Below are 56,033 nucleotides of genomic sequence, written 5' to 3'. Positions count from 1 at the left end.
TCACATTGAACATTAATGGTAAATAAAATGAAACCATGGATTGGCGCACAAATTGTTCTATTATTGATGTGGAGTCAACATGCCGCTGCAGACGATGCATGCCCTAAAACTGCTTATTCCAGCAACTATCAAAAAAACCTACCAATTGTTGACGCTGACGGACTTATAAAAAGCATCACCCCTCTATTAGCCGGGGGACAAATTAGCTGTCAGGTAGGGATAAACCACAAAAACCCAAGTACCAACGAACGACTTCGCATAGAGACTGGTTCATACGAAGGAATAAAGTATAGTTTCTATCATAGTGACGGCAGCGGAACGATCCAAGGTGACAAAAATAGTACTTTAGACACCATTAAAGACCTGCACTTAACGAATTGGAGTATCAAATGCGTGAAAGATGGCATGGACGATACGCACTGGTGCTCACTTAGAAAACATAATATCTCCATAGGTATCTGGAAAAACGGGTCGCACTTTATCAGCGTAGGCAACGATCATTTCCCTTCATCTGACATCACCCTTCGAATAGACAAAAATCAGCCAGTAACGGCTGTTGCCGAAAGTGGCTTTACTGAAAAGCAAGCAGACCTACTGATTTCACAAATGAAAGTCGGCGAAAGTGCTCTCTCCCGGTATCAGGAATGGCCTTATCGGGCAAATAAAGATAAGAAAGTGGAACTTTATGGCTTTTCAGAAGCATGGAAAATCCTTAACGTAATTTACAGTACCGCTCAGCAATAACTTAGGCACAGCTCAATATCCTGCACCCCATTTAGAAATAGATAAAAATATCTGTCTGAATGGGGTGTCAGAGCCGCCTTAAATCAGACCTGATCCTTCCTGAACCGTGATGCTGTACGGCTTAAACCGCACCACCTCCTCTCCCGCCCATTCATTCAACTCGAGGAACCGCGCCTGCAGCGGCTCGAGTTCGTTGCGGGCGAACACCTCGGCCACCGGGCCCGGTGGCGCGGCGGTACCGGAATTGCCCGGTGGCGGCATGCCCATGAGCTGCCACGGCACCCGATGGGCCGCCATCTGGTCGTCACGGGTCACGTTCTTGATGTTCATGAACTCGTCCTTCGCCGCCACCTCGCTGACCGGTATCAGTTGCATACCGTCCTTTTTGCCGTTGGGCGCATAGACGAACAGGTTGCGGAAGTTGCCCGGGCCCTTGCTGTCCTTGAGCGCCTTGCGCAGGGCGTCCACGTCCCCTTCCTGCTGGGCGGCGTCGGTCATGTACAGGATGAAGCCGGCATGGCTGCCGTTCGAGTAGTAGCGCCGGCGGAACAGGGTCGCGGCTTCATTGAGCAGCGTGGAATGCAGGCTGCTCAAGTACTCCGGTAACCCGTAAATTTCCTGGTTCAGGTCCGGTTCGAGCAGGTGCCAAACGCTGCCGCTGCGAAAGGCGTGTTCGTCCTTGTAGCCCCGGGTGAACCAGTACTGGTCCAGGTCGTAAGCGTCCCGGCGCACGAACTTGGCCAGCGCCGGTTCGTAGCTCAGCGGCTTGCCCGATCGCGCGGTGCGCTGCTCCAGGTAGCAGTTGCCGAAGGTCAGGAATTCCAGGGCGATGCGCGACACCGCCGCCCGGGACAGCAGCGCGCTGGGCTCCATGGTGCTCAACAGAATGTTGCGCTTGGCGTAGATCGCCGAGCTGTGGTGTGTAGCCGCCCGGAACACCTGGGCCAGGCCATTCAGGTCAATCGGTGGTTCGTACCACTTGCCGTTGCGCCAGCACTCGATGTAGTCCAGCAGGCCCCGCTGGCCCAGCACGGGCTCGGGGTCGCCGAAGGTGAAGGCGTGGGCCGCTGACCGGCTCGTTTCGGGGGTATCAGTCATCAGCAAATCTCCATAAAACCGCTGTTCATCGCGGTCGTGCCTTCAAGGGGTTCGTTGTGCAGCGCATGCATGACCGCCCAGGCCAGGTCAGCGTGGCCGGTCTCTTCCGAGCGGCCCGCCTCATAGGTCACCTGGCGGCCGCTGGGGGTAAGCGTCTTGCGGATGGCCATGAAACTCGCGGCCATATCGGTCCAACCGGCGTCGAACTCGAGCCGGCCCTTGCTGATCACGTCCAGGGCCTTCATGACCAGCAGGCCCTTGACCTCGGGGGAGTAGCGGAAGGTGGTCACGGCCGGGAAGAACACCTTCACCAGCTGGTACACGGCGGCGCCCAGCCCCGTCACGTCGATGCCGATATAGGTCACGTTGTATTTTTTGCAGATTTCCTGAATCGCCCGGGCCTGGGCCTCGAAATCGAGTCCCCGGAACTGGTGCTTTTCGAGGATCCGAAATTTACCGCCGGGCACCAGGGGCGGCGCGATCACCGCCAGGCCCGCGCTGTCGCCGCCGTCAGCGGGGTCATAGCCCACCCACACTGGCCGATGCCCGAAGGGCCGGTTGGCGTGTGGCTTTAGGTCGCTCCAGGCTTCCCAGCTGTCGACCATGCCGCGCTGCAGCATCGCAAGCGGGAACAGGCTCTGGCCGTCGTCCATAAATTGGCACATCAGCAGGTTGTCGAACTGGTCCGGCGAGTACTCGAAACGCAGTTCGTCGATATCGAACAGGTCGCAGCCGCCCGCCTGGGCATCCATGATCGTGACGATCTGCCGCCAGACCTTGTCCGCCCCCACAGCGCCGTTCTTGAGCGCGGCGTGGGCCACATCGATGATCAGCTGTTCATTCTTGGGCCGGCGCTTGTTCAGCCGGGCGCCGGTCCAGAACGGATAGGCCTCGTGGGTGATGCTGCTGGGGGTGCTGAAATAGGTTTTGCGCCATTGCTTGTGCATCGCCATGCCGCTGGCGACCTTGTTCAGCTCCTCGAATTTGTGGGTCCAGAAGAACTCGTCGAAATAGAAATTGCCGTGGTAGCCCTGGGCGGTGCGCGCGTTGGTGCCCAGGAAGTACAGGTGGGCCCCGTTGGGCAGAATGATCGGATCACCGGTCAATTCGATGCCCGCGGCCTCTCGAGCGAACTGGCGGATGTACTCCTTAAACATATGCGCTTGGGCTTTCGAGGCGCTCAAGAAAATCTGATTGCGCCCGGTCTCCAGGGCATCGGCTAGAGCTTCCCGGGCGAAGTACCAGGTGGCGCCGATCTGCCGGCTTTTCAGGATCACCCGGGTGCGCTTGTCGCCGTTGCGGTACCAGGCCTTTTGATAATCGAACAGCGAATCCTGGAACGCCTCGAGCAGGCGCGCCTGGTCTTCCTCGCTGAACTCGTTTTTGCGCGGCGCCGCCTTGGGCCCGGCGTTGCGGTTGGCCAGCTTGGGGTTCAGGTCGCCGGCGTGTCCGCCCGGCTCCTCATAGCGGCGCACCCGGGCCAGGCGTTCGATCTGCCGGCCCAACAGGTCGATTTCCTTGAAATCGGATCCGCTCTTGGTGTCCTTGACGATCAGCTGCACCAGGCGCGCTTCCAGCGTGCTTTCCACCCGCTCGATCGGCTTGGCTTCGTCCCACTTTTCCCGCTGTTTCCAGGCGTCGACGGTGGCGCGGGCTAGGCCCAATTCGCGGGCGATGGACGACACCCGCCAACCTTGGAAGTACAGGCTACGGGCGGTTTTGCGTGGGTCGATTTCGGGGGCTGGGGTAAACATGGCGCAAGCCTACCCGCGCGCGCTCGAGCCCCGGCACGCCGGGTTTTGTATGGGCACGCCTTACAAGTTCTGTCCGTTGCCGCCACTCGCGCAGGTGCGGACCATCCCCAGCATCGAAAGCACGCCCGTGCTCAGAACTGACCGAGGGATACCCATGGCCGGCAAGACAACCAAAAAATTCCGTTCCAAATGGCTGCGCGTCGCGGTCGAAGGCGCCACCTCCGACAAGCGCGTGATCAAGCGCAGCTGGCTCGAGCAGGCGGCGAAGAACTTCAACCCGAACACCTACGGCGCCCGCATCTGGCTCGAGCATTTCCGCAGCCTGCTGCCGGACGGCCCGTTCAAGGCCTACGGCGACGTGCTGGCCGCCAAGGCCGAAGAAGTCACCGTCGACGGCAAGAAAAAGCTCGCCCTGTTCGTGCAAATCGAGCCCAGCGACGACCTGGTCGCGCTGAACAAGGCCAAGCAAAAAATCTATACGTCGGTCGAGCTGGACGAGAGTTTCGCCGACAGCGGCGAGGCCTACCTAGTGGGCCTGGCCGTCACCGACTCGCCGGCCAGCCTGGGCACCGACATGCTCGCCTTTTGCGCCGAGAAGCCCGACAGCAGCCCATTCAAGGACCGCCACTACTCGGCGACTTCGATGTTTTCCGAAGCGGTCGAAGCCGAATTGGAATTTGAAGAGGTCGACGACACCCCCAGCCAGTTCGCCGCCCTGTTCGGCAAGGTCAGCGAGCTGTTGACCCGCAACAAGGCCAAAACCACCACCGACGACGCGCGTTTCGCGGACATGGGCCAGGCGGTGGAAGTGCTGGCCGAGCACGCCAGCGAGCAGTCCACGGCCTTTAGCCAGCTGCAGGCCACCACGGCGGCCCAGGCCGGCGCCATCACCGTGCTGACCGCCCAGGTCGCGGCATTCAATGCCGAGCAGGCGCGCTTCGCCGAGTTGCTCAACAAAACCCCGGACGGTCAGCCCAAGCGCCCCGCCGCCACCGGTCAAGAAGGCGGCGCCGCCGTCACCGACTGCTAATCGCGCCCTGCCACGCCACGGAGAGACCCATGCGTAACGATACACGTGCCCTGTACAACGCCTATTGCCAGGCCCTGGCCACCCTGAACGGGGTGGACAGCGTCGGCAACAAATTCAACGTCACCCCCACGGTGCAACAGACCCTGGAAACCCGCATCCAGGAGTCCAGCGAGTTCCTGACCCGCATCAGCATGATCGGCCGCACCGAACAGGAAGGCGACAAACTCGGCCTGGGCATCGGCGGCACCATCGCCGGTACCACCGATACCAATGCAGCCCCGCGCCAAACCCAGGACCTGCACTCGTTCGACGAAATCGGTTACCGCTGCACCCAGACCAACTTCGACACCCACATTCGCTACGCCATCCTCGACGCCTGGGCCAAATTCCCGGACTTCCAGACCCGGCTGCGCGACGCGATCATCAAGCGCCAGGCGCTCGACCGCATCCTGATCGGCTTCAACGGTACCAGCCGGGCCGCGACGTCGAACCGTGGCACGAGCCCCATGCTGCAGGACGTGAACATCGGCTGGCTGCAGAAGTACCGCAACCACGCCCCAGCGCGGGTCATGAAAGAGGTGGTCGCGGCCAGCGGCAAGGTCACCCATGGCGTCGGCGGCGACTACGAGAACCTCGACGCCCTGGTCTACGACGCGGTCAATAACATGATCGATCCCTGGCACCAGGAGGACACCGAACTGGTGGTGATCTGCGGCCGTGGCCTGTTGCACGACAAGTATTTCCCGATCGTCAACAAGACCCAGGCGCCCACCGAAACCCTGGCCGCCGACATCATCCTGTCGCACAAGCAACTGGGCGGCCTGCCGGCCATGCGCGTCCCGGGCTTCCCCCAGAACGCGCTTATGGTCACCCGCCTGGATAACCTGGCCCTGTACTGGCAGGAAGGCGCGCGCCGGCGCAACGTCATCGAAAACTCGGCCCGCGACCGGATCGAGAATTACGAATCGAGCAACGAAGCCTATGTGATCGAGGACTTCGGTTGCGGCTGCGTCGTGGAAAACATCCAGGCCAAGGTTTAACGCCCGCGCCACCTGGTGGCAGAGGCGGCATGTCCGCCTCTGCCCTGGCCCACCTTCATTCAGGTAATCCCATGACCAGTCCCGCACAACGCCACTTCGCCCGGGTCACCGCGTCCCTGGCCGCCGCCCTGGCGGTGGATCACGGCAGCATGACGATGGAAGGCGCCACCGCCTACGAACTCATGCTGGCCAAACAAGCCGATGACCGGCGCCGGTTGAAAACCCTGCAGTCGATCGCCCGCAAGATCGAGCTCAAGCGCGAGCTGCTGCCCGACTACGACGCCTACGTCGAAGGCGTGCTGGCCGGCGGCCGTGGCGCCCAGGACGACGTCCTGGTCACCGTGATGACCTGGCGAATCGACACCGGCGACTACCCCGGCGCCCTGCTGATCGCCTCCTACGTCCTGCAGCACAAGTTGACCTTGCCCGACCGCTTCGAGCGGACCATGGGCACCTACATCGCCGAGGAAATCGCCGAACAGGCGCTGCGCGCTCTGACCGCGAAAGAGCCGTTCGACATTGACGTTCTAGGCCAAACCGGGACGCTCACCGCCGCCGAGGACATGCCCGACGAAGTGCGCGCCAAGCTGCATAAAGCCATCGGCTTGCTGCTGATCGGCGATATCGACCTGAAAGTCGAGCTGGCCGCCACCAATCAACTGCGCCTGGAAATGGCCCTGCCCCACCTGCAGCAGGCGTTGCAATTGCACGAGCGTTGCGGCGTCAAGCGCGATATCGAGAACGTCGAACGCTCCCTGAAAAAGCACGTTGCCCCGGCAACTCCCTGAGCCAACCCCGGCACCCCGGCGGCTCGGGGCCGATCACGCCACCTGGTGAACGTGTGACGCCCCGACCACCGCCGACCCGGCCCACCATCACCCCCAGGGCACCCCCATGACAGGTCTTGTCGCCACCGGTACCGCAAGCGCTGCCCCCCTGATGGTCGTCAGCAATGACGGCTGGTTCCCCGATATTGACCTGGTGCAGCTGCGGGCCGCCGAGCGCCTCGGCAACACCATCACCGATGCCCGCCTGAAACCGGCGGTGATCGCCGCGATCATCAGCGTCAACACGGACCTGGCGCTGTGGCAAAGCCTCGAGGTTGGCAAGGGTGCCGCCACCCTGGCCGATGTACCGGCGCCCCTGGTCGACGGCCAGAGCGCCAAGGTGGCGCTGTACCTGCGTGCCGTCTACAGCCTGGCCCATGCGGACCTCATCGAACGCTACAGCGACTACGACACCACCGGTTCCGGCGAGAAAAGCGCCGACGAGCTGAGCCCGCAGATTGCCGACCAGCACCGTAACGCCCGCTGGGCCATCCGCGACCTGCTGGGCCAGCGGCGCACCACGGTGGAGTTGATCTGATGCAAGTGCGCGCCCAGCAGGGCGACACCCTGGACCTGATCTGCTGGCGGTACTTCGGCCGCACGCTGGGCCTGGTCGAGCAGGTGCTGGCGTCCAACCCCCAGCTGGCCGGCAAAGGGCCGGTATTGCCCCACGGCCAGCTGGTCATCCTGCCCGACCAAGTGCCCCCCGCCGCTGTGACCCAGCAGCAGGTGCAGTTATGGGACTGAACCCTACCCACCACCCCCGAGGGGGCAACGGAACCACGCGCATGCCTGATAAACCGGAAACCTGGGCCTGGCTAAGCGCCTGGCTGCAACTGAACCTCCCCGCGCTCTACGCCGGCGGGCTCGCCTTCGTGATTTCCATGTGGCGAATCATCTACACCGGCGGGAAATTTCGCCAAATCGTCATGGAGTCGCCGTTGTGTGGGTTCGTCGGCGTGGGCGTGACCTACGGCGCCGAATTCGTCGGCGCCTCGACCGGCGTGGGGGCCTTCTTCGGTTCCGTGGTCGGCCTGCTCGGCATCGAAACCATGCGGGCCGTGGCCCATCGCGCACTGGAAAAAAAGGTGGATCAGCTATGAATGCCCTTCGCCACGGCGACCGCGGTCAAGCCGTGCTCAACCTGCAAAAGGCCTTGAACGCCCACGGCGCCAGGCTGCTGGCCGATGGTCACTTCGGCGACCTCACCGAAACCGCCCTGCGCGCTTACCAAACCGGTACCGGCCTGGTCCCGGACGGCATCGCCGGTCGCAAGACCCTGGGCACCCTGGCCGGCCAGGACAACCGCCACCTGCTGGGCCTCAAGGACCTGCAGGCCGCCGCCACCCGCCTGGACCTGCCGCTGGCCACCGTGCTGGCGGTCAACGCCGTGGAAAGCCAGGGCGATGGCTTCCTGGACAACGGCAAGCCGGTGATCCTGTTCGAACGCCATGTGATGCACCGCCAGCTGGGCGACGCTCGAGCGGCCGAGCTGGCCAGCAAGTACCCCAACCTGGTCAACCGCCAGCCCGGGGGTTATGCCGGCGGCAGTGCCGAGCACAACCGCCTGGCCATGGCCCGTCAGCTCGACGACAGCGCCGCGATCGAGTCGGCCAGCTGGGGGCTGTTTCAGATTCTGGGCATGCACTGGCAGTTGCTGGGGTATGCCAGCCCCCAGGCCTTCGCCGAGCGCATTGCCGCCAGCGAAGCCGAGCAGCTGCACGCCTTCGTGCTGTACATCGAAGCGCACCCCGAGCTGCACAAGGCCCTCAAGGCCCGCAAGTGGGCGCAGTTCGCCCAGGGTTACAACGGCCCGGGCTACGCCCGCAACCTGTACGACGCCAAGCTGGCCGAGGCCTACGAGCGGTTCAGCACCAAGCCGAAGGCGGCGGCATGACCACGGTGCGCCAGGCCCTGTATGGGCTCGCCCTGCTGGCCGCCCTGGGCCTGTACATCTGGACCCAGCAGCTGCAGCTGGACGCTGCCAAGGCCGGCCAAGCGCTGGCCGAGGAACGCCAGGCCAGCGCCGAACGCGGCATTGCCGAACGTGACGCGACCCTATCGGTGATGGGCAGTCTGCTGTTCAACGACCGGACTGCCCGCCACCGTCTGCAGACCACCCAGAACCGCCTCACCGCCGCCCTGCGCCAGAGCGAACTGAAACGCGAGGAACTGACCCGTGAACTCGAAACGTACCGTCTATGGGCTGCTCAGCCTCTGCCTGGCGCTGCTGCTCGGCTGCGCGAGCGCCCCACCCTCACCGGCGCCGCCGCTTATCTTGAGTGGCTGTCCCGTCGTAACGCCCTGCCAGTTGCCCGCGACGGCGCCGGCGCTCAACGGCCACCTGGTCAGTGACCTCGAGGTCATCGAATCGGCGTGGGCCAGCTGCGCCGCTCAGGTCGACGAAATCCACGACTGCCAGCAGAGGCTGATGCATGAACAAGCCCCAGAGCCTACGCGCCGCCCTTGAGGCGGCAGTGCCCAGCCTGAAGCGCGACCCCGAGCGGCTGCTGGTGTTCGTCGACAAGGGCGCGATCGCCAGCACCTCGCGCGCCAGCCTGTCGTTCGAATACCGGTTTCAGCTGCAGCTGGTGCTGACCGATTTTTCCGAGCATATCGACCGGGTCATCGTGCCGGTGATGGCCTGGGCCCAGGCCAACGAGCCGGACACATTCGAGCGCTGGCGGTCCACCGGGGACGGCATCACCTTTGAAGCCGAGATTCTCGACGACAACCAGGTCGACCTGGCGATCACCCTGGCCATCACCGAGGCGGTCCTGGTCCGTAAGCAGCCCGACGGCAGCTACACGACCCAGCACCTGGGCGAGCCGCCCGCGCCGGACCCGCTGAGCGACGCCCCGGGCCTGTTTCGCGAGCTGTTCGGCCAGGACGGCGCCCGCCCTGAAGAGAACCTGACGCAAGGGCCCGCCGGTTGAGCGGCGACGGCTTCGACGCGCTGGAAGACTGGGCCGGCGCGCTGTTGAACAAAATGGAACCGGCGGCCCGGCGCACCCTGGCCCGGGATATCGCTCGGGACCTGCGCCGCAGCACCGCCCAGCGCATTGCCGGTCAACGCAACCCGGACGGCTCGCGCTTCGAGAAGCGCAAGCCACGCAAGGAGCCCAAGACCACCCCCGTGCGGTTTATCTACCAAACCCCGGGCGCCGAGCCGCGCGAAGTGCTGATGCGCAGTTGGGTTTTCAAGGGCGGCCTGATGACCGGTTTCGACCGCGAAGCCGATGGCATCCGCAGCTTTCGCAAAGACCGTATCGTGCGCCACCTGCCTGCCCCCAGCGGTAGCGGCGGCGGTACGGGCACACGCGGTATGGCCCGCAAGCAGGGCGCGATCCGCCGCCGCATGTTCGACCGCCTGCGCACCGCCAAGCACCTCAAGACCCGCAGCGACACCCACGGAGCCACCGTCGGCTTTTTCGGCCGGGTCGCGCGCCTGGCGCGCATCCACCAGTTCGGCGAGCGGGACAAGGTCGGCAAGATCGATTACCAGTACCCCAAGCGCGAGCTGCTGGGCTTCACCGACGCCGATCGCGAGTTGATCACGGCGCTGATCGTGCGGCACATCAACGGCTGACCGATTGCGATTGTGTAGCGCATGCGCATACACAAACCGCCAGCTGCGCGCCTCGCGTGAGGCCGTCAGCATCTACGCCATGAACCCAGCCGACCAAAACCGCCGCCTCGAAAGCCTGATCCGCCACGGCACCATCGCCGAGGTGAACCCAGGCGCTGCCCGCTGCCGGGTGAAATCCGGCGGCCTGCTCACCGATTGGCTGCTGTGGTTCACCCCGGCCGCCGGCGAGGACACCGAATGGCGCGTGCCCAGCATCGGCGAACAGGCCGTGGCCCTGTGCCCGTCCGGCGACCCGGGCGTGGGCTTCGTCCTGGTGGGCTTTTTCAGCGATCAATTCCCGGCGCCGGATGACAGCACCACCAACCGCGCCCGGCATTACCGCGACGGCGCCGTGGTCGCTTACGACTCGGCCACCTCGACCCTGACCGCCACCCTACCCGACGGCGGTAAGGCCGCGATCATCGCCCCCGGCGGTATCAGCGTGGTCGGCGACGTCACCATCACCGGCACGGTGACCGTCAGCGACGACGTGATCGCCGCCGGCATCAGCCTGGTCAACCACCGGCACCTGGGCGTCACGCCAGGCAACGGCACCACAGGGCAGCCCATATGACCGGCATGAACGTCACCACCGGCCGCGCGCTGCCGGACGAACTGGCCCATATCAAACAATCGGTAGCCGACATCCTGCTGACCCCGGTCGGCTCGCGCGTGATGCGCCGCGACTACGGGTCGTTTATCCCCGAACTGATCGACCAGCCCCTGAACGGCGAAACCGTGCTGCGCCTCTACGCCGCCACGGTTATGGCCCTGCTGCGCTGGGAACCACGGGTCAAGCTGAGCCGGGTGCACGCGGTGATCGATGCGTCGGCGCCGGGCAGCCTGGCCCTCGACCTGATCGGCGCCCGGGTCGGTAGCGCCGAACCGCTGACCTTTAGCGTGCCGTTGCGCGCGGGAAGTGGCGCATGACCGACACCACCGCCCCGCTGCCGCCACCGGCCGTTGTCGAGATCCTCGACTTTGAGCAGATCCTGGCCACCCGCAAAGCCGCCCTGCTCGCCCTGCTGCCGGCCGACCAGCGCCCCGCCATCGCCGAGGTGCTGGCCCTGGAGTCCGAGCCGCTGACCAAGTTGCTCGAGGAAAGCGCCTATCGCGAGATGTACCTGCGCGCCCGGATCAACGACGCCGCCCGGGCCAACCTGATTATTTACGCCAATGGCGCGGACCTGGACCACATCGGTTACCTGTTCGGCCTGCCGCGCCTGGCGGGCGAGCTGGACCCCCGGTACCGCAGCCGCCTGTTGCTGCGTATCGCGGCCATGGCCGGCAACGGCACCCGCGAGCACTACCAGCTGATCGCCCTGGGCGTGTCCCTCGAGGTGGTCGGTTCGGCCGTGCTGCAGCCCGCCGCCAGCCGCGTCGACATTGCCCTGTGGCTCAAGCCCGGCGCCGACGCCGTGGCCCTGCTGGCCGCCGCCCGCGCCGCCTACGCCGCCCCCGGGGTCAAGATGCTGGGCGTGGAGCTGGGCGTGCGCCTGGCCGTGGCCAAGCCCATCACCCTGAGCGGCCGTATCTGGCGCGAAACCAGTGCCCCCACCGACCTGGCCCAGCAGGTCGCCGCGCAGTTCCCGGCGCAGCTGGCCGCCTATGCCCAGCTGGGGCGCAGCGTCTCGCGCAGCTGGATATTGAGCGCCCTGCACCGCCCCGGCGTGGCCCGTGTCGAGCTCGACCAGCTGACCGATATCGGCGTCGGCGCCGATCAATACGCCACCCTGGGCAGCATCACCCTAAGTGACGGGGGCACCAGCTGGTGACCGTCCAGCGGGCCTTGCTGCCCCCCAACGCCAGCCACCTCGAGCGCGCGGTGGCCGCGATCGCGCTGCCGGCCGAGCTGGAAGCCCTGGCCGACCTGCCCACCGGTGTCAGTTACGACCTGCCGCCCGGCTTCGCGCCGCTGATCGCCGCCCAGTTTTTCCTGGCGCAGTTCGCCCACCACTTCAACACCGCCGAGCAGCTGCTGGTGGCGGGCCTGCCATGGCTGCGCGAGCGCGGCACGGCGGCGGCAGTGATCCGGGCACTGGCCTGGATCGCCATCGACGCCCAGGTCGAAGAGGACGGCGCCCTGTTGCACCTGGACCCCGGCAGCCCACGGGCGCCGGCGCGCCTGGGCGATATCCGGCAACTGATCGAGGCCAGCATCCCGGCGCACGTGCGCTTCTACCGCCTGTTCCACGGCTACGACCTGCGCCACGCCCGCGCCGACCGCTCGCGCGGCGACGACAGCATCTGGGACAACGACTCGGGCATCGTCATCGACGGCCTGCGCGTCAGTTTCGGCGAGCGGGTTGCCGACGCCACCCTGGCGCCCGCGCGCGGCGTGCTGACCTGGTCGACCGCCGCCCATGCCGTGACCCTGCGCCGCGACAGCATGTACTGGGACGGCTGGACCCTGGACGGTGACTGGCAAATCGACCTGTTCGGCGGCGTCGGCCAAGCCGTGTTCGTGGAAATCGCCAGCCGCGACCTGGGCCAACCGCTGTTCGCCCCCGGCCAGTTCGTGATCGAAATTGTCGCCCGTGACGAAGCCCCACTGGTCCAGGCGACCACCGCCGAATCCTTCACCGAAGTCGAGACCCGCCAGCCGCGCCGCAAGTGGATCGGCCCGTGGGCCGGCAAATGGCGCCTAACCATCCCGTTCAAAGCATCCGAGGAATAAACCATGGCAACCCTGCAAGACGACGGCCGTGTCGGCGAGTGCGCCCTTTTCGTGGGCCTGCCTATCCATATCGCCTGGGGCACGGGCCTGCCGGCCTGGGACACCACGCCAGAGCCTGAGCCCACCAGCGCCAATACCCTGGTGGCCGAGGTCGGCCGGCGCACGGCCACCCAAGTGCAGTTCGTGGTGCCCGACGCCGCCGGCGCGATCGAGCTGCCCGGCGGCGCCAAGTACCGGGCTAGCGCGACCCCGACCAAGTGGGCGCACGTGCGAGTGGTGTTCGATTTCAACGATGCGGCCGGTACCACCATCCGCGAAGTGGGGGTGTTTTTCGGCACCGTCACCGCCGCCGGGCTGCCTGCCGGCCAGCGCTACTTCACCCCGGCCCAGATCACCAACCCCGGCCGCCTCAAGGTGCTGCACCGCCTGCAAAACAAAATCCCCCGGGAGGCTGGCGTGCGCCAAACCTTCGAATACGTCTTGCCGTTCTGATTTTTTCCGAGGCCCGCTATGAACGAAATCTATGATCGTTTCGACCCTGCCAAGGGCTACGACAGCCACCTGTTTCGCAGCGATCGCATTCTGCAGTCCGCGGAATTCAACGAAATCCAGTCGGCCCAGCGCCACCGCCTGCAGGCCATCACGGACGTACTGCTTAAGGACGGCGACATCATCCGCGACGCCGGACTGCTGGTGGACCCCCAGACCGGTGTGGCCAAGGCCGAAGCCGGCGCCCTGTACCTGAACGGGGCCGTGCGCGGCATCGCGCCGGCGCAGCTGCAGGTGGCGATTGTCGGTACCGTGACCATTGGCGCTTATCTCGTGACCTCGGTGGTCACCGAGCTGGAGGACCCGGCGTTGCTGAATCCCGCCGTGGGCGCCCGTGGCTACATGGAACCGGGCGCCGCGCGCATGCGCATGGTCGCCGTGTGGGGCGTGGCCGGTACCCGCGCCGACGAGTTCTACCCGGTTTATACCGTGGTCGACGGCATCGTGCGCCAGAAGATGGCGCCGCCGAACCTGGACGCGGTGACCCAGGCGATTTCGCGCTATGACCGCGACTCGTCGGGCGGCTCCTACGTGATCGAAGGTCTGTCAGTCGAGCTGCTCGACACCCCGACCGCCGGCGACAAGCAGACTTGGCTGATCGCCCAGGGTCGCGCCCGGGTCAACGGTCAGTCGGTCGACCTGTCGACCTCGCGCCGCATCACCTACGACGCCACCCCGGAAACCCGGCTGATTTCTTCGGAACCGCACCTGATCACCACCGTCGGGCGGCAGCGTATCAACGTCAACCGGCCGGCGATCGCCTTGATCGAGACGGTCCAACTCACCGAAGAAAAGACCGTCACCCTCACCCACGGCGCCTTCGTCGGGGTGCACGACGCCCTGCCCGATCCGGCGGTGATCGCCCTGGTCAGCGTCAAGCAAGGCGGCACCACCTACACCGTCAATACCGACTACAAGCTGGGCGCGGCGGCGGTGGACTGGTCGCCGGGTGGCGCGGAACCGGCCACCGGTTCCACCTACAGCGTGACCTATAAGCACATCAAGACCGCCGCCCCGATCGAGCCGGACGGCGCCGGCTTCAGCGTCGAAGGCGGCGTGGTCGGCACCCTGGTGCTGGTGACCTACCGGTCCAAGCTGCCCCGCATCGATCGCTTGTGCCTGGACGAAGGCGGCGCGCACGTGTGGATCGCCGGCGTCGCCGCGCTCGACAACCCCATCGCCCCCATGGTCCCGCCCTACCTGCTGCCGCTGGCCAGCGTGCGCCAGACCTGGCTGAAAACAACACGCAGCGTCAGCGTGGACGGCGCCCGCGTGGTGCCCATGCCGGAGCTGTTCCGCATGCAAGCGCGGATCGACGATATCTATCAGCGCGTGGCCGAACAGCGCCTGCTGTCCGACGCCAGCGTGCGCGACTCGGGCATCAAGCGCGGCATTTTCGTCGACCCCTTTATCGACGACAGCCTGCGCGACGCCGGTGTCGTGCAAAGCGGTTCGATCGTCAACGGCGAACTGGTGCTGCCGATCACCAATGAACAGCTGATGAGCGCCAGTGTTTCAACCGGCGGCCTGAAACAACGCTGCGCGCGGGTACCCGCCCTGGAAATCGCCCAGACCGCGCTCACCGGCAGCATGAAAATCAACGCCTACGGCTCGCAACTGCCCATGCCGGCCAAGGCGACCCTGAACCCGGCGCTGGACCGCTGGACCGACACCGAAACCAAATGGTCGTCGCCGATCACCCAACGCCTGGGCGTCCCCGCCAGCCCCTACTACTGGGCGAACGGCCGGACCATCACCACCACCGAGGTGGTCAGCACGGTGGCCAGCAAGCCGCTGGAGACCCTGCGCCAGATCGATATCGGCTTTTCCCTGCAGGGCTTCGGCCCCGGTGAACGCCTGGTCAAGCTGACGTTCGACGGCATCGGCGTGACCCCGCAACCCTTCCTGATCGCCAACGCCAGTGGCGTACTGACCGGCGCGTTTCGCATACCGGCCGGCGTGCGCACGGGCCGTAAAACCGTGATGTTCACCGGCGAGAGCGCCACCTGGGCGGAGGCGGTGTTTACCGGTGAAGGCACGCTGGAAAGCACCACCAGCCAGAAGATCACCACCCACCAGGCCGATTGGGATATTTCGTTTACCGACCCGCGCGCCGCCGCGCAGCAGACCGAAACCGGCTACCCGCCTGGCCTGTCGCCGGCGGATTTCCCGTCAATCGAGGCCTGGCTGGTCAACGTGCGCAAGTACGAATTGCGCAACCCGGGCACCTGCGTGCTCGACCCGCTGGCGCAGACGTTCCGCGTCACCCGCCTGTGCCAGCCCGAATCGGTCGAGCTGAAAATGGTCAAGCGCGGCGGCAGCCGCCCGTTGACCGTGCAAATTCGCGAGACCAGCAACGGCGTGCCGACCTCGGCGGTGCTGGCCGAGTCCTACCACAACGTGCTGCCGGCCTCGAGCTACTTGATCAACGCCGTGTTCGACAACCCGCCGGTGCTGTTCCCCGGCATCGAGTACGCCCTGGTCGTGCTGACCGACGACATGGACCACGAACTGGCCATCGCCGAGCTGGGCAAGTACGACACCAGCACGGCCAGTTGGGTCTCGACCCAGCCCTACCAGATCGGCGTGCTGCTCAGTTCCGCCAACGCCCAGACCTGGACGCCGCACCAGGACCGCGACCTGTGGTTCCGTTTCAACATCGCGCACTACACCGAGACCGCCCGCACCATCAGCCTGGGGCACTTCACCGCGGCGAACATCACCGACTGCCGGTTTATGGGCAGCGGCCGTTCGGTCGCCCAGGGCGCGACGGTGGAATACCAGCTGACCTTGCCCGACGCCACGGTGGTGGCCGTCGCGGACGGCCAGTACCTGCAGTTCGCGGCACCGGTAACCGGCAATATCGCGGTGCAGGCCACCGTGCGCGCCACGGAATTTCTGTCGGGCGAACTGGACCACGGCACCTTTCTCGCCGGCGGCACCCTGGCCACGGTCGGCGACTACGTCAGCCGCGCCGTCACCGCCGGCACCAACGTACGCCTGCGCGTGGTGTTCGACGCCACCTTGCCGGCGGGTAGCAGCGTGGTGGCCGAGTACCAGAAGGACGGCGGCGCCTGGCTGGCCTGCGCCAACCCCACCGCCGTGGTCACCGATGGCAACGCCCTCGAGCTGAGCAGCATCAACACCGGGATCACCGCCCAGAACGTGCGCGTGCGGCTGACCCTGCACGGCACCCCGGCGGCCCGGCCGCGCGTGCGCAACCTGCGCCTTGTGTGCACGGAGTGACCCCATGATCGATGACCGCACCGCCCACAAAGCCCTGCCGCTGGTTCACCCCGACAACGACCTGAGCGAGGACGTGCTGCGCCTGCGCAGCGCCCAGGTGACCGTCGACGCCCTGATCAAGGCGCTGGAAGACCGTCTGGCGGCCCTGGGTACCGCCGCCAATGCCAACGTGGCCACCGCCAACAACGACGTCACCCTCGGCCGCCTGATGCCGGTGGGCTACGGCGGCTTGGGCGCCCTCGCCCCGCCTGCCTTGGCCAACGTCGACACGGTTAACACTCCGCACGGGCCCTATACGGTGGCCTCGCCGGGCGGCACCCTGCCGGCCGGGGTCAACCCCAATGGCGTCCTGGAAGTAGTGCGGTTCAGCGCCACGAATCTGTTTCAGGTGTTCACCCCTATCGGTCAGACGAACCAGGGCATCCTGGCCCGGCAGTGGGTTCGCACCTACCACGCGGTCAACGCCGCCTGGAACCTCTGGTTCGAGTACCTGACCAGCGCCACGGCCGGCACCGCCGCCTGGGCCAACCTGACCACCACCGCCCTCGACGGCGTGGCGGGCCGTGTGCTGAAAGTCGGCGACGGCGGGCTGCTGGGCAACGCCCCGACTTTCCTGGGCAATATCGACACTATTGGTTCCGTGCCGAAATGTTCGGTTTATTGCGACAGCGGTACCGGCACCACCGGCACGTTGCCCACCCCTTTCGGGCTGATGAATACCGTGGGCGTCGGCACAACGGTGAACCAGGACTGGTTCGAAATCACGTCAACGGGGAGCGCGACGAAACGCCGCTGGTATCGCTCGGTGTTCAACGGGTCGGTGGGGCCCTGGGTCGAGCTGTTCCACACCGGCAACTTCAATCCGGCCACCAAGGCCGACCTGGTCGCCTTCACCGCGTTTCAGGAAGTGGTCAACACGCAGCTGGCCAGCCGCACCCGCGCCATCATCGCCCTGCCCACCACCACCAAGGGCACCACGGACACGGTTAGCGTCAACGTCGGCGCGGCCGAGCTGTTCACCCTCGAGGTGACCATCAGCGGTACCGGTGGCACCACCACCATCAGTTTCGACAACATCCCCGAGACGGCCGGGCGGATCGTGTCCTGGCAGTTGGAAATCCGCAGCGGCGGTGCCAAAACCCTGGCGTGGCCGTCTACCGTTCGCTGGACGGGGGGCCTGCCGACCCTGCAGAGCAATGCCAATAGCCGCGAGGTCCTGAACTTCTACAAGCTGGCCGGCCGATCCGTGATCTACGGCATGGTCGTCGATGCGGGGGTGTTTACATGATCAGCCTGACCTTTTTTCGGCCTAAACCCCTGGGCTGGACGCGTTCCTTTAGTGCCACCCTGGGGGCCGCCAGCTGGACGCTACCCCATCCCGGCCGCTACCAAGTCACCACCCAGGGCGGCGGCGGTGGCGGCGGCGGTGGCTCGCCGGGTTATGAGGGCTGGGGCGGTTCTCCCGGCGGCGTGGTCCAGACCAATACCAGCCTGGTAGGTCCGGTCTCTATCAGCGTCGGCGCCGGCGGTGCCGGCGGCAACGGTATCGGCACGTCAGGGGTCGCGGGCACCGGCGCGCCAGGCCAAAGCAGCTATGTACCAGGCGCGCCCGCCGTCACGGCCACTGGCGGAGCCGGGGGCGCGGGCTCGGCCGGATCGACCGGTTACCCCTACGCCACCCCGAACGGCGGCACGGGCGGTACTTACGCCCAGCCCGGCGCGGCCGGTGGCTCGGGCTATGTCACTCTCAAATTGGTGGGATAACGCATGTATATCGATACCCAAACGCACGAATACCCGCTGTTCGAAAACGATATCCGCGAACGGGCCTCGCCCAGCACCTTGCCCAGCGTGCTCGAGCCCGCCGACGTGCTCGCGCTGGGCTATGCGCCGGTGCTGACGACTGAGCGCCCCACCGTGGAGCCCGGGCAGACCCTGCAGGAGGGCCCGCCCGTCCTGGCCGAGGGCCAATGGTCGCAAACCTGGGTCGTGGTGACTGGGCCGGCGCCGGCGCTCGACTGGCGCATCACGCCCTATGCCTTCTTGACCCGCTTCGCCGATGCCGAACGCCTGGCGGTGCGGTCCCAAGGCAAAAACGACATCGTGATCGAAGACTTCCTGGCGCTGGTGGGCCTGACGCGCTTCGTCGACCTGCAAGCCGTGGCCGTTGGGAACGCCCTGGATTACCTGGTGGGCAAGGGCCTGATCACCCTGCAGCGGCGCACGCAAATTCTCAGCACGCCCCCCGTCGCGGCCGAACGCTAAGCCCCTCGCGCATACCGGATTTTGTATGGACCCTTCCTACAAAGTCCGGCGCTACACCTGACACCGCGCGCGCGTCACCCTGCCCGCCAGCTATCCGCCAACGCGCAGGAGTTCCACCCCATGGCCGACTATCACCACGGCGCCCGCGTCATCGAAATCAACGAAGGCGTCCGCCCGATCCGCACCGTGTCCACCGCCGTTATCGGTTTTGTGGCCACCGCGGCCGACGCGGACATTGCCCTGTTTCCGCTCGACACCCCGGTATTGATCACCAACCCCCAGGCGGCGATCGGCAAAGCCGGTACCGACGGCACCCTGGCCAAGGTGCTGGACGCCATCGCCGACCAGACCAACGCCGTGTGCATCGTCGTGCGGGTGCAGAAAGGCGCTGACGAAGCCGCCACCACCACCGCCGTGATCGGCACCACCACCGCCGCCGGCAAGCTGACCGGCATGAAAGCCTTGCTCGCCGCCCAGGCCAAGCTCGGCGTCAAGCCGCGCATCATCGGCTGCCCGGGCCTGGATACCCAGGCGGTCGCGGTCGAACTGGCAGGCATCGCCCAGAAGCTGCGCGCCTTCGCCTACGTGTCGGCCTGGGGCTGCGCCACCAAGGAAGAGGCTAGCGCCTACCGCCAGAACTTCGGCCAGCGCGAGGTGATGGTTATCTGGCCGGACTTCCTCAGCTGGGACATTGTCGCCAGCGCCGCGCGCACCGAGTGGGCCACCGCCCGGGCCTTGGGCCTGCGCGCCAAGCTCGACCAGCAGGTGGGCTTCCACAAGACCCTGTCGAACATGCCGGTCAATGGTGTGACCGGGATCAGCAAGGACGTGTTCTGGGACCTGCAGGACCCCGCCACCGACGCCGGCTACCTGAACGCCGCCGAGGTCACCACCCTGGTCAACACGGGCGGGTATCGCTTCTGGGGCTCGCGCACCTGTTCCGATGATCCGCTGTTCGCGTTCGAGAACTACACCCGCACCGCTCAGGTGCTGGCCGACACCATCGCCGAAGCGCACCTGTGGGCCATCGACAAGCCCATGCACCCCAGCCTGGTGCGCGACATTATCGAGGGCATCAACGCCAAGTTTCGCGAGATGCGCGCCAACGGGCTGATCATCGACGCCCAGGCCTGGTACGACGAGACCGCCAACGATGCCGTGACGCTCAAGGCCGGCAAGCTCTACATCGACTACGACTACACCCCCGTGCCGCCGCTCGAGGACTTGAGCCTTCGCCAGCGCATCACCGACCGCTACCTGGTCGACTTCGCCAAACGTATCACGGCCTAAGGGCCTCTCAACTAGGAGGCGCCCACCATGGCCCTGCCCCGCAAGCTGAAAAATATGAACATGTTCGACGACGGCGAAAGCTTTCACGGCCAGGTCGCCAGCGTCACCGTGCCCAAGCTGGTCCGCAAAATGGAGGAATGGCGCGGCGGCGGCATGAACGTGCCAATCAAGATCGACCAGGGCATGGAAGTGCTGTCGTGCGAATGGACCTGTGGCGGCTTTATGCGCACCGTCATGGAGCAATTCGGCCTGGCCAAGCACGATGGCGTGGGCCTGCGCTTCGCCGGTGCCTACCAGCGCGAAGACAGCGATTCGGTCGATGCGATCGAGATCGTCATGCGCGGCCGGCATGAAGAAATCGACCAGGGCGAAGCCAAGCCCGGCGAGGAAACCGAGTTCAAGGTGGTCAGCACCGTCAGCTATTACAAGCTGATCATGAACGGCACCACCCTGATCGAAATCGACGCCGTCGGCATGGTGGAAATGGTCAACGGCGTTGACCGCCTGGCCGCCCAGCGCCGCGCGATCGGGCTTTAACCCCACCCCATTAGCCACCTACCGCCGGCCGCAACGCCGGCCTACCTGGTACCGAGGAAACGACCATGCAAACCACTCCCCAGATCGCCGTAGAAAAAGGCCCGAGCGCCGCCACCGAGCCGGCCGCCAAGCCGCCACACAGCGTGGACCTCGACACCCCGATCGTGCGCAGCGGCCAGACCATCACCCGCGTGACCCTGCGCAAACCACGCTCGGGCGAGCTGCGCGGCATGAACCTGGTCGACCTGATGCAGATGGACGTCAACGCCCTGCAAAAAGTGCTGCCGCGCATCAGCTCGCCGATCCTGACCGAACCCGAAGTGGCCGGCATGGACCCGGCCGACCTGCTGCAGCTGGGCATGGAAGTCGCGCTTTTTTTAGCGCCGAAAAGTACGAAAACGGAATTCCCCGCCGCGTAGAAGACGCGATGGCGGATATCGCCGTGATATTCCACTGGGGCCCCACCGAGCTTGATCAGCTCGACCTGGTGGACCTGATGATGTGGCGCGAGCAAGCCCGCAAGCGCAGCGGCGCCGATGAATAAGCGATAAGGGCAACCCCATGTCATCGAGAGACCTGCGCCTGCGCGTGCTGCTGGCGGCCGTGGACAAAGTCACCGGCCCGCTGAAAAAGATCATGGCCGGCAGCCGCCACACCGCCGAGGCCATGAAAGCCACGGTCGACCAGCTGAAGGCGCTCAAGCGTCAGCAGGCTGATATCGCGTCGTACCGCCAGCAGCAAGCGGCCATTACCGCCACGTCCGCCAAGCTCAATACCGCCCAGCGCCGCCTGCGCGAAATGCGCGAAGAGATGAAAAAAGGCGGCCAGACCACCGACAAATTCCGCCGCGACTTCACCCGCGCAAATGAGGCGGTGCGGGACCTGACGACCCGGATACAGGGCCAGCGGCGCGAGCTGTCGCCCCTGGTGCGCTCGCTGCGCGATGCGGGGGTGCGCACAAACGATCTGGGCACCCATGAAGACAAGCTCAAGCGCGACATAAACGGCGTCAACAATGCCCTGCGCGAACAGAAGGAACGGCTGGCAGCGATCAGTACCCAGCAGGCCCAACTGGACGCTGCCGGCGTGTCCTACCAGAACGGCCAGCAGATGGCCGGCCAGATGGCCACGGTGGGCGCGGTAAGCGTGGCCACCGCCTACGCGATCAGCCGACCGCTGCAGGAGATCGTCGACGCGTTCGCGCCCGCCGAAGACGCCATGACCTCGCTCAAGGTCTCGATGATGCGCAGTGACGGCACGGTGGCCGCCGAGTTCGCGGAGCTGAGCAAGATGGCTACCCAACTGGGCGACCGCTTGCCCGGTACCACGGCCGACTTCCAGGAAATGATGGCCACCTTGCAGCAGCAGGGCATCAGTTCCAAATCGATCCTGGGCGGTACCGGCGAGGCCGCCGCCTACCTCGGCGTGCTGCTCAAGAAGGCACCCGCAGACGCTGCCGAGTTCGCTGCGAAAATGCAGGACTCTACCCGCACGGTGGAAGGCGACATGCTGGGGCTGATGGACGTTATCCAGCGCGCCAACTACCTCGGGGTGCAAAGCGACAACATGCTGGCCGGGTTCGGCAACCTGGCCCCGGTGATGGGGGTCATCAAGAAAGAAGGCCTCGAGGCGGCCAAGGCGCTGGCACCGCTACTGGTGATGATGGATCAGGCCGGCATGGCCGGTGAATCGTCCGGTAACGCCATCCGCAAAGTGTTTCAGTCGGGCCTGGACGCCAAGCGCTTCGAGAAGGCCAACGAAGCGCTGGCCGAACTGAAAGCCGGGTTCACCCTGGATTTCACCGACGGCAAGGGATCGTTTGGCGGCATGGAACAGATGTTCGCACAGCTCGACAAGCTCAAGGGCTTGAGCGATGTGGGCCGCGTAAGCGTGATGAAAGCCATGTTTGGCGACGACAACGAAACCCAGCGAGTGATCGAGACCTTCATCAACAAAGGCCTGTCCGGTTATCAAGAGGTCGTCGCCAAAATGGACGACCAGGCCGACCTGCGCAAGCGCGTGAACGAGCAGCTCGAGACCCTGACAAACATCACCGACGCTGCAGACGGCAGTTTCAAAAACGCCATGGCCGAGTTTGGCCTGGCGATCGCCCCGGAGCTGAAACAGCTGGTGAAGTGGCTGGGCTCAATGGCCAACAAGGTCGGCGCCTGGGCCCGCGAAAACCCCAAATTGGCCGCCACCCTGGTCAAGGTCGTGGCAGCGGCGGCGGCGTTGCTGCTGGTGTTTGGCGCCATATCGATTGGTTTGGCTGCAATGTGGGGGCCGATGATCGCGCTTCGGTACGCGTTCGCCGTGTTCAGGGTGGGTGGGTTAGGCGTTGGCGGAATGCTCGGCCGCCTGTTCCCGACTCTCGTGGGTCTCGCCAAAAACGCCCTGCCCTGGCTGCGGCATGTGCTAGTCGGCATCGCCAAGCAGGCACTGCCGATGCTGGGCCGGGCGATCATGTGGGTGGGCCGCCTGTTTATGCTCAACCCCATTGGCCTGGTCATCACCGCCTTGGCCTTGGGCGCGTACCTGCTGTACAAAAACTGGGACACCGTCGGGCCGTTCTTCGAACGCATGTGGAACCGCATCGAGGTCGGCGCCACGGGCCTGTGGCAGGAAATGAAAACCGGGTTTAGCGGCGGCATCGGCGGCATCACTCAGACCCTGACCAATTTCAGCCCCCTCGGCCTGTTCTACCGCGCCTTCGCTTCGACCATGTCGTACTTCGGCGTCGAATTGCCGGGCAAATTCACCGAGTTTGGCGCCAACCTGCTACAGGGCTTGATCAACGGGATCACCAGCAAGCTGGGCGCGGTCAAGGACGCGGTGACCGGCGCCGGCGACTCGGTGACCGGCTGGTTCAAGGACACCCTCGGCATTCATTCGCCCAGCCGGGTGTTCGCCGAGCTGGGCGGCTACACCATGCAGGGCCTGACGCTGGGCCTACAGGGCGGCAGCGACGGCCCACTGGCGATGATCAGTAAGCTGGGCAAGCGCATGACCCAGGCCGGCGCTGGGCTGGCCCTGGGCGCGGCCGCCATGCCCTTAGCGGCGGGCATGGCCATCGACAACCGCGCCCCAATCGGTGGCAGCTCGGCCAAGGCGCCGATGGTCATCCAGGGCGACACCATCCAGATCACCATCCAGGCCGGCGCCGGTACCGACACCAATGCCCTGCGCCAGACGCTCAACCAGCTGCTGGACGAGCGCGAACGCAACAAAGCCGCGCGGGTCCGCTCGCGCCTCAGCGATAGCGAGTAACCCCATGCAAAATTCCATGCTGATGACCCTGGGCATGTTCGTGTTCCAGCTGCCGACCCTGGCCTACCAGGACTTTCAGAGGCAAACCAGCTGGCGTCACCCGTCGCAGTCGCGGGTCGGAGCGCCGAGTACCTCGCAGTTTCTGGGCCGGGGCGACGACACCATCACCCTGACTGGGGTGCTGATGACCGAAATCAGCGGCGGGGTCGAGCCCCTCGACACGGTGCGCGTGATGGCAGACAAGGGCGAAGCCTGGCCCCTGGTCGAGGGCACGGGCGTGATTTACGGCCTGTACGTGATCGAGGACCTGACCGAGGGTCGCACGCTGTTTTTCAGCGACGGTGCGGCCCGGCGGATCGATTTCACCTTGAGCCTTAAGCGGGTCGACGACGACCAGGTCGACCTGCTGGGCAACCTCATCACGCCAGACCAGGGGTTCCTGAGTTGAGCGCACAGACAGCCACACAGCCCCGCCCGGCCTACCGCCTGACACTCGACAGCGAGGACATTACCGCGCGCATCCAGGGTCGCCTGATCAGCCTGACGCTGACCGACAACCGTGGCATGGAAGCCGACCAGCTCGACCTGGTGCTGGATGACAGCGACGGCCGGTTGTCGATCCCCCGTTCCGGCGTGCAACTGGCCCTGGCGATCGGCTGGCACGGCTCGCCGTTGACCAGTAAAGGCCTGTTTACCGTCGACGAATCGAGCCACACCGGTGCGCCGGATCAGTTGACCATCCGCGCCCGTAGCGCCGACCTACGCGAGGGCCTGCGGGTCAAAAAGGAAAAGAGCTGGCACCAGACCACCCTCGGCGACCTGGTCAAGAGCGTGGCCCAGGCCCAGGGTCTGAAACCGGTGATCAGCGACGCGCTGGCGGCGGTGGCCGTCCAGCACCTGGACCAGACCAACGAATCGGACATAAACCTGCTGACGCGCCTGGCCAGCGAGCACGACGCGATCGCCACGGTGAAGGACGGCAAGTTGCTGTTTATGCCGGCCGGCCTGGGCGCCACCGCCAGCGGGCGATTGATCGGAGCCGCGACCATCACCCGGGCCGATGGCGACCAACACACCTACAGCGTCACCGACCGAGACGCCTATACCGGTGTAAAGGCCTACTGGCAGCAGGACACCACCGGCGAAAAGCGCGAGGTCATCGAGGGCGACGGCGACAACCTCAAGGCGTTGCGGCACACCTACGCCAGCGCCGCTAGCGCGCTACGGGCCGCCAAGGCCGAATATGCCCGGGTGCAACGCGGCGCCGCGACCTTCACCCTGACCCTGGCCAGGGGCCGGCCAGACCTCTATCCCGAAACCCCGCTGCAGGTCAGCGGCTGGAAAGCCGAGATCAACGCCAACCCCTGGCTGATCACCAAAATCATCCACAGCATCAGCGACAGCGGCTACACCAGTGCGCTGGAAGCGGAGGTTTCGGGAGCGAGCCAGGAAGCCGAATCGACCTAACGCGAGCACCACGCCATCGCCCCTTTTACTTTCCGCCTGGGAAATGAGAGCCAGCGCTGAAACCTCGGCGCTGCCGGTGGACGCATAAAGCGCCTACCGGTTAGTGTTCCAAGGTGAAGAATCCAAGCAAACATATTGAGCAGTTTTCACACGAGCGATATCACGGACTGATACCTGCCCCAGGATCAATTAGTCATCAAAACTTAAAGGGATTTAGACAATGACAATGCGCCGCCCCGGCCCTTTATCTGGAATAAACAACTCCCCTATCGACCGTGGCACAATGGCCCGCGTCGCGTCCTGCGCGCCTGGTGTAGTAGGCCGAAGCAATGAAAATCCCCCTAAAAAAACAACTATCACCTTCGCTGCGTTATGGAAAGCCTACCCAAGTAAAAAGCCCTACATTGATTCAGAAACAGGAAAGCCACCTGCTGGTTACGATAACCAGTGCGCCATTAAAGTTAGCGTCGCATTAGAAGGTGCAGGATTTAGTCTTAAAAATTATAAAGGTGCTGCTGTTTCTTTAGGGGCCACGCGCGCGGCGATACGCGCACAAGAAATGGCGAAATGGCTTGCAGGCCAGAAGATAGATGGCATTGAGGCACCAATAGACATAACGGGCAAAGACTGGGAAAGCAAAATAAAAGGACGCACCGGCATTGTGTACTTCGCTGATTACTGGGCACGTCCAGGCGAAAAAGCCCCTACTGGTGATCATATTGACCTTTGGAATGGCAGCCGCCTAACAGCCTCGGGTTTAGAGGGGGTAGCTGTGGCTATTGCACGATTTGGGTTTGGTATAAATTCAGTACCAGACGCATGGTCAGACCTAGGTGCAGCCACAAAGATTATGTTTTGGGAAGTAAAATGATAAAGCGCCTATTGACTGCAACCACAATTATAATATTCACGCTCGCTATAATTTATGGTGCATACAAGATAAGCCCGGGATGTGCCGAGGCATGCTTAGAGTCGCTGAGACTTTCTAGGATGCTCACGACAGTGTTTTTTTTCCTATTGGGTTGCGTTGCAGCCGGGTTAGCGATAGCGGGCAAACTGCAATACAGGAAAGTGCGCCTCACCATTGCAATAATAGCGATATCGACAGCTGCGCTCTGGGTGTACTTGGTTTTTCGTGTCTTGACCGAAGAGCCTCAAGAAATGTTTGTCATAAATGACTATCCGGAGCAGCAAATAGCAGTTCAGCTCTAGCTACACCCTCTCAGTACACGACGCTTGAAGACCTAAGATCAGCTTGAACCTGCGACCACAAGTGCCTCTCGGTCAATGCTGCGGCGATCATCGATGCCGACGGCGGTCAGTACATCTACAACGTCACGAGCCCCCCAGCAATTTTAAAGCCTACTGGTAGCAACTCACGACCGGGGAAAAGGGCGAGATCATCAAGGATGACGACCTGAAGGCGTTGTGGCACACGTATGGGCTGCCAGCTGGAATCTGCTCTTGGGCGATGCGTCGCTGCGTCTTTGACCCTAACCGAGTGGCCGTCCAGAGCTGTATCCAGGAACCCCGCTCAACGTCTTCAGCTAAAAAGGTGAATCAATCACATCCCAATGTTGATCACCAAAATCCCCCACAGCCTCAGAGAAAGCGACTATAACTGTAGCTTGGAGAGCGGAGCGCTATCGAACAGCAAGGACCTAGGAACCCATTATGAAATATATTCAAACCCAAATTCATTAAAAACTCAATACGCAGGGGCATAAATTGAATTTCAAAACCATCAGCAAAGCTAAAGAATACGTTATCTTTAAAACAAATAAAAACAAATCCATTGAAGACATTAACATAGCAATAGCTCACTACCAAGAAATGACAGATAACGCCCGCAATGAGGAGTCAAAATCGCTTTGGATAGACGAATTAAATGAGTTAATTAAACTTAAACAATCCGAAGATTTCAAAAACGGAAAATTCCCCCAGGGAATTGACGAGTTAATAATTGAGCTCATTGAATGGCGATCAGCTATTTTTGCATTTCAAAATACCGATACAAAAACCAACCCTTTTAAATATAGTAGCTTCTACTCTCAGTGGTATGTAGGTGCTATTTATGGAATATTCTCAATTTTCGGGAAACTTCTGAGTACTGATAAACGTGACAACTCACTGAGAAAACTCTGGGATGAGACCTCACCATCGATGCTTGAGGACGGTGCATGCGTAAAAGCTGAATACGATTATATTAATTTAGCTCTACACCTCAAGTCTGGTCGATTCACAAATGAAAACTCTCAAACAATATTATACAGAAACAAACTTATATCTCACAACGAACAAATTCCGATCGTTAAATGGGATGAAATCGATAAAGATTTTTCATTTATGATCCGTATATGGTCTCTGCTGATTTCTTGGAGTTCTTTTGGCTTGCTTGATCCATTTAGGAGTGGCGAGGAGGCATTTTTGGGTATTGAATCAATGTTTGATAGAGACGAGATAAAGAGCCTTAAGGAAAAAAGACAACTCTATCTAAAAACCGTGGAGCGCTGGTCAAAAACTTATGTTCACAGTGGAGAGGAGGACTTAGGCAGAGGAGTTTTTTCATCGCCGCCGTTCGTCAACATCTCATCAACTTCAACAATCAAAGAATCATAGTATAGGTTTTATACCCAGGATTGGTTCAAGTCTGCGCACCCGCCACTTAATTGCTATTCAAAGGAGAAATCATGAGACAAATACTCAACTCACAAGTACGTCGTTGGAGCACTCTTCAAAACATAGCATTTCCAGACTCATTTTCTACATGGTGCCCGCATTGTCTAGAGAAAGTCATTTTCACAACCAACAATCATGTACATGACTCGAAGCGAGCATGTGTTTCAATGTCGAGTAATTGCCCAGGGTGTACGCATCACATTGGAGTCTGGTCTCTAGGAGCAAATGGCAAAGCAAATGCCGAGATCTACATGCATCCGGAAACTGGAGAACCGCACGCACCAAAAGACGTAACCACCGCAATCTCAGAGCCATTATATCGATCATATACATCGACGATCGACGCATATAATTCCGGAAATTACGTTGCCACGGCCGTATGCTGCCGCCGAACTTTAGAGGGTTTGTTTCAGGATCTCTTGCCCAACAATAAACGCGTATCAAATCTTTCAAAGGCAATAACAGAAGTTGCCGAATCTGTTGATTTTTCAGCGCCTATACGAAATCTGGCAAACGTCTTGCGCCATGGCGGCAACCTTGGGGCGCACTTTGATATGGAGAAAGAGCCGGATCAAAGCATGGCTTTTCAAATGTTAACACTACTTGAAAACTTAATTGACTTTCTTCATGTACTCCCGCAAGAGATTAGCAATCTTGAACGATTGCTAGACAAGGAACAATAATAGTCTTGTATTGACTTCCTGACTACCGGACAAATAAATAATACCTACCATCTAAAGATGGTAGGCGATAGCAATTAATTTAGAGTGAAAACGTTAACAAACACAAACTGCCCCCACACCCCCCATTCACACGCAGGCCATTACTAAATTTCTTGCCTCTATAAATCTGGCCGTTCATTACTTGCTCGACTTCAATGCCCGAGCCTCCCGTAATTGCCTTGACTGCTCGCGAGGCGCTATCAACATTGGACTTTACCCGATCTTTATATTCTTCCTCGCCTAGAACAATCCACGCCACATTGGTGTGCTTGCACTTAAACTCAAGCGACACACCCAGATCGTCGGTTGAAAACTTATAACGAGTTACCATACATCCTGGGGAATCTTCTTCTTTTACTTTACTCGAAACGGGAAGACCTACGGATGCGACTAAAGCTTCTTCGGTTAAATATTTGGGCAACGCTGCACTCTCGGCATTAGCTACAGTCCCAAGCGTTGCCAAACACGTAATCGCAAAAATCTGCAAAATCCATTTTTTCATCATGACTCCAATAGCCCATCTGTTCTAAAAGGGAACAGATTAAGCCGGCCTTTTGATATCAGCAAGTGCCGCGATCAATTCGTTTAGGCGCTGCTCAATGTCCCGGAGCCGTTTCTTTTCCTCAGCAGCGCTCTGTATTTCCCGTTGCTGGTTCTCGGGTAGCTCCCGAAAAAGGGCCAACAATGCGTCCTCACGCGGTGTGGTGTGGAGTTTTTCCGATCCCTGGGGGTACTCAAGGGTCTCACCGCGCTGTTGGGGCCCCTCCCCCATGATCAGCCAATCCAGCGAAACCCCTTTCGCCGACGCCACGTCTACGCAAAATGAGTAAGGCACGCTGTCACGGCTCTTCCAGCTGCTGAGGGTCTGTGGGCTCACGCCTAGAGCCTCCGCCAGGCTTGTGTCGCTGGTGCATTCGGTAACGAGCTTGAGGCGTGCAAGGACGGCCGCCGTGCTTTTATTATTCATTTTGCGGATTTTCCTTTGACTTACGCATTTCGAGTAGATAGCCTATGCGTATTGAGTACATCTTAACCAAGTGGGAACACTCGAACTATGAACAAGTGCCAGATACAGGCCCGGCTGATCGAGCGAGGAAGCAATTTTCGCCGCTTCGCCCTAAGCCATGGCTACGAGCCCCGCACTGTCACGCAAGCCGTTCAGCGCTGGGCTGAACAGACATCGCTGCCACGTGGCCGGCTGACCTTCCGCATTCTGCGGGACCTGTCCCTGGTGATTGGCTCCGAGGTCCTCCCAGGCATTTTGGCGCTCAATCCTTTGCATTCTGGGCGTTCCGCCCTTCCACACCCGGTAGATCAACAGTAAGCGCGGCTGCGCCACCAGGAAACTAGAAGATGAAGCCAGCGATTCTAGAAACCCGCCGCCAGGTCATCAGCGCCGTGATCGCGGCCTACCCCGGTGGACGTGAGTGCGCTGCAGCACGGCTAGGCCTGCAAATCAAAAAATTCGACAACCATGTTTATGAGAATGCCGGTAGTCGGTCCCTATCCGACGATCAGATTCGTTTGCTCGAGCAGGACGCCGGAACGGCCCACCTACCCGATTACACAGCCGCACTCTATGGCGGGGTATTTGTGCCCATGGCCAACCTCGAAGAACTCGACAACCAGGAAATGTATAGCAGGTCCGTTACAGCTGCGGCTAAACGCGGCGCGGTGGACTTGATCATTGCCGAGGCCCTAGCCGATGGTGAGATCGACGCTAATGAAATCGCGGTGATCCTGGACGCCCACCGCAAGCACGTGGCGGCACGGCACGCCGAAGTCAGTGCAGTCATCGCCCTGCACTCCAAGCCTCACCAGGACGCCCGGTAATGGGCTTTCTGAACCGCAACAAGCGGTCCCAGTTCCATTGCCCGTTCTGCGCCGCGCCGTTGATCCGGCGCACCAGCTGGCTGGTGCATCCGTTTATGCGGCAAGAGAACTACCAGTGCGACTTCACAGGCTGCGGAGCGAGCTTCCAGGGTGCCTCTGAGCTCACCCATATCAGCAGCCCCAGTGGCATGCCCGACCCACCCAGGTGTTCGCTCCCGGAGACACCGACCTTTCTACGGGTCATGGCGCAGCGGGTTTATCAGCGGAACCTGGCCACCCGCCAAATGGAACTACTCGACCTTCACGACGAACCGGAGCTAACCCAATGAACACCGCTCAGGACTACAAAGACTCAATGCAGCTCGCCGCACTGTGCTTCCTGCGCCGCCATCAGGCGCAACACCTGTGCAACGACCAGCTGCTGTTCAGCCGCGCTGTGGTCTATCTCACCACGTCTCTGGAAGTGCCGGTACACATGGCCGAAACGCTCGTTTCGCGTGCCTACGGCGAACTGAAAGGCGATGGGGACCCCCGCCGGCTCGATGTGAACAGCAGCTCCGAAAAAATGGCGATGCTCACCGACCCTGCCAGCGGCTTGACCTTCGCCGTGCCCGTGCACCTGATCTTCGAACGCCTGATCGACACCCCCGAACGCCGCCGCCTGCGCGTCGTTCTCTAACCCAACTGAACACCGACCCACCTGGTGGGTTTGGGGTCGCTTTGCCCGAAATCAGGGGAGTGCCATGAAAAACGCCATATCGATTCAGATGACGTTGACGCCCAAGCAGGCCGAAGCCCTGCTGGTCCGCCTGCGTGAACGGCTGAGCCGGACGGTTCAGGAACGCATGTTCGACGACGAATTTAGGTTGGTACCTAAGGAGTCCCGAGGCGAAGCCGTAGTGAAAGCCTCCCCCGCCCTGACAGCAGAAAACAAAACCATCGTCGCCTTGCGCGTCGCCGTGGCAAAACAGGCGTAAGTACCATGCAAGACAGATTGCTCGACCAGGTATTGCAGCGCCTCAAGGCTGACTACGACCTTAAGCCAGCCACGGGCCAGTGGCTGCGCCGGGGCACGTGCCCGGCCTGCAATAAAAAGGAGCTGTACACCCATGCCGAGCATCCCTGGATTGTGCGCTGCGGCCGGCAAGCCAAGTGCGGCAGTGAATGGCACGTCAAGGACCTGTATGGCGACCTGTTCGATGATTGGAGCGCCCAGGCCCCTGCTACCGAGCAGCAGCCTACCGCCACCGCACGGGCTTACCTCGAGTTCGCACGTGGCTTTCGCCTCGAGCTGATCGAAGGCTGGTATAGCCAGGAACAATACTGGAGCCGTGAAGCCAATGCCGGCAGCGCCACGGTTCGGTTTGAGCTGGACGGGAACGGCTACTGGGAACGCTTGATCGACAGCCCGCACCGGTTCGGCAAGCAGAAGGCCCGCTTCAAGCCTGGCTACAGCTATCGCGGCAAGTGGTGGTGCCCGCCCTCTCTCGACCTGGCCGCAGTGTCCGAATTGTGGCTGGTGGAGGGCATTTTCGATGCCATCGCCTTGATGCACCACGGCATCGCTGCCGTATCGGTGATGAGCAGTAACGGTTTTCCCGAGGAAAAGCTAAAGGAACTGGCCCGCCAGCGCGGCGGCATACTGCCGACCTTGGTATGGGCGCTGGATAACGAGCCAGGGGCACACCGCTACACCAAGCGCTGGGTCAAACAGGCCCGTGAGCTGGAATACACCTGCGAAGCCGCCCAGATACCGCTGCGCAACGGCCGTAAGACCGACTGGAACGACCTGCACCAGCGCTGGCAGTTTATCGACGACACCGCGAGCCGAGCTGATCGGGTCGCGGCGGACCTCAAGGAAGCGCGGCACCACGGCGCCCTGCTGATCGCCGAGGACGCGGCGGAAAAAGCCTTGCTGATGTACGACTGGCGCAAGCGCAGCGAATTTCACTTTGAGTTCGACAGCCGCCTGTACTGGTTTCGTCTGGACATCGAAAAATTCAACAAGGCCATGCAGGAGCTGGAAGGCAGCGACGACCACGACGACCAGCAGTTGAACGAGCGGCAAAAGCGAGAAAAGGCGCTGCAGCAGTGCGGCAACGTGGCGGAAATCGCCAATTGCTACCCCGAGGCCCTCTATTACCAACGTAACGACGTCACCGACGAGGCCTGGTATTACCTGCGGGTCGACTTCCCGCACGACGCGGGCAGTGTGAAGAACACCTTCACCAGCACCCAACTGGCCGCCGCCAGCGAATTCAAAAAGCGCCTGCTCGGCATGGCCGCCGGCGCCATGTTTACCGGCAGCGGCCAGCAGCTGGAAAAAATCATGAAGGACCAGCTGTACGCCATCAAAACAGTGTCGACCATCGACTACGTGGGCTACAGCAAGGAATACGGCTGCTACGTCTATGGCGACGTGGCCGTTCGCAATGGCGCGGTCTGCGAGGTCAACGAAGAAGACTACTTCGAGTTCGGCAAACAGCTGCGCTTGAAAACCCTGCAGAAGGGTATCGCCATTCGCTTGCAGCGTGACGCCAAGACCTACCGGGACGAATGGCTGCCGCTGCTCTGGACCTGTTTCGGTGCCCAGGGCGTCGTTGCCCTGACCTTCTGGTTCGGTTCGCTGTTCTGCGAGCAAATCCGCGCCCGCTATCAGTCGTTTCCGTTCCTCGAGGCAACAGGCGAGGCCGGCGCCGGCAAAACTACCCTTCTCAACCTGCTGTGGAAGCTGCTCGGCCGCGAGGGTTACGAAGGCTTCGACCCAATGAAGTCGACCAAGGCCGGCCGTTCGCGCTTGATGGGTCAGGTATCCGGCATGCCCGTTGTGTTCCTCGAGGCGGACCGGCACGGCGATGACAAGTCACACGCCAAGGCCTTCGAGTGGGACGAACTGAAAGACTTTTTCGGCGGCGGAACGCTCGCCACCAAAGGTGTCAAGACCGCCGGGAACGAGACCTACGAACCGCCTTTTCGGGGAACCATCGCCATCAGTCAGAACGCTGCAGTGGTGGCCCACGAAGCAATCATGACCCGCATCTGCAAGCTCCACTTTATGCGGCCGACCGTTACGCCTGAAAGCCGCGTTGCTGCCGATCGACTTAACGCACTGGAAGGCGAGCACCTCAGCCATTTCCTGCTGCGGGCAGTGAAACAGGAAGCGCCCGTGCTCGAGCTGTTCAGCCAGCGCATGCCGGAGCATGAAGCCACCTTGCGCAAGCTGCACACCCATTGCTTTGAGTGCGGCGCGGAGTACTTGAAAGACCAGGGCTGCGAGGCCTGCGGCAACCAGCTGCGGGGCTATATCAGGGTCGAACGCATCAGCAAGAACCACGCCCAACTGCTGGCACTGCTGGATTGCCTACGCCTGGTGGTGCCGTTAAGCGACGTTCAAATCAGCACCACACGGCGCCAAATCATCGCCATGGCCATCGAGCGCCAGGGCTCTATCAGCGCCGATCACCCGCAGGTTGCTGAGTTCTGGGAGGTGTACGACTTCCTGGAAGGGATTACTGAGGATCCGCTGGTTAACCACAGCTGCAACCCGGAAATCATCGCTCTCAACCTTAACGATTTTGTCGAGAAAGCCGCTGAGCATCGGCAAAAGCTCGCAGAAATCGGCGTTCTACGCGAGCTACTCAAAGAGTCCCGAAGTCATCCATTCATCGCCGCCAATGTTGGTACCTGCAGCAAGATTCGTGGAATCCAAGCAGCGCGCTCGCTGATGAGCAAGCCCGCCACAACGGTTAAGTGCTGGCATTTCAAAGACCCAAATACACCTAAACCCAAAACCAAAACCGCCGCGCCGGGCCATGGAGGGGAGCGCGCCCCAGCTGAAGGTGGGTAACGCCAGCAGTCAGCACGGTGCTGTATGTCACCGGGAACTGACCGACCGGCCCACGTAACGGGCCCACTTATTCGAAACGGAGAAGCACCATGCAAACACTTGACGATGCAATTGACGACTTCCTAGGGCTGCCTGACAAACGCGCGGCCATCAGCGACGCCGGGCTGGTAGCCCTTGGTCGACTGACGGCGGTAGCGCAACGCGACAGCGGCCAGAGCCGTGTGGTTGGGCGCTTTCTGCTCGGTCTGTACAACGGCCGCACCTACCCGTTCAACCTGGTCGAGTTGCGCGGCCTCGACTGCCAGCTGTTCGACGACTGCCTGGCGGTACTGCGCTTGGATAACGAACCCGCCATGGAGGTCCACGAGTACCTGGCCAACGGGGAAACCATCTGGTCAGACCTGCGCCAGCGCTGGGGGTTGAACTGATGGCGGACGTGATCGACATGGCCAACGACGTGGCAGAAGAAAATCTGCGCGCAGCGATAGCACGCCAGGCCTATCGCCCGACGGGCCCCAGCGCACTCTGGTGCGAGGACTGCGAAGAAGTCATTCCAGAAGCTCGCCGGATGGCCGCGCCAGGCTGCGAGTGCTGCACCAGCTGCCAGGAAATCCGAGAAATTCGGCGGAAGTAGGCACGTAAGGATGGCGTCGAAGAGCAGCAACTCCTCGACGCCGGCCACCACCCAAGGAGAAGCACCATGCAAGCACAGCCCCCAAGCAGCAGCCCGACCGAGGCTAGCACCAATCGGCCGAACAAGGAAAACCACAGGCAATTGCCGCGCTACCAGGAGGCCCCGACGTGTCTATAAACACCGCATTTTTATTGATGGCCCAATACGACGGCGCGGCGATCATTCCCCTGGACCGTGTTTGCAGTGACTATTTCAGCCACCTGACACCCGAGATGTTCCAAAGGAAGGTATTGGCCGGGCAGATTAGAATCCCCATCACTCGCATCGAGCAGAGCCAGAAAAGCGCCAAGGGCGTTCATTTGCAGGACCTGGCGCTGTACCTGGACGTTCAACGCGCCGCCGCGGTGAAAGAGTGCGGGCAGTTGAATGGGCTCAATCGGACTCGATAAAACCGGCCAATGTTTTGGCGCCCAGCGTGACGGGCGCCGTAACTATCGTGGTCAACCATGGCCAGTCCCGATAGCGATCCCCCTTCCCTTTCAGGTGCGTATAACGCCGCATCGAGTTCCAATCACGGTGGCCCGACACGCTGGCAACCTGCGGAATATCCCAGTTCATTTCAAACAACCGACTGACACCCTCATGGCGCAAGTCGTGAAAATGCAGGTCGTCGATGCCCAGGATTATGCAAGCTCGAGCCCAGGACGCGGATACCGACCCGGCGTTGTAGGGGAATATCTCGGCGCAGGCCCTCGGCATACTCTGAACGATTGCCAGCGCTTCATCAGGTAGATGGCACCAGACGTCGTTGCCAAGCTTTTGGCCCGGGTTCTTCATGTCCCGGACCAGGACGCGCTGGCCCGCCACATCGAGGTCGGCCCAGCGAATCCGGGTGACTTCTTCCTGGCGCCGCGTGGAGAAAAGCGCGAACCCCACCACCTTCAACATATTGATGGACGATGGCCGATAAGCCAGCGTGTTCTGGAAGTGCTCCAGGATTTTATGCAGCTCGTCCAGTGTCGGGCGGCGATCACGCTCCCTGCTTTTCAATTTGTAGCCAAGCTTTGTCAGAACCTTGCGTGCGTCCGACATGGCCAACGGGTTGACCTCATAGCCCCAGGCCGGCCGCGCGATCGACAGCACGGCCCCCAGGTGCGCAAGATCGTTGCCGGCCGTCTGGGGCTGGACGTTTCCACCTTCCTCAGTCATCCGCCAGAGCGCGAAATCGACCAGGCGCTGACTGGTGATGTCGACGTCGACCAACGCCCCCAGCGACGTTTTGGCGATCGCCTGCAGGGTCGCGCGCTTGGTTTTGCCCAGGGGACGGGCTTTCTCGACCTCGACCAGGTAGCGCTCGATCATTTCCGCGACGGTGTTGCCCACCCGGTTGGCACTCTCGATCGCGCCGGGCTGATCCAGCTCGGTTTCCCGACGCCGCACCCAGGCCTGGGCGGCCTGTTTCCGGGCGAAGGTCTGGCTCTCTTGGTAGACTTGCGCCCCATCGCGGTTGATGCGTATCTGAGCGGTGTAACTGACCGTTCCGTCCGCTCTTTTTCTAGCCCTGATAGTCGCCATATCGAATTGGTACACGTCGGTTTTGAGTTGGTACATTGTACCGACCAGTCGCTAGAAACGCCTAAAAACCCCTGTAAACCGGTACAAAACACGTAACGCCAATGACCATCGAAACCTCTTCAAACCTAGCAAATATGCGGCCTGAGCCCTCTCGCCGCTTCTCCGTGGCACCCATGATGGACTGGACGGATAGGCATTGCCGTTTCTTCCTGCGCCAACTGTCGCAGCACGCCCTGCTCTACACCGAGATGGTCACCACCGGTGCGCTGCTTAATGGCGACAGCGAGCGTTTTCTGCGTCATTCCGAGGCCGAGCATCCGCTGGCGTTGCAACTGGGCGGCAGCGTGCCGGCGCAACTGGCCGCCTGCGCGCGGCTGGCCGAGGACGCCGGGTACGACGAGGTCAACCTGAACGTCGGCTGCCCCAGCGACCGGGTGCAGAACAATATGATCGGCGCCTGCCTGATGGCCCATCCGGCCCTGGTAGCCGACTGCGTCAAGGCCATGCGCGATGCGGTCGGCATTGCCGTGACCGTCAAACACCGCATCGGTATCGACGGGCGCGACAGCTACGCCGAACTCTGCGACTTCGTCGGCCAGGTCAGCGAGGCCGGCTGCCGCAGTTTTACCGTGCACGCCCGCATCGCCATTCTGGCGGGGCTCTCGCCCAAGGAAAACCGCGAGATTCCGCCCCTGCGTTATGAGGTGGCCGCACAGCTCAAGCAGGATTTCCCCCACCTGGAGATCATCCTTAACGGCGGCATCAAGACCTTGGATGAATGCCATCAGCATTTGCAGCGCTTCGACGGGGTGATGCTGGGTCGCGAGGCCTACCACAACCCGTACGTGCTGGCGGCGGTGGATCAGCAGCTGTTTGGCAGCCATGCGCCGAGACTAAGCCGCACCGAGGCCCTGGAGCGCATGCGCCCCTATATCGCCCGGCACCTGGCCGACGGCGGCGCGCTGCACCATATCACCCGGCATATGCTTGGCCTGGGCCAGGGCTTCCCGGGCGCCCGGCGTTTTCGCCAACTGCTGTCGGTGGACATTCACAAGGCCAGCGACCCCATGCTGTTGCTGGACCAGGCGGCGGCGCTGCTGGGTGGACGCTAGGACCTGTGGACACGACCCGGCATCCAAGGCGTCGTCGGGGTTTAGAGCGACCGACGAGTGTGGGTATGCAGCTTCGTGTACGGCCGTGCTCCCCCATGGGTACTCGCCTGCGCGGCCATGACAGGTTCAATAAAACGCGGTTTCCACTGCCCGTATCGGCCCGGCGATCAGCCTGGGTTTAAGGCATATACGGCCCGGGGGCGCCAATCCGCTTAAACAGGTGCAGAGCGCGTCGGCGCTCCCTACACTGATCGGATAGCAGCTGGCGTCCGCCGTTTTATTCAGGAGTGTGAATGCCACACGAACCGCCATTCTCTCCTCGGGTGGGTGCCACCTTTACCCGTCGCACGCTGCTGGCGATATCCGCGCTTTTATTGATGGCCTTCCTGGTCACGGCCGCCGCCCTGGTCCAGATCGCCCATCGACAAAACACCCAGGCCCAGCAGCAAAGCCGATTCTTTGCCGAGAAGGCCGTGGCGGCAAGACAGGACAGTCTGCTGCGCTCGATCGGCGACTACGCCTACTGGGGCGATGCCTACCAGCACTTGCATGCCCAGGTCGACCTGGAGTGGGCCTTTACCCGGCAGAACCTCGGCCCCACGCTCTACGAGGACTTCCAGTACGACGGGATTTTCGTGATCGCCCCGGACGGGCAAACGCGCTACGCCGTGATCGAAAGCGAACTGCGCACGCTGGATGCCCATCAGTGGCTGCAGGGCGATCTCGATGCCCTGGTCCGTCAGGCGCAGCAGGGCAGCGAGGACGAACAAAGTAGCGCCGCGATCTTCCAGGTCAACGGCCAGCCAGCGCTGGTCGCCGCGGCCGCTTTCACCACGGGCAGCGATCCCCAGGTGCGCGCCTTGCCCGGCCCTCCTTCGGTGCTGCTGTTCGTCGATGTGCTGACGCCCGAGAAACTGCTCAACCTGGGCCAGGATTACGCGCTGGAACGACTGCGCCTGGCCCCCCAGGCCCTGGACTCCGCCGATGACCCCAGCCTGCAACTGGACAGCCAGCCAGCGCAGTGGCTGCGCTGGGACGCGCCCCGGCCCGGCCAGCAGTTGCTCGATGTGCTGCTGCCGCTGCTCGCGTTGGCCGGGTTGGTCTTCGCCCTGCTCACCGGCCTGATCATGCGCAACGCCATGGCTACCGCGCGCCTGATGGAGAGCGGTTATCGGCACCTGGAAGACAGCCAGGCCGCCCTGGCTTCAAGCGAGGCGCGTTTTCGCGATGTCGCCGAAGCCACTTCGGACTGGCTCTGGGAAACCGACGCCGAACAGCGCCTGGTGTATCTTTCCGAACGCTTCCAGACCGTCACCGGCCATCCCCCGGAAGCCTGGCTCGGCCAGCGGCTGGATACCCTGCTCAGCTGCGACAGCCAGTCACTGGCGACCTGGATTGACAGCCGACCGCCGCAGAACCTGCTGCGCAACACCCTGCGCTGCCGCTACACCGCACTGAATGCCGAGCAGCATATCTGCAGTGTCGCGTTGCGACGCATCGAAGGCCCCGGCGGGGTGCTGGGCTATCGCGGCACCGCCAGCGATATCACCGAGGAAGTGCAGGCCCAGGCGCATATCGAACACCTGTCACTGCACGACGCCCTGACCGGCCTGCCCAACCGCAACCGCATGCAGGAGTTTCTCGAGGGCACCTTGCAGGCGTTGCCCAGCCGCAGTCATCCGGTGGTCATGCTGAGCATCGACCTGGACGGCTTCAAGCAGGTCAATGATGCCTTCGGCCACGCGGCCGGCGATCAGGTGCTTAGCGAAGTTTCGCTACGCCTGCGCCAGTGCCTGCGCGACGAGGACCTGGTGGCCCGCCAGGGCGGTGACGAATTTATCCTGGTGCTGACCGGCATCGCCACTCAGGACGACGTCGAGCGCCTCTGCGCCCGGCTGATCGAGTGCCTGGAGCAGCCGTTCAGGCTGGACAACCAGGAGGTGTTTATCAGCGCGAGCATCGGCATTGCCATGGCGCCCAACGACGCGGTGCAGGCCAACGAACTGCTGCGCTATGCCGATATCGCCCTCTACCAGGCGAAAAACGACGGCCGCGGCACCTGGCGGTTCTATGCCCACGAGATGAACGAACGCATCCATGAACGGCGCCTGCTGGAGAACGACCTGCGCCAAGCCCTGGCCGGCGCCGAACTCTGCCTGCACTACCAGCCGCGTTACCATATCGACGGTCAGCGAATCGCCGGCGCCGAGGCCCTGGTGCGCTGGCAGCATCCCCAGCGTGGCCTGCTTTCCCCCGAGGTGTTTATCGGCCTGGCCGAAGACACCGGGCTGATCGTCCCACTGGGCGCCTGGGTGCTGCGCGAGGCCTGTGCGGCGGCCCAGGCCTGGGCACAGCCGATCCTGGTGTCGGTCAATCTGTCGCCGGTGCAATTCAGCCGCGGCCGGCTGGTCGACCTGGTGCAAGAGGTGCTGCGCGAGACGGGCCTGGCCGCGTCGCGCCTGGAGCTGGAAATCACCGAAAGCGTGATGCTGAACGATGCCGAGGGCGCCCTGCTGACCCTCAAGGCGCTCAAGACCCTGGGCGTGCGGCTGTCCATGGACGATTTCGGCACCGGCTATTCCTCGCTCAGCTACCTGCGCGCCTACCCCTTCGATGGCCTGAAGATCGACCGCAGCTTTATCGCCGCCCTGGATGGCGCGCAACACAGCCATGCCATAGTGCAAGCCATAGTCGGACTGGGTAAGGCGCTGGCCATGACCGTCACCGCTGAAGGGGTGGAGACAGCGGAACAGCTGGCGCTGCTGCGCGACGAAGGCTGTGACGAAGTGCAGGGCTACTACCTCAGCCGCCCCCTGGCGCTGGAGCACCTGACGGCGCTGCTCGAAGCTGGCTCAGCCACGAACTAGGCACACCCCTGCCGCGCCACGGGCTTCAACAACCACCGGAGCGCGGGCGCTTTTGGGGTTGCGTTGGCATTTCGTACCCAGTTGCGGGGCAATCTTTTGCCAGCCGATACGAACCCGGTGTACAACTGTCGGTCCTATGTCGGCGTCCGCCAGGGCCGCCCCATGGAACTGCAAGGGGCCCCACGGACCCGACGCCACACGGGTTGCCCAGCATTCATTACCCTTCGCGACTAAGCCCCCCCGGACAAAGGACCCACAGGCATGGCCTCCAAGCTCGATCAGCTCAAACACTTCACCACAGTGGTGGCCGACACCGGCGACCTCGATGCGATCACCCGGCTGCAGCCGGTCGACGCCACGACCAATCCCTCACTGCTGCTCAAGGCGGCTTCGCTGCCCGGCTACGCGGCCCTGCTGGACCATGCGGTCGCCGACTGCCAAGGCGACCTGGGGCTGGCCTGCGATCGTTTCGCGGTGGCCGTGGGCGGCGAGATCCTCAAGGTCATTCCAGGGCGCATCTCCACCGAGGTAGATGCGCGCCTGTCTTTCGATACCGCCGCCACCCTGCGACGCGCCGAGCGCCTGGTCGAGCTGTATGACCAGGCGGGTATTGGCCGCGACCGGATACTGATCAAGATCGCCTCGACCTGGGAAGGCATTCGCGCCGCCGAACAGCTGGAACGGGCTGGCGTGCAAACCAACCTGACCCTGCTGTTTTCGTTCGCCCAGGCCGCCGCCTGCGCCGACGCCGGGATCTTCCTGATCTCGCCCTTTGTTGGCCGTATTTACGACTGGTACAAAAAAGCCGAGGGCCGCGATTTTGTCGGTGCCCAGGACCCCGGTGTGCAGTCGGTGACGCGCATCTACAACTACTTCAAGGCCAACGACTACGCCACCGTGGTGATGGGCGCGAGCTTTCGCAACCTGGGGCAGATCGAACAGCTGGCCGGTTGCGACCGCCTGACCATCAGCCCGGATTTGCTGCAACAACTGGCCGAGGACAGCGGCACCCTGACGCGCCAGCTGAGCCCCGGCAACCCGGGCGAAGCCCGTCAGTCAGTCGCCGAGGCGCAATTCCGCTGGGCCATGAACGAGGACGCCATGGCCACCGAAAAGCTGGCCGAAGGCATTCGCCTGTTCGCCCGCGATCAGGAAAAACTCGAGGCACTGCTCGCCGCCAAACGCTAGTTTCCGCTATCGCCAAGGACGGTGTGGCTGGGGGCGGTGTCGCGACGCATGTCGTGCGCGAGTCTGACTGTGGCATTGCCCCGGGGTCGGGGCTTCCACAGGCGGAGCCCTACGGATGTGGCGAGACTCAGTGCCGCTCGAGGGCGCTGACCAGATCACTGAAGGCTTCGCGGTTGGATTCGTTAAGGCCCATCAGGATACGGTGCGCTTCCAGCACTTTGGCCCTGACCACCTCTTCCGATTGATCCTGGGACGGCAGATCGGCCAGGCATTCCGGGCAGGGAATCGGCCGGTCGACGATATTGAACACCTGATCGAAGCCCATCGATTGCAGCAGCCGGGTGATGTCCGGGTGAATGGTGACCAGGGTCGGCAGCAGGCCGATTTTCTGCCGCGAGAGAATCGACAGCTTGGCCAGCAAACCCAGGGTGGTGCTGTCGATACTGCGGGTTTCCGTCAGATCGATCACGATCGCCGAAAAATTCAGGGCAGTGAAGATACGTTCGATGGTCGAGTCCAACGCCGAACAGAGCGTCAGACGCACTTCGCCGACAAACTTCAGTACAAAAGTACCGCTTTGCTCGGCGAACTGGATTTTACCCGTACTCATGCAAGGTTCCTGCTCAACACCAGCAAGGCAATATCATCCGGCATTTCCCCGATCTCGGCCAGGCCCAATACCTTGCGCAGGCCATCGAGGGTGCCACCGGCAGTGCAGACCAATTCTGGTAGCACCGCTTCTTTCTCTTTGAGTGTATCGCCCGGCAAAAGGTCCAGGATACCGTCGGAGAGCAGCGTCAGACTGAAGGACTCCGGCAGCGCCATCTCCTGATCGGCGTAAGTAGCACCGGTGAACAGGCCGACCGGCAGGCCACGCCCCTCCAGGTACCGCGCCTGCCCCTCGCTGTAGAGCACGGGCAACGGCAGATGGCCGCCAATGCTGTACGTCAAAGTGCCCTGGGACTCGTCGATGACGCCGCCCAGCATGGTGACGTGCTTGCCCAGCTTGCAATTGATCAAGCCACGGTTGATATGGCCCAGCACGTCCGAGGGTTTGAACACCGGCAAACGGCCGCCGCGCCGCGACTCGTACAGCAGGCGCGTGGTCATGAATTTCAGCAGTACGGTGACGAAGGCGGACGAGGCCCCGTGGCCCGACACGTCCGCCAGATAGAACGCCACCCGATGATCGTCCACGCGAAAATAGTCGACGAAGTCCCCGGACAAATACAGCGACGGAATGATCTGGTGGGCGAAACGCAGGCCATCGGCAGCCCAGGGCGTTACCGGCAGCATATTCATCTGCACCTGGCGGCCGGCGTTCTGGTCTTCCTGCAACAGGTGCAAGCTGGCCTGCAACTCGCGGTTGGCCACTTCCAGCTTTTCCCGGTAGCGCTGGTTTTCCAGCCGTAGATGGGCGCGATCCAGCGCACGGCGCACCGAATGCTCGAGCACCGCCAGGTCTTCCAGGGGTTTGATCAGGTAGTCGGCGGCGCCCAGGCGCAAAGCCTCCACCGCGTCGCTCATCACGCCGGCGCCGGAGACCACGATGACTGGTGTATCGACACCCAGCGCGTTGATCCGACGGATCAGCTCCAGGCCATCGACCTGCGGCATGCGCAGGTCACAGACGACCAGGTCGGGGTGCTCGCGTTCGAAGACTTCGAGCCCCTGCAGGCCATTGCAGGCTTGCAGGACGGTGAAACCACTGTCTTCCAAATAGGCCGCGAGACTTGCGCGTACCACTTCGTCGTCATCGATAATCAGCAGCGTGGCACTGGGATTGTGCATGGGGTACCAGGCATAACGGCGCCAGAGAAGTTGACAAAAGCGTCAGACCTTCAGGCCAGAGCGCGCGGACGAGTTAGCTTCAAGGCGCAGACGGTACTCCCATCCGCGTGGCGATTCAAGGGTGTGCCGATCGTCGACAGGCGCCTTTACACCTTAAATCCGCGGAGGTTATAAGACATGGGGAAGCGCCTATAAAACAAGAGGACTGTGTCCATGAGTCAGAACGATCGCGATTACAGTGAGAAACGCGATTACATCCGTATGCGCCTGGAAGCTCCCGTTACCTTGCACCACGCCGGCCGAGAGATCTCGGCGCTGTGCCTCGACCTGTCGAGTACGGGCATGCAGCTCGAAGCCCAGAGTCGTGTCAACCTGGGCGACAAGGTACGCGTGCATATCGCATCGGACCACAATGAACTCAAGGGACTGGAGGCCGAGGCCGAGGTGGTGCGCGTCAGCGATCTGGACGATGGACGTCAGTCCCTGGGCCTGGCGATCCTGTCGATGACCTGAGGTATTGTTCACCCACCAAAAAGGCGCCCTAGGGCGCCTTTTTTATGGCCGCAGCGGGATCAGAAATCGTCCTCGACCTGCCCATCCTTGACCCGGAATTCGCGGTTCTGCAGGTAGGCGTTACGGATAAACAGGTATTTGTCACCGCTCACCATCTTCTCGGCCGACAGCAGGCTGGCGCGCATGTCGATCAAGTCCACAGCGCGGGTGACATTGCGCGTCGGTATATGGCCCATATAGGGGTAGGGTTCGAGCATGCCATCGGGTATCTTGCCCGCCGCATCGCGCACGGTGCTGGGCCCCATGAAGGGCAACACCACATAAGGTCCGCTGCCCAAACCCCAGGCGCCCAGGGTCTGGCCGAAATCTTCATCGTTACGCGGCAGCCCCATGCGATTGGCCACGTCGAAGAAACCCAGCACGCCAAAGCTGGTATTGAACAGCAGGCGGCTGGTGTCGATACCGGCATGCCGGAACTTGCCCTGCAACAGGTCGTTGCTCAGGTTGCCGACGTCACCGATGTTGGCGAACACGTTGTGGATACCGTCTTCGAGGAACTCGGGGGTGACCCATTGGTAACCCTGTGCCACCGGCTTGAGCGCATAGGTGTCGAGGGTGTCGTTGAAGGTGAAGATCGCCCGATTGAAGCCCTCCCAGGGGTCTTCCTCCGCGGCTTGCGCGACCACCGGCAGCAGCGCCAGGCTGGCACAGGTCAGCACTCGACTCACACGGCAGAGCCAGTTAGCACCTATCACACGCATCGCAGTTTCTCCTGGGGTACTGGGGAATGGCGCCGCAGCGCACGCCATCAAAGGGTTGCAGTATAAAGCCATCACCGCGCTTTAGGCAGCCCGTCGAACCATCGACCACAGCGCCCGCTGGGCGCCTTCACCCGGCTGTCATGCGCCTGTCATGGCGCTTCTTTAGCCTCGGTGCATCTTTCAGGGAAGACCACCATGCCCAGTACGCTGCCCGCCCCCCGCCGCTTTTCCGCCGTGCTGTTCGGCCTCAGCGGTTGCCTGGTGGATTTTGGCGCACGCACCCTGCCCGAGGCCGTACGCCGGCTGCGGCCGAACCTCGCCGGCAATCTGCCGGGCGACTGCCCACCCAGCGCAGCGCTGGGGCAGGTACCGGTAGCCGGAGAGCTGCAGTGCCTCGAGCAGGCCCTGGCGGAAAGTGCCGCCGCGCATGCCGAAGCCACCCCTGGCGCCCTGGCCCGCCTGGCACACCTGCATGCCCAGGGCGTGCCGTGCGCCTGGCTCAGCGAACTGCCCGCCGACGCCAGTCGGCGCCTGGCCGATCCGTTGCCGAGCTGGCTGCCCGCCGCGTTCAGCAGCCGACCCCGCCCCTGGCCCGCGCCTGACGCCTGCTGGCAAGCGTTGGCCGGCCTCGAGGTCGACACGCTGGAAGGGGTGGTACTGGTCAGCGGCGAACCGCGCCTGTTGCAGGCCGGCTTGAATGCCGGCCTGTGGACGGTCGGCCTGGCGGTGTGCGGCCCCCTCTGTGGCCACGGACCGGGCGACTGGCAGGCGCTGGCACCACGCGCCCGTGAACGCCTGCGGGCCGACGCGACCCTGGCCCTCTACCGCCTGGGGGTGCATTCGGTGATCGATCATCTGGACGAGCTGGCACCGGGGCTCGACGACCTGGCCGCCCGCCGCCTCAGCGGGGAAAAACCCTAGGCCTGCATCAAGCAACAAACCGCTTTGATCGTTCCCATGCTCCGCATGGGAATGCCGCTTTGCCGCTTTGTAGGGTGGACAAGTTCTTGCTTGTCCACCGCAGCGGTGCGGATGCGTCGCTGGCGTCTGCCGCCAACTTGATCCCGGTCAGGCAAAGCGGCGGCACTTGGCTTACCCTTTGGAACAGGCAATGGACCTTTAGCCGACAGCCCGGGTCCATGTCTGGCAATCCATCGAGGGAGAATCGTATGCCTGACCTGCAACAGCAACTGGACGCCTTGCGTGAACAGCTGGCCCTGGACCTCCCCTTAAGTGAGGCGGAGCGGACATCCCTCTACGGGCTGACCCAGGAAATCGAACTGCAGTTGGCGCGCGAAGCGGCCGCGACGCCTGATGCCTCGCTAGTCGACGGGGTCAACCTGGCGATCGAACAATTCGAAGCCAAGCATCCAACCCTGGCCGGCACCCTGCGCAATATTTTGCAGAGCCTGGCCAATATGGGTATCTGAACCACGCCGGCCGCGCCTCGCCAGCCGCGCCTCGCTGGCCACGGTCGACGCCGTTACTGGCGAACCAGGCGGCGGTTGTCCGCGGCGATCGCCCGGCTGCTGCGGTAAGGGTTGATGTCCAGGCCACCCCGGCGCACGTAACGCGCATAGACCGTCAGGTACTCGGGTTCGAGCAGACGCTGCAGGTCGAGGAAAATGCGCTCCACGCACTGCTCGTGAAAATCCGCATGCTGGCGAAAGCTCACCAGGTAGGCCAGCAGGCTGGCCGGGTCCAGGGCGGCGCCTCGGTACTGCACCACCACACTGCCCCAGTCGGGCTGGCCGGTGACCGGGCAGTTGGATTTGAGCAGGTGGCTGTGCAGGCTCTGCTCGACGGTCTGCGTGCGGTCGCAACGCAACAGCTCGGGCCGCGGGTGTTCATAGCTGTCGACCTGCACGTCCAGATCATCGATACAGCTGCCCGGCAAGGCGCTTATGCCCTCCTCGGCCACCGCCTGCAAGCTGCGCACCCGCACCCCGACCGCCTTGCCCGCCGCCGCGGACAGGTCGCGCTGCAGCACGGCCAGCAACGCGGCGCTGTCGGCAAACACCGTCTGGTTCAGCGAATTCAGGTAGAGCTTGAACGACTTGGACTCGATGATGTTCGGCGACTCCGCGGGAATGGCGAATTCACCGATGGCCACCACCGGTTTGCCGGAGGGCAGCAGCCAGGACAGCTCGAAGCAGTTCCAGAAATCCACGCCCTGGTAGGGCAAGGTCTCGGCGGTCAGGCCCAGCTCGGCCCATTTCGCCGCCCGCGGAATGGGGAACAGCAGTTCGGGGCTGTAGGTGCTGATGTAGGCGCTGGACTTGCCCAGCGGCGAATGCTCGGCTGCGGGATGCATGTGGGGTAAACCTGATAGTCGAAATGCGGCAAGTGTATACAGATTCCCTGCTGGATTCAGCCACAGCCCCCTGCACCGCCGAGCAAAGCCTTGCCCTCACACCCTGGGTTGGCGACCATGGGCGCCGCCGCCCTGCCCTGGACTCCCGCATGCTTGCGCTGTTCGCTGCTCCCCCCGCTGCGTTGCCCACCCGACGGCAACACCCGCCTTACCTACAGCCGGAGCGAGGCTAAGGTGTCGGCTTACCTGGGCCTGTTTTTCGCCGCCCTGATCGCCGCCACGCTGCTGCCCCTGCAGTCCGAAGCGCTGCTGGTCGGCTTGCTGCTCGGCGGCGCCTATCCGCTCTGGGCGCTGCTGCTGGTGGCCACCGTCGGCAATGTGCTGGGCTCGCTGATCAACTGGCTGCTGGGGCGTTCGCTGGACCGCTTTCGCCAGCGCCGTTGGTTCCCCTTCGATGACCGGCAGCTGGCGCGGGCGCAACGGGCCTATGGGCGCTACGGGCATTGGTCGCTGCTCTTGAGCTGGCTGCCTCTGGTGGGCGATCCGCTGACCCTGATCGCCGGCCTGATGCGCGAACCGCTGTGGCGCTTCCTGCTATTGGTGACCCTGGCCAAGGCGGCCCGTTATGCCGTGCTGGCGGCACTGACCCTGGGCTAGGGACCACCGGCACCCTGCCACACTGCTGTCACACCTTGTGGAGGTGAAACCTGTGGGAGGCGCGCCCTCGCGCCGAAGGGGGTTGGGTTATTTGGGTGCTGCGCATGGATCAGCCCACCAGGGCTTCGGACCGAGGGTGGGCTTCCTACAAGGTGGTAGGGGGTGATCATTCCCTGCCGAGTGCCGCGCTTGCGCACGGTTTCCCAATACCCTGGTGCGCCGTAGCCCTCAGGCCAGGGCAGGTTCGTCGCGCAATGCCGGCAGCGGTCGCCAGCGGCGCAGCAACAGGTACAGGGTGGGGATCACGAACAGGGTGAAGAAGGTCCCCACCAGCAACCCGCCGACTATCACCAGGCCGATTTGCTGACGGCTTTCCGCGCCGGCGCCGCTGGCGATCGCCAGCGGCAACGAGCCCAGCACCATGGCCCCGGTGGTCATCAGGATCGGCCGCAAGCGCTGCACCGAGGCGTCGATGACCGCGTCGCGCAGGCTTTCGCCGTTACGCAGCAGGTTGTTGGCGAACTCGACGATCAGGATGCCGTGTTTGGTGATCAAGCCGATCAGGGTCACCAGCCCCACTTGGGAATAGATATTCAGGGTGCCGCCGAATAGGTTCAGGGCCAGCAGCGCGCCGGCCATGGACAGCGGCACACTGAACAGGATGATCAAGGGGTCGACGAAACTCTCGAACTGCGCCGCCAGCACCAGGAAGATAAACACCAGGGCCAGGGCGAAGATCAGCGCGATGCCCGAACTGGCCTCGCGAAAATCCCGCGAAGTGCCGGTAAAGTCGTACTGGGTATCGGCCGGAAAGACCTGGCGGGCGTTGCTCTCCAGATGCGCCAGCACCTCGCCCAGGGTAAAGCCGGCACCGACGTTGGCGCTGACGGTGACCGCGCGCAGCTGGTTGAAGTGATTGAGCTCGCGGGGCGCCACGGATTCGCGCACCTCGATCAGGTTGGACAACTGCACCATATTGCCGCTGCGCCCACGCACGTAAACCCGTTCCAGGTCCGAGGGGTTGCTGCGGTCCACGCCCGCCAGCTGCACACGCACGTCGTACTGCTCGCCGTTCTGCTTGAAACGCGTGACCTGGCGGCTGCCGAACAGGCTTTCGAGGCTACGGCCGATCGCCGCCACGTCGGTGCCGACCGCCACCGCCTGCTCGCGATTGACCTCGATCTTCAACTGCGGGGTATTGAGTTTCAGGTCACTGTCGAGGCTTTCCAGGCCCGGGTACCCGCGCACCTGGGTCAACAGGCGCTCGACATACTGCTGCAACTCGGCGTACTCCAGGGACGAGCGAATCACCAGGTTCACCGGCTGGTTGCGCGCGCTCTGCCCCAAGGGCGGACGGTTGACCGGAAAGGCCTTCAGGCCGGCGATGTCCTGCAACTTGGGCAACAGCGCATTGCGGATCTCGAACTGGCTGCGGTCACGCTCCGCCCAGTCCTTGAGCTTCATAAAGGAGATGCCCTGGGCCACGGTGGGGAACCCGGCGACCACCAGGTAGCGGTCGACCTCCGGCACGCTGGCGTACGCCGCCTCCAGCTCGCGGGCGTAGCGGCTGGTGTAATCCAGCGTGGCACCGTCCGGCCCATTGAGGATGCCGATCACGGTGCCGGTGTCCTCGGTGGGCGCCAGTTCGGATTTCAGGCCACTGAACAGCCAGGCGCACGCCAGGAACACCAGCAGCAACGCCACCAGCACCAGCGCCCAGGTGGCCAGGGCTCGCCCCAGCATGCGCCGGTAGCCGCGGGTGATCCCGTCCAGCCCCGCCTCGATCGCCAGGTAGAGGCGGTTATGTCGCGCCGCCGGCTGATGCGCCTTGAGCAGCAGGCCACACATCATGGGGGTCAGGGTCAACGCCACGAAACCCGACACCAGCACCGCACCGGCCAGGGTCCAGGCGAACTCGGTGAACAGCTTGCCGGCGGTGCCCTGCATAAAGCCAATGGGGGCGAACACCGCCGCCAGGGTCAGGGTCATGGCGATCACCGCAAAGGCGATCTCGCGGCTGCCCTTGAGCGCCGCCTGAAATGGCGAGAGACCGCCCTCGATATGCCGGTGGATGTTCTCCAGCATGACGATGGCATCGTCCACCACCAGGCCGATCGCCAACACCATGGCCAGCAGTGTCAGGGTGTTGATGCTGAACCCCATCAGCGCCATCAGCGCGAAGGCGCCGATCAGCGACACCGGGATGGTCACCAGCGGGATCAGCGTCGCGCGCAGCGAACGCAGGAAAATAAAGATGATCAAGATAACCAGGGCCACCGCTTCCCAGATGGTGACGTAGACGTTATCGATGGATTCGCGGATAAACAGCGAATTGTCGCTGGCCACTTCCATCTGCATGCCCTCGGGCAGCAGCGCACGTATCTCCGGCAGTGCCTCGGCCAGGCCATCGGCAATGTCCAGCGGGTTGGCGGTGGCCTGCTTGATCAGGCCCAGGCTGACCGCCGGCCGGCCCTTGTAGCGCACCACGCTGCGCTCGTCGGTGGCGCCGAGTTCGGCGTGGCCGACATCCGCCAGGCGCAGCAGGTAGCCGCGGGAATCGTCGAGAATCAGCTCGTTGAATTGCTCCACGGTTTGCAGGTCGGTCTCGGCCAGCACCGTGAACTCGCGCTGGGCCGACTCGATGCGCCCGGCCGGAATCTCGACGTTTTCCCGGCGCAAGGCCGCCTCGACGTCCTGCACCGTGAGGTTGTGTGCGGCGAGTTTCTCCGGATCGAGCCAGATCCGCATGGCGAAGGTTCGCGCGCCGCGCACCTGCACCTCGGAGACCCCGGACAGGGTCTGCAGGCGATCCTTGATCACCCGCTCCAGCAGGTCGGTGATGGCCATCGCCGAGTGCTGGTCACTGTAGAACGCCAGCCAGATCACCGGCTGGGCGTCGGCCTCGACCTTCTGCACCAAGGGCTCGTTGATCTCGTCCGGGAGCAAGCCGCGGACGCGACCCAGGCGATCGCGCACGTCGTTGGCCGCTTCGTCCGAGTTAGTGCCCAGACGAAATTGCGCGGTGATCTGGGTGTTTTCCCCGCGGCTGATGGAACTGACGAAATCCAGCCCCTCGATGCCGGACAACACGTCCTCGACCGGCTGCGCTACCTGGGACTCCATGATTTCCGGGCTCGCGCCGGGGTAGACCACGGTCACGGTGACGATCGGCACGTCGATATTGGGGTACTCGCGCACTTTCAGGCGCTGATAGGCCATCAACCCGACCAGCACCACGATCAGCGACAGCACCGTGGCGAACACCGGTCGACGGATACAGACCTCCGACAGCCTCACGCACCCGCCCCCGCGGGCTTGGTGCGCACCGCCATGCCCGCCTTGACCTTCTGCCAGCCCGCGCTGATCAGCGTGTCGCCCGGTTTCAGCCCTTCGCGCACCTCGACCTGGCCGGCCTGACGCCGACCCAGCTGGATTTCCCGCACCGCCACCTTGCCGTCGACCACCAGGCTCACCCAGTGCTTGTCGCCCACCGGCATCACCGCTTCCTCGGGGATCAGCAAGGCCTGCGGGCGTTCGGCGAGGATCACCGAGACCCTGACGAACTGCCCGGGTTTAAGGCGCTGCCCCGGGTTGGGCAAGCTGGCCCGCACCAGCTGGCTGCGTCCGACTTCGTCGAGGCGCGGGTTGATCGCGGCGATCCGACCGACGAAGGTTTCGCCGGGGTAACTGTCGAGGGTCACCTCCAGGGTCTGGCCCAGGCGGATCTGGCGGACCGCCTTTTGCGGGATGCGAAAATCCACCTTGAGCGGATCCAGCACTTCCAGGTTGACCACGTCCTGGCCGACATTCAGGTAGTCGCCGGGGCTGACCTGGCGCAACCCCAGCACGCCGGCAAAGGGCGCGCGCACCTGGCTTTTGTCCAGGCGCGCCTGGGACAGGCTCAGGCTGGCGCGGGCGGCCTGTTGCTCAGCCCGCGCCTCGTCGAGGGCCTGGGCATTGCTGGCGCCACGGGTGAACAGCAACTGGGCGCGGGAGAAGTTCTTTTCCGCCAGGTTCAGGTTGGCTTGCGCCAGGGTCAGTTCGGCGCGGGCGATGGCGTCGTCGAGGCCGAGCAACAGGGCACCCGCCTCGACCGGCTGGCCCTCGCGGATGCTCAGGCGATCGACCCGTCCGGCGATCTCCGCGCGGATCATCACCGACTCGTCGGAACGCAGGGAGCCGAAGGTGATGAGTTCGTCGCGCACCCGCGCCACGCTTGGTTGCACCACTTCCACCAGCGGCCCAGGGGCGTCCTGCGCCGGGGCGGTCAGTACGCACGACAGCAGGCAGATGGCCAGGAAACCTTGGTGGGCGCGACGCGACATAGGCAACCTCATATTGTCCAGAGGTCGAGTCTAACGGCAGGTCTGGTTCGACTCAGCCGTCGAAGATGTTTCCCTATGTGTAAACCCGGCTACTGGCGCATGCCGCGGCCGCTGACCAACAAGCGGATGCAGAAGACATAGAGCAAGGCGGTGGCCACCAGCATAAAGCCGATGGCGACGCCGATGCGGATGTCGGACACCCCGAGTATGCCGTAACGAAAGGCGTTGACCATGTGCAACACCGGGTTGGCCAATGACACGCTCTGCCAGAACGGCGGCAGCAGGCTGATGGAATAGAACACCCCGCCCAGGTAGGTCAGGGGTGTCAACACAAAGGTCGGGATGATCGAAATATCGTCGAAATTGCGCGCGTAGACCGCGTTGACGAAGCCGGCCAGGGAAAAGATGGTGGCGGTCAGCAGCACCACCAGCACGGTGATCCCCAGGTGGTGCACCTGCAGGTGGGTAAAGAACAGCGACAACAGAGTGACGATCAGCCCTACCGCCAGGCCACGCAGGATGCCGCCGGTGACGTAGCCGAGCAGGATGGTGTGCGGCGAGACCGGCGAGACCATCAGCTCCTCCACCGAACGTTGGAACTTGCTGCCGAAGAAACTCGACACCACGTTCCCGTAGGCGTTGGTGATCACCGACATCATGATCAGCCCCGGGACTATGTACTCCATGTAACTGAAGCCGCCCATGTCGCCGATCTGCCGGCCGATCAGGTTACCGAAGATGACGAAGTACAGGACCATGGTGATGGCGGGTGGCAGCAAAGTCTGCGGCCAGATACGGGTGAAGCGCCGGACCTCGCGGTAGACGATGGTGCGCAGCGCCACCAGGTTGGCGGCGAACTCGGAGTTCAGGTAGTTCTCGTTCATATGGCCACCTTCGCCAGGTTTTTCTCGACCAGGGACACGAACAGCTCCTCCAGGCGATTGGTCTTGTTGCGCAGGCTGAGCACCTCGATCTGCTGCAGGGCCAGCTGGCGGAACAGCTCGGTGACGCCCTGGCTCTTGTCCACCTGCACCTCGAGGGTGTGATGATCGAGCAGCTGCGATGGATAACCGCTCAGTTGCGGCGGGATCAGCAGCGACTCCTTGAGGTCCAGCAGAAACGTCTCGACATGCAGCTTCTTCAGCAACTCACGCATGCTGGTGTTCTCCACGATGCTGCCGTGGTCGATGATGCCGATATTGCGGCACAGCTGCTCGGCCTCCTCCAGGTAGTGCGTGGTGAGGATGATGGTGATGCCTTTCTGGTTCAGTTCGGTGAGAAAGGACCACATGGAGCGGCGCAGCTCGATATCGACGCCGGCGGTGGGTTCGTCGAGGATCAACAGGCGCGGTTGATGCACCAGGGCCCGGGCGATCATCAGGCGGCGCTTCATGCCGCCGGACAGTTCCCGCGACGGCGAGTCGCGTTTGTCCCACAGGCCCAGCTGCGTCAGGTACTCCTCGGCGCGCGCCTTGGCGATGCGCGGCGGAATGCCGTAGTAGCCGGCCTGGGTGACCACGATATCGAAGCACTTTTCGAACTGGTTGAAATTGAATTCCTGCGGCACCACGCCCAGGCAGCGCTTGAGCGCTGCTGGCTGGCGATCCAGGTCATGGCCGAACACCGAAACCGATCCGCTGGTCTTGGTTACCAGGGTCGAGAGGATGCCGATGGTGGTGGATTTGCCGGCCCCGTTCGGGCCGAGCAATGCGAAGAAATCACCCTCGGCCACGTCCAGGTCGATGCCCTTGAGGGCCTGAAAACCGTTGCCGTAGGTCTTGGTCAGCTGCCGAATGGACAGAGCGGAACTCATAAGAAATGCACGCACCCAGAGGAAGACGAAAGGAAGATATGGAGGTGGTGGGCCGGCAATGCAAGAGCGCACTGTGCACCCGACGGGTCAGGGCCACGCGCCGGCGGCCGTCCACGAGCACCGATCAAAGGTCGACAGCCTACCATTCCCAACAAGGGCGGACAGTCATCTCCATCGATGTCTACTATCAAGCCTGCGCATGTCCTAGGCCGCAGGTATAACGAACTCCCCGAGCGATGAGTGGTCCCTTACGCAGCAGCAGTCTGGTTTCGACTGCCCCTTAACCCTCGACCCGGTCTCTTGGCCCTTGCCGGCACCACGGCAGGCGTGTCATGGGCCACGCCTTCTCCCACCGCTGTTCGCCGTGGGCTATTTATTCGCGTGACGGCCGCTGCCTCGCCGTCCTCATGGAGGATTACCATGCTGTTGATCTGGTTACCGCTGTTGCTGCTGGGGGTCGCCTACCTGGCGCATCGCCGCATCGCGCCCTTGCCGGCCCTGGCGATCGTCGCCGTCTACCTGCTGGCCATGGGCAGCCTCAGCGAGGCCCCGGGCTGGCTGCTGGTGCTGCTCTGGGCCCTGTGGCTGGCGGTGACCCTGACCCTGGTGTTGCCGGAGGCGCGTCGCAAGCTGTTCACCGCCCCGCTGTTCGCCTGGTTCCAGCGGGTGCTGCCGCCCATGTCGGAGACCGAACGCGACGCCATCGAAGCCGGCACGGTCTGGTGGGATGGTGAGCTGTTCAGCGGTCGGCCGAACTGGGACACGCTGCTGGCCTACCCCAAGGCGCAACTCACCGCCGAAGAGCAGGCCTTTATCGACGGCCCCACCGAGACCCTCTGCGCCATGGTCAGCGACTGGGACATCGGCCAGCGCATGGACCTGCCCCCCGAGGCCTGGAGCTATATCAAGGAACAGGGCTTCTTTGCCCTGATCATCCCCAAGGAGTTTGGCGGCAAGGGCTTTTCCGCCTATGCCCACTCCCAGGTGGCGATGAAACTGGCCACCCGCAGCGGTGACCTGGCCTCCACCGTGATGGTGCCCAACTCGCTCGGCCCGGCCGAACTGCTGCTGCACTACGGCACCGACCAGCAGCGCCAACACTACCTGCCCCGCCTGGCGCGCGGCGACGATATCCCCTGCTTTGCTTTGACCGGCCCCTTGGCCGGCTCCGACGCGGGCGCCATGCCGGACACCGGGATCATCTGCAAGGGCCAGTGGCAGGGCGAGGAAGTACTGGGGCTGCGCCTGAACTGGGAAAAACGCTATATCACCCTGGGCCCGGTGGCGACATTGCTCGGCCTGGCGTTCAAGGCCTATGACCCGGACCACTTGCTCGGTGACGAAGAGGACCTGGGCATCAGCCTGGCGCTGATTCCGACCGAGACAGCGGGGGTGGAGATCGGCCGTCGCCACCTGCCGCTGGGCGCGGCCTTTATGAACGGCCCTAACTCGGGCAAGGACGTCTTCGTCCCCCTGGACTACCTGATCGGTGGCCAGGCGATGCTCGGCAAGGGCTGGATGATGCTGATGAATTGCCTGTCGGTGGGGCGTTCCATCTCCCTGCCCGCGGTGGGCACCGGCGCCGCCAAGTTCACCAGCCTGGTGACCGGCCAGTACAGCCGCGTGCGCGAGCAGTTCAACGTGCCACTGGCGGCCTTCGAGGGCATCCAGGAAGCGTTGGCGCGTATCGGCGGCAACGCCTGGCTGATGGACAGCGCGCGCATCCTCACCGCCAACGCGGTGGACCTGGGGGAAAAGCCCTCGGTGCTGTCGGCGGTGCTCAAGTACCACCTGACCGAACGCGGGCGCGAATGCATCAGCCACGCCATGGACGTGCACGGCGGCAAGGGCATCATCCTCGGCCCGAACAACTACCTGGGCCGCTCCTGGCAGGGCGCGCCGATTTTTATCACCGTGGAAGGGGCCAATATCCTCTCACGCAACCTGATGATCTTCGGCCAGGGCGCGATCCGCTGCCATCCT

The 56,033-nt window shown here is 63.0% G+C and carries 59 protein-coding genes (1 of these 59 only partly in view); 46 read left to right on the top strand and 13 right to left on the bottom strand.

The features are described from left to right. The first annotated feature begins 27 nt into the window (after positions 1-27). Positions 28-744, top strand: a complete 717-nt coding sequence (locus ABWY06_RS20115; protein ID WP_353927351.1) for a hypothetical protein — start codon at positions 28-30, stop codon at positions 742-744. Positions 745-822: 78 nt separating this feature from the next. On the opposite strand, the gene ABWY06_RS20110 is transcribed toward ABWY06_RS20115, so the two are convergent. Both ABWY06_RS20110 and ABWY06_RS20105 read right to left on the bottom strand, forming a co-directional pair. After that, positions 823-1,842: a phage portal protein gene (locus tag ABWY06_RS20110; RefSeq protein ID WP_353927350.1), complete on the bottom strand. Its 1,020-nt coding sequence runs from the start codon at positions 1,840-1,842 to the stop codon at positions 823-825. Then, positions 1,842-3,596 (bottom strand): terminase ATPase subunit family protein, encoded by a 1,755-nt coding sequence (locus tag ABWY06_RS20105; protein WP_353927349.1) that lies wholly within the window; start codon positions 3,594-3,596, stop codon positions 1,842-1,844. The genes ABWY06_RS20110 and ABWY06_RS20105 overlap by 1 nt, the downstream gene beginning before the upstream one ends. Positions 3,597-3,750: 154 nt before the next feature. On the opposite strand from ABWY06_RS20105, the gene ABWY06_RS20100 reads away from it, so the two are divergent. The 29 genes from ABWY06_RS20100 (at position 3,751) to ABWY06_RS19960 (ending at position 28,781) form a co-directional block, all read left to right on the top strand. Beyond that, positions 3,751-4,626: a GPO family capsid scaffolding protein gene (locus tag ABWY06_RS20100; RefSeq protein ID WP_353927348.1), complete on the top strand. Its 876-nt coding sequence runs from the start codon at positions 3,751-3,753 to the stop codon at positions 4,624-4,626. Positions 4,627-4,655: 29 nt separating this feature from the next. Next, positions 4,656-5,666, top strand: a complete 1,011-nt coding sequence (locus ABWY06_RS20095) for a phage major capsid protein, P2 family (protein ID WP_353927347.1) — start codon at positions 4,656-4,658, stop codon at positions 5,664-5,666. Between the two features lie 71 nt (positions 5,667-5,737). Further along, positions 5,738-6,454 (top strand): phage terminase small subunit, encoded by a 717-nt coding sequence (locus ABWY06_RS20090; RefSeq protein ID WP_353927346.1) that lies wholly within the window; start codon positions 5,738-5,740, stop codon positions 6,452-6,454. Positions 6,455-6,560: 106 nt separating this feature from the next. Continuing rightward, a complete protein-coding gene (locus ABWY06_RS20085) occupies positions 6,561-7,031 on the top strand; it encodes a head completion/stabilization protein (RefSeq protein ID WP_353927345.1) in 471 nt (156 codons plus the stop codon). Beyond that, a complete protein-coding gene (locus tag ABWY06_RS20080; RefSeq protein WP_353927344.1) occupies positions 7,031-7,240 on the top strand; it encodes a tail protein X in 210 nt (69 codons plus the stop codon). Before ABWY06_RS20085 ends, ABWY06_RS20080 begins: the two co-directional genes overlap by 1 nt. Before the next feature lie 41 nt (positions 7,241-7,281). Next, the gene (locus ABWY06_RS20075; protein ID WP_353927343.1) at positions 7,282-7,596 is read left to right on the top strand and encodes a phage holin, lambda family; all 315 of its coding nucleotides are present in this window, start codon (positions 7,282-7,284) and stop codon (positions 7,594-7,596) included. Next, positions 7,593-8,390 carry an N-acetylmuramidase domain-containing protein gene (locus ABWY06_RS20070; RefSeq protein ID WP_353927342.1) on the top strand — a complete coding sequence of 266 codons (798 nt, stop codon included), beginning with the start codon at positions 7,593-7,595 and terminating at the stop codon, positions 8,388-8,390. The genes ABWY06_RS20075 and ABWY06_RS20070 overlap by 4 nt, the downstream gene beginning before the upstream one ends. A gap of 282 nt (positions 8,391-8,672) precedes the next feature. Then, entirely contained in the window at positions 8,673-8,963 is a 291-nt protein-coding gene (gene lysC / locus ABWY06_RS20065) for an Rz1-like lysis system protein LysC (protein ID WP_353927341.1), read from the top strand. Continuing rightward, on the top strand, positions 8,929-9,429 hold the full coding sequence (locus ABWY06_RS20060; protein WP_353927340.1) for a phage tail protein: 501 nt from the start codon (positions 8,929-8,931) through the stop codon (positions 9,427-9,429). Before lysC ends, ABWY06_RS20060 begins: the two co-directional genes overlap by 35 nt. Beyond that, a complete protein-coding gene (locus tag ABWY06_RS20055) occupies positions 9,426-10,082 on the top strand; it encodes a phage virion morphogenesis protein (RefSeq protein WP_353927339.1) in 657 nt (218 codons plus the stop codon). The genes ABWY06_RS20060 and ABWY06_RS20055 overlap by 4 nt, the downstream gene beginning before the upstream one ends. Positions 10,083-10,161: 79 nt before the next feature. Then, the gene (locus ABWY06_RS20050) at positions 10,162-10,695 is read left to right on the top strand and encodes a phage baseplate assembly protein V (RefSeq protein ID WP_353927338.1); all 534 of its coding nucleotides are present in this window, start codon (positions 10,162-10,164) and stop codon (positions 10,693-10,695) included. 5 nt (positions 10,696-10,700) lie between these two features. Further along, the gene (locus tag ABWY06_RS20045; protein WP_353927366.1) at positions 10,701-11,051 is read left to right on the top strand and encodes a GPW/gp25 family protein; all 351 of its coding nucleotides are present in this window, start codon (positions 10,701-10,703) and stop codon (positions 11,049-11,051) included. Continuing rightward, positions 11,048-11,896 (top strand): baseplate J/gp47 family protein, encoded by an 849-nt coding sequence (locus ABWY06_RS20040; protein ID WP_353927337.1) that lies wholly within the window; start codon positions 11,048-11,050, stop codon positions 11,894-11,896. Before ABWY06_RS20045 ends, ABWY06_RS20040 begins: the two co-directional genes overlap by 4 nt. Continuing rightward, complete coding sequence (locus ABWY06_RS20035) at positions 11,893-12,798, top strand: phage tail protein (RefSeq protein ID WP_353927336.1); 906 nt, start codon at positions 11,893-11,895, stop codon at positions 12,796-12,798. The genes ABWY06_RS20040 and ABWY06_RS20035 overlap by 4 nt, the downstream gene beginning before the upstream one ends. Before the next feature lie 3 nt (positions 12,799-12,801). After that, a complete protein-coding gene (locus tag ABWY06_RS20030) occupies positions 12,802-13,290 on the top strand; it encodes a BW3TFN family phage tail fiber component (protein WP_353927335.1) in 489 nt (162 codons plus the stop codon). Positions 13,291-13,308: 18 nt separating this feature from the next. Beyond that, entirely contained in the window at positions 13,309-16,593 is a 3,285-nt protein-coding gene (locus ABWY06_RS20025) for a DUF4815 domain-containing protein (protein WP_353927334.1), read from the top strand. Positions 16,594-16,597: 4 nt separating this feature from the next. Beyond that, on the top strand, positions 16,598-17,881 hold the full coding sequence (locus tag ABWY06_RS20020) for a hypothetical protein (protein WP_353927333.1): 1,284 nt from the start codon (positions 16,598-16,600) through the stop codon (positions 17,879-17,881). Continuing rightward, entirely contained in the window at positions 17,878-18,357 is a 480-nt protein-coding gene (locus tag ABWY06_RS20015) for a hypothetical protein (protein WP_353927332.1), read from the top strand. Before ABWY06_RS20020 ends, ABWY06_RS20015 begins: the two co-directional genes overlap by 4 nt. A gap of 3 nt (positions 18,358-18,360) precedes the next feature. Continuing rightward, positions 18,361-18,858, top strand: coding sequence for a hypothetical protein (locus tag ABWY06_RS20010; protein WP_353927331.1), 498 nt, complete (start codon positions 18,361-18,363; stop codon positions 18,856-18,858). 120 nt (positions 18,859-18,978) lie between these two features. Then, positions 18,979-20,148, top strand: coding sequence for a phage tail sheath protein (locus ABWY06_RS20005; RefSeq protein ID WP_353927330.1), 1,170 nt, complete (start codon positions 18,979-18,981; stop codon positions 20,146-20,148). Positions 20,149-20,175: 27 nt separating this feature from the next. Beyond that, on the top strand, positions 20,176-20,685 hold the full coding sequence (locus ABWY06_RS20000) for a phage major tail tube protein (protein WP_353927329.1): 510 nt from the start codon (positions 20,176-20,178) through the stop codon (positions 20,683-20,685). Positions 20,686-20,750: 65 nt separating this feature from the next. Further along, entirely contained in the window at positions 20,751-21,104 is a 354-nt protein-coding gene (locus tag ABWY06_RS19995) for a phage tail assembly protein (RefSeq protein WP_353927328.1), read from the top strand. Positions 21,105-21,112: 8 nt separating this feature from the next. Then, on the top strand, positions 21,113-21,229 hold the full coding sequence (locus tag ABWY06_RS19990; RefSeq protein ID WP_353927327.1) for a GpE family phage tail protein: 117 nt from the start codon (positions 21,113-21,115) through the stop codon (positions 21,227-21,229). Positions 21,230-21,246: 17 nt separating this feature from the next. After that, entirely contained in the window at positions 21,247-23,952 is a 2,706-nt protein-coding gene (locus ABWY06_RS19985) for a phage tail tape measure protein (protein WP_353927326.1), read from the top strand. Positions 23,953-23,968: 16 nt separating this feature from the next. After that, the gene (locus tag ABWY06_RS19980; protein WP_353927365.1) at positions 23,969-24,400 is read left to right on the top strand and encodes a phage tail protein; all 432 of its coding nucleotides are present in this window, start codon (positions 23,969-23,971) and stop codon (positions 24,398-24,400) included. Beyond that, positions 24,397-25,419 carry a phage late control D family protein gene (locus ABWY06_RS19975; protein ID WP_353927325.1) on the top strand — a complete coding sequence of 341 codons (1,023 nt, stop codon included), beginning with the start codon at positions 24,397-24,399 and terminating at the stop codon, positions 25,417-25,419. Before ABWY06_RS19980 ends, ABWY06_RS19975 begins: the two co-directional genes overlap by 4 nt. Before the next feature lie 220 nt (positions 25,420-25,639). Beyond that, the gene (locus ABWY06_RS19970) at positions 25,640-26,290 is read left to right on the top strand and encodes a T6SS effector amidase Tae4 family protein (RefSeq protein WP_353927324.1); all 651 of its coding nucleotides are present in this window, start codon (positions 25,640-25,642) and stop codon (positions 26,288-26,290) included. A gap of 857 nt (positions 26,291-27,147) precedes the next feature. Beyond that, positions 27,148-28,038: a hypothetical protein gene (locus ABWY06_RS19965; protein WP_353927323.1), complete on the top strand. Its 891-nt coding sequence runs from the start codon at positions 27,148-27,150 to the stop codon at positions 28,036-28,038. Between the two features lie 311 nt (positions 28,039-28,349). Further along, on the top strand, positions 28,350-28,781 hold the full coding sequence (locus tag ABWY06_RS19960) for a DUF4145 domain-containing protein (RefSeq protein WP_353927322.1): 432 nt from the start codon (positions 28,350-28,352) through the stop codon (positions 28,779-28,781). Positions 28,782-28,860: 79 nt separating this feature from the next. On the opposite strand, the gene ABWY06_RS19955 is transcribed toward ABWY06_RS19960, so the two are convergent. Next, positions 28,861-29,322, bottom strand: a complete 462-nt coding sequence (locus ABWY06_RS19955) for a hypothetical protein (RefSeq protein ID WP_353927321.1) — start codon at positions 29,320-29,322, stop codon at positions 28,861-28,863. A gap of 39 nt (positions 29,323-29,361) precedes the next feature. After that, positions 29,362-29,787, bottom strand: coding sequence for a helix-turn-helix domain-containing protein (locus ABWY06_RS19950; protein ID WP_353927320.1), 426 nt, complete (start codon positions 29,785-29,787; stop codon positions 29,362-29,364). Positions 29,788-30,173: 386 nt separating this feature from the next. Here ABWY06_RS19950 and ABWY06_RS19940 point away from each other — a divergent pair, with 386 nt between their 5' ends. From ABWY06_RS19940 to ABWY06_RS19905, 8 genes are all read left to right on the top strand, one after another. Further along, the gene (locus ABWY06_RS19940) at positions 30,174-30,653 is read left to right on the top strand and encodes a YmfL family putative regulatory protein (protein WP_353927318.1); all 480 of its coding nucleotides are present in this window, start codon (positions 30,174-30,176) and stop codon (positions 30,651-30,653) included. After that, on the top strand, positions 30,653-30,982 hold the full coding sequence (locus ABWY06_RS19935) for an ogr/Delta-like zinc finger family protein (RefSeq protein ID WP_353927317.1): 330 nt from the start codon (positions 30,653-30,655) through the stop codon (positions 30,980-30,982). The genes ABWY06_RS19940 and ABWY06_RS19935 overlap by 1 nt, the downstream gene beginning before the upstream one ends. Next, a complete protein-coding gene (locus ABWY06_RS19930) occupies positions 30,979-31,332 on the top strand; it encodes a hypothetical protein (RefSeq protein WP_353927316.1) in 354 nt (117 codons plus the stop codon). Before ABWY06_RS19935 ends, ABWY06_RS19930 begins: the two co-directional genes overlap by 4 nt. Before the next feature lie 64 nt (positions 31,333-31,396). Then, positions 31,397-31,630, top strand: coding sequence for a hypothetical protein (locus ABWY06_RS19925; RefSeq protein ID WP_353927315.1), 234 nt, complete (start codon positions 31,397-31,399; stop codon positions 31,628-31,630). Between the two features lie 5 nt (positions 31,631-31,635). Next, positions 31,636-34,500 (top strand): toprim domain-containing protein, encoded by a 2,865-nt coding sequence (locus ABWY06_RS19920; protein ID WP_353927314.1) that lies wholly within the window; start codon positions 31,636-31,638, stop codon positions 34,498-34,500. Between the two features lie 89 nt (positions 34,501-34,589). Next, positions 34,590-34,928 carry a DUF7673 family protein gene (locus tag ABWY06_RS19915; protein WP_353927313.1) on the top strand — a complete coding sequence of 113 codons (339 nt, stop codon included), beginning with the start codon at positions 34,590-34,592 and terminating at the stop codon, positions 34,926-34,928. Further along, positions 34,928-35,134 (top strand): TraR/DksA C4-type zinc finger protein, encoded by a 207-nt coding sequence (locus ABWY06_RS19910; protein ID WP_353927312.1) that lies wholly within the window; start codon positions 34,928-34,930, stop codon positions 35,132-35,134. The genes ABWY06_RS19915 and ABWY06_RS19910 overlap by 1 nt, the downstream gene beginning before the upstream one ends. Before the next feature lie 173 nt (positions 35,135-35,307). Further along, a complete protein-coding gene (locus tag ABWY06_RS19905; RefSeq protein ID WP_353927364.1) occupies positions 35,308-35,583 on the top strand; it encodes a pyocin activator PrtN family protein in 276 nt (91 codons plus the stop codon). Here ABWY06_RS19905 and ABWY06_RS19900 read toward each other — a convergent pair. Beyond that, the gene (locus tag ABWY06_RS19900; protein ID WP_353927363.1) at positions 35,567-36,709 is read right to left on the bottom strand and encodes a site-specific integrase; all 1,143 of its coding nucleotides are present in this window, start codon (positions 36,707-36,709) and stop codon (positions 35,567-35,569) included. The genes ABWY06_RS19905 and ABWY06_RS19900 overlap by 17 nt on opposite strands. A 134-nt stretch (positions 36,710-36,843) precedes the next feature. Between ABWY06_RS19900 and dusA the strand changes: the two genes are divergently transcribed. From dusA to tal, 3 genes are all read left to right on the top strand, one after another. Further along, positions 36,844-37,821 carry a tRNA dihydrouridine(20/20a) synthase DusA gene (gene dusA / locus ABWY06_RS19895; protein WP_353927311.1) on the top strand — a complete coding sequence of 326 codons (978 nt, stop codon included), beginning with the start codon at positions 36,844-36,846 and terminating at the stop codon, positions 37,819-37,821. Positions 37,822-38,114: 293 nt separating this feature from the next. Further along, positions 38,115-40,688 carry a bifunctional diguanylate cyclase/phosphodiesterase gene (locus tag ABWY06_RS19890; protein WP_353927310.1) on the top strand — a complete coding sequence of 858 codons (2,574 nt, stop codon included), beginning with the start codon at positions 38,115-38,117 and terminating at the stop codon, positions 40,686-40,688. A gap of 261 nt (positions 40,689-40,949) precedes the next feature. Continuing rightward, the gene (gene tal, locus ABWY06_RS19885) at positions 40,950-41,876 is read left to right on the top strand and encodes a transaldolase (protein ID WP_353927309.1); all 927 of its coding nucleotides are present in this window, start codon (positions 40,950-40,952) and stop codon (positions 41,874-41,876) included. A 127-nt stretch (positions 41,877-42,003) separates the two neighbouring features. On the opposite strand, the gene rssC is transcribed toward tal, so the two are convergent. Both rssC and rssB read right to left on the bottom strand, forming a co-directional pair. Beyond that, complete coding sequence (rssC, locus tag ABWY06_RS19880; RefSeq protein ID WP_353927308.1) at positions 42,004-42,486, bottom strand: anti-sigma factor antagonist RssC; 483 nt, start codon at positions 42,484-42,486, stop codon at positions 42,004-42,006. Beyond that, positions 42,483-43,667: a two-component system response regulator RssB gene (gene rssB / locus ABWY06_RS19875; RefSeq protein WP_353927307.1), complete on the bottom strand. Its 1,185-nt coding sequence runs from the start codon at positions 43,665-43,667 to the stop codon at positions 42,483-42,485. The genes rssC and rssB overlap by 4 nt, the downstream gene beginning before the upstream one ends. Before the next feature lie 213 nt (positions 43,668-43,880). Between rssB and ABWY06_RS19870 the strand changes: the two genes are divergently transcribed. Beyond that, complete coding sequence (locus ABWY06_RS19870) at positions 43,881-44,180, top strand: PilZ domain-containing protein (RefSeq protein ID WP_353927306.1); 300 nt, start codon at positions 43,881-43,883, stop codon at positions 44,178-44,180. 59 nt (positions 44,181-44,239) lie between these two features. Here ABWY06_RS19870 and ABWY06_RS19865 read toward each other — a convergent pair whose 3' ends face one another. Next, positions 44,240-44,941 carry an MlaA family lipoprotein gene (locus ABWY06_RS19865; RefSeq protein ID WP_353927305.1) on the bottom strand — a complete coding sequence of 234 codons (702 nt, stop codon included), beginning with the start codon at positions 44,939-44,941 and terminating at the stop codon, positions 44,240-44,242. A 195-nt stretch (positions 44,942-45,136) separates the two neighbouring features. On the opposite strand from ABWY06_RS19865, the gene pcrP reads away from it, so the two are divergent. Together pcrP and ABWY06_RS19855 are read left to right on the top strand one after the other, a co-directional pair. Beyond that, complete coding sequence (pcrP, locus tag ABWY06_RS19860) at positions 45,137-45,862, top strand: HAD superfamily inactivated hydrolase PcrP (RefSeq protein ID WP_353927304.1); 726 nt, start codon at positions 45,137-45,139, stop codon at positions 45,860-45,862. 248 nt (positions 45,863-46,110) lie between these two features. Further along, complete coding sequence (locus ABWY06_RS19855) at positions 46,111-46,371, top strand: DUF4404 family protein (protein WP_353927303.1); 261 nt, start codon at positions 46,111-46,113, stop codon at positions 46,369-46,371. A gap of 53 nt (positions 46,372-46,424) precedes the next feature. Here the strand turns inward: ABWY06_RS19855 and queF are convergent, their stop codons facing one another. Then, positions 46,425-47,255: an NADPH-dependent 7-cyano-7-deazaguanine reductase QueF gene (gene queF / locus ABWY06_RS19850; RefSeq protein ID WP_353927302.1), complete on the bottom strand. Its 831-nt coding sequence runs from the start codon at positions 47,253-47,255 to the stop codon at positions 46,425-46,427. Between the two features lie 234 nt (positions 47,256-47,489). On the opposite strand from queF, the gene ABWY06_RS19845 reads away from it, so the two are divergent. Then, positions 47,490-47,912, top strand: a complete 423-nt coding sequence (locus ABWY06_RS19845) for a YqaA family protein (protein ID WP_353927301.1) — start codon at positions 47,490-47,492, stop codon at positions 47,910-47,912. 228 nt (positions 47,913-48,140) lie between these two features. On the opposite strand, the gene ABWY06_RS19840 is transcribed toward ABWY06_RS19845, so the two are convergent. The 4 genes from ABWY06_RS19840 to ABWY06_RS19825 form a co-directional block, all read right to left on the bottom strand. After that, the gene (locus ABWY06_RS19840) at positions 48,141-51,209 is read right to left on the bottom strand and encodes an efflux RND transporter permease subunit (protein ID WP_353927300.1); all 3,069 of its coding nucleotides are present in this window, start codon (positions 51,207-51,209) and stop codon (positions 48,141-48,143) included. Beyond that, positions 51,206-52,237 (bottom strand): efflux RND transporter periplasmic adaptor subunit, encoded by a 1,032-nt coding sequence (locus ABWY06_RS19835; protein ID WP_353927299.1) that lies wholly within the window; start codon positions 52,235-52,237, stop codon positions 51,206-51,208. The genes ABWY06_RS19840 and ABWY06_RS19835 overlap by 4 nt, the downstream gene beginning before the upstream one ends. An 89-nt stretch (positions 52,238-52,326) precedes the next feature. Further along, the gene (locus tag ABWY06_RS19830; protein ID WP_353927362.1) at positions 52,327-53,106 is read right to left on the bottom strand and encodes an ABC transporter permease; all 780 of its coding nucleotides are present in this window, start codon (positions 53,104-53,106) and stop codon (positions 52,327-52,329) included. Positions 53,107-53,117: 11 nt separating this feature from the next. Continuing rightward, positions 53,118-54,050: an ABC transporter ATP-binding protein gene (locus ABWY06_RS19825; RefSeq protein ID WP_353927298.1), complete on the bottom strand. Its 933-nt coding sequence runs from the start codon at positions 54,048-54,050 to the stop codon at positions 53,118-53,120. Positions 54,051-54,470: 420 nt separating this feature from the next. On the opposite strand from ABWY06_RS19825, the gene ABWY06_RS19820 reads away from it, so the two are divergent. Continuing rightward, positions 54,471-56,033, top strand: partial view of an acyl-CoA dehydrogenase gene (locus tag ABWY06_RS19820; protein ID WP_353927297.1) — the 5' portion only. 912 nt of this gene lie beyond the right edge of the window; only the first 1,563 of its 2,475 coding nucleotides appear in the window; the start codon lies at positions 54,471-54,473; the stop codon falls past the right edge of the window.

Origin of the sequence: Pseudomonas sp., assembly GCF_040514055.1 — a bacterium.
In the GTDB taxonomy this organism is placed as follows: Bacteria; Pseudomonadota; Gammaproteobacteria; order Pseudomonadales; family Pseudomonadaceae; genus Aquipseudomonas.
This window is presented reverse-complemented; position numbering and strand designations above follow the sequence as displayed.

Coding starts and splice junctions, on each gene's coding strand:
- ABWY06_RS20115 (WP_353927351.1), top strand. CDS start 28: ATGAAACCATGGATTGGCGCACAAATTGTTCTATTATTGATGTGGAGT.
- ABWY06_RS20110 (WP_353927350.1), bottom strand. CDS start 1,842: ATGACTGATACCCCCGAAACGAGCCGGTCAGCGGCCCACGCCTTCACC.
- ABWY06_RS20105 (WP_353927349.1), bottom strand. CDS start 3,596: ATGTTTACCCCAGCCCCCGAAATCGACCCACGCAAAACCGCCCGTAGC.
- ABWY06_RS20100 (WP_353927348.1), top strand. CDS start 3,751: ATGGCCGGCAAGACAACCAAAAAATTCCGTTCCAAATGGCTGCGCGTC.
- ABWY06_RS20095 (WP_353927347.1), top strand. CDS start 4,656: ATGCGTAACGATACACGTGCCCTGTACAACGCCTATTGCCAGGCCCTG.
- ABWY06_RS20090 (WP_353927346.1), top strand. CDS start 5,738: ATGACCAGTCCCGCACAACGCCACTTCGCCCGGGTCACCGCGTCCCTG.
- ABWY06_RS20085 (WP_353927345.1), top strand. CDS start 6,561: ATGACAGGTCTTGTCGCCACCGGTACCGCAAGCGCTGCCCCCCTGATG.
- ABWY06_RS20080 (WP_353927344.1), top strand. CDS start 7,031: ATGCAAGTGCGCGCCCAGCAGGGCGACACCCTGGACCTGATCTGCTGG.
- ABWY06_RS20075 (WP_353927343.1), top strand. CDS start 7,282: ATGCCTGATAAACCGGAAACCTGGGCCTGGCTAAGCGCCTGGCTGCAA.
- ABWY06_RS20070 (WP_353927342.1), top strand. CDS start 7,593: ATGAATGCCCTTCGCCACGGCGACCGCGGTCAAGCCGTGCTCAACCTG.
- ABWY06_RS20060 (WP_353927340.1), top strand. CDS start 8,929: ATGAACAAGCCCCAGAGCCTACGCGCCGCCCTTGAGGCGGCAGTGCCC.
- ABWY06_RS20050 (WP_353927338.1), top strand. CDS start 10,162: ATGAACCCAGCCGACCAAAACCGCCGCCTCGAAAGCCTGATCCGCCAC.
- ABWY06_RS20045 (WP_353927366.1), top strand. CDS start 10,701: ATGAACGTCACCACCGGCCGCGCGCTGCCGGACGAACTGGCCCATATC.
- ABWY06_RS20040 (WP_353927337.1), top strand. CDS start 11,048: ATGACCGACACCACCGCCCCGCTGCCGCCACCGGCCGTTGTCGAGATC.
- ABWY06_RS20030 (WP_353927335.1), top strand. CDS start 12,802: ATGGCAACCCTGCAAGACGACGGCCGTGTCGGCGAGTGCGCCCTTTTC.
- ABWY06_RS20025 (WP_353927334.1), top strand. CDS start 13,309: ATGAACGAAATCTATGATCGTTTCGACCCTGCCAAGGGCTACGACAGC.
- ABWY06_RS20020 (WP_353927333.1), top strand. CDS start 16,598: ATGATCGATGACCGCACCGCCCACAAAGCCCTGCCGCTGGTTCACCCC.
- ABWY06_RS20015 (WP_353927332.1), top strand. CDS start 17,878: ATGATCAGCCTGACCTTTTTTCGGCCTAAACCCCTGGGCTGGACGCGT.
- ABWY06_RS20010 (WP_353927331.1), top strand. CDS start 18,361: ATGTATATCGATACCCAAACGCACGAATACCCGCTGTTCGAAAACGAT.
- ABWY06_RS20005 (WP_353927330.1), top strand. CDS start 18,979: ATGGCCGACTATCACCACGGCGCCCGCGTCATCGAAATCAACGAAGGC.
- ABWY06_RS20000 (WP_353927329.1), top strand. CDS start 20,176: ATGGCCCTGCCCCGCAAGCTGAAAAATATGAACATGTTCGACGACGGC.
- ABWY06_RS19995 (WP_353927328.1), top strand. CDS start 20,751: ATGCAAACCACTCCCCAGATCGCCGTAGAAAAAGGCCCGAGCGCCGCC.
- ABWY06_RS19990 (WP_353927327.1), top strand. CDS start 21,113: ATGGCGGATATCGCCGTGATATTCCACTGGGGCCCCACCGAGCTTGAT.
- ABWY06_RS19985 (WP_353927326.1), top strand. CDS start 21,247: ATGTCATCGAGAGACCTGCGCCTGCGCGTGCTGCTGGCGGCCGTGGAC.
- ABWY06_RS19980 (WP_353927365.1), top strand. CDS start 23,969: ATGCTGATGACCCTGGGCATGTTCGTGTTCCAGCTGCCGACCCTGGCC.
- ABWY06_RS19970 (WP_353927324.1), top strand. CDS start 25,640: ATGACAATGCGCCGCCCCGGCCCTTTATCTGGAATAAACAACTCCCCT.
- ABWY06_RS19960 (WP_353927322.1), top strand. CDS start 28,350: ATGCATCCGGAAACTGGAGAACCGCACGCACCAAAAGACGTAACCACC.
- ABWY06_RS19955 (WP_353927321.1), bottom strand. CDS start 29,322: ATGAAAAAATGGATTTTGCAGATTTTTGCGATTACGTGTTTGGCAACG.
- ABWY06_RS19950 (WP_353927320.1), bottom strand. CDS start 29,787: ATGAATAATAAAAGCACGGCGGCCGTCCTTGCACGCCTCAAGCTCGTT.
- ABWY06_RS19940 (WP_353927318.1), top strand. CDS start 30,174: ATGAAGCCAGCGATTCTAGAAACCCGCCGCCAGGTCATCAGCGCCGTG.
- ABWY06_RS19935 (WP_353927317.1), top strand. CDS start 30,653: ATGGGCTTTCTGAACCGCAACAAGCGGTCCCAGTTCCATTGCCCGTTC.
- ABWY06_RS19930 (WP_353927316.1), top strand. CDS start 30,979: ATGAACACCGCTCAGGACTACAAAGACTCAATGCAGCTCGCCGCACTG.
- ABWY06_RS19925 (WP_353927315.1), top strand. CDS start 31,397: ATGAAAAACGCCATATCGATTCAGATGACGTTGACGCCCAAGCAGGCC.
- ABWY06_RS19920 (WP_353927314.1), top strand. CDS start 31,636: ATGCAAGACAGATTGCTCGACCAGGTATTGCAGCGCCTCAAGGCTGAC.
- ABWY06_RS19915 (WP_353927313.1), top strand. CDS start 34,590: ATGCAAACACTTGACGATGCAATTGACGACTTCCTAGGGCTGCCTGAC.
- ABWY06_RS19910 (WP_353927312.1), top strand. CDS start 34,928: ATGGCGGACGTGATCGACATGGCCAACGACGTGGCAGAAGAAAATCTG.
- ABWY06_RS19900 (WP_353927363.1), bottom strand. CDS start 36,709: ATGGCGACTATCAGGGCTAGAAAAAGAGCGGACGGAACGGTCAGTTAC.
- dusA (WP_353927311.1), top strand. CDS start 36,844: ATGCGGCCTGAGCCCTCTCGCCGCTTCTCCGTGGCACCCATGATGGAC.
- ABWY06_RS19890 (WP_353927310.1), top strand. CDS start 38,115: ATGCCACACGAACCGCCATTCTCTCCTCGGGTGGGTGCCACCTTTACC.
- tal (WP_353927309.1), top strand. CDS start 40,950: ATGGCCTCCAAGCTCGATCAGCTCAAACACTTCACCACAGTGGTGGCC.
- rssC (WP_353927308.1), bottom strand. CDS start 42,486: ATGAGTACGGGTAAAATCCAGTTCGCCGAGCAAAGCGGTACTTTTGTA.
- rssB (WP_353927307.1), bottom strand. CDS start 43,667: ATGCACAATCCCAGTGCCACGCTGCTGATTATCGATGACGACGAAGTG.
- ABWY06_RS19870 (WP_353927306.1), top strand. CDS start 43,881: ATGAGTCAGAACGATCGCGATTACAGTGAGAAACGCGATTACATCCGT.
- ABWY06_RS19865 (WP_353927305.1), bottom strand. CDS start 44,941: ATGCGTGTGATAGGTGCTAACTGGCTCTGCCGTGTGAGTCGAGTGCTG.
- pcrP (WP_353927304.1), top strand. CDS start 45,137: ATGCCCAGTACGCTGCCCGCCCCCCGCCGCTTTTCCGCCGTGCTGTTC.
- ABWY06_RS19855 (WP_353927303.1), top strand. CDS start 46,111: ATGCCTGACCTGCAACAGCAACTGGACGCCTTGCGTGAACAGCTGGCC.
- queF (WP_353927302.1), bottom strand. CDS start 47,255: ATGCATCCCGCAGCCGAGCATTCGCCGCTGGGCAAGTCCAGCGCCTAC.
- ABWY06_RS19835 (WP_353927299.1), bottom strand. CDS start 52,237: ATGTCGCGTCGCGCCCACCAAGGTTTCCTGGCCATCTGCCTGCTGTCG.
- ABWY06_RS19825 (WP_353927298.1), bottom strand. CDS start 54,050: ATGAGTTCCGCTCTGTCCATTCGGCAGCTGACCAAGACCTACGGCAAC.